This is a genomic window from Mycolicibacterium thermoresistibile (assembly GCF_900187065.1).
Taxonomy (GTDB): domain Bacteria; phylum Actinomycetota; class Actinomycetes; order Mycobacteriales; family Mycobacteriaceae; genus Mycobacterium; species Mycobacterium thermoresistibile.
The window spans coordinates 4,399,713-4,453,754 of record NZ_LT906483.1; the positions used below are offsets into that span (position 1 = coordinate 4,399,713).

70 protein-coding genes, 1 tRNA gene and 1 pseudogene (2 of these 72 running past the window's edge) are annotated in these 54,042 nt (G+C 68.0%); 11 read left to right on the top strand and 61 right to left on the bottom strand.

Annotation, left to right across the window (positions count from 1 at the left end; genetic code table 11):
• The 13 genes from CKW28_RS20815 to CKW28_RS20875 all read right to left on the bottom strand — a co-directional run.
• A protein-coding gene (locus CKW28_RS20815) for a tape measure protein (protein ID WP_003925128.1) crosses the window boundary here: on the bottom strand, positions 1–4,473 show its 5' portion. It extends 1,632 nt beyond the left edge of the window; 4,473 of the gene's 6,105 nt are visible here — the first part of the coding sequence; the start codon lies at positions 4,471–4,473; the stop codon falls past the left edge of the window.
• Between the two features lie 25 nt (positions 4,474–4,498).
• Positions 4,499–4,996 carry a hypothetical protein gene (locus CKW28_RS20820; RefSeq protein ID WP_003925129.1) on the bottom strand — a complete coding sequence of 166 codons (498 nt, stop codon included), beginning with the start codon at positions 4,994–4,996 and terminating at the stop codon, positions 4,499–4,501.
• Positions 4,997–5,031: 35 nt separating this feature from the next.
• Positions 5,032–5,436, bottom strand: coding sequence for a hypothetical protein (locus tag CKW28_RS20825; RefSeq protein WP_003925130.1), 405 nt, complete (start codon positions 5,434–5,436; stop codon positions 5,032–5,034).
• Positions 5,423–5,740: a hypothetical protein gene (locus CKW28_RS20830; RefSeq protein WP_131588029.1), complete on the bottom strand. Its 318-nt coding sequence runs from the start codon at positions 5,738–5,740 to the stop codon at positions 5,423–5,425. The genes CKW28_RS20825 and CKW28_RS20830 overlap by 14 nt, the downstream gene beginning before the upstream one ends.
• An 85-nt stretch (positions 5,741–5,825) precedes the next feature.
• A complete protein-coding gene (locus CKW28_RS20835) occupies positions 5,826–6,359 on the bottom strand; it encodes a hypothetical protein (RefSeq protein ID WP_003925132.1) in 534 nt (177 codons plus the stop codon).
• Positions 6,356–7,114 carry a hypothetical protein gene (locus CKW28_RS20840; RefSeq protein WP_040546620.1) on the bottom strand — a complete coding sequence of 253 codons (759 nt, stop codon included), beginning with the start codon at positions 7,112–7,114 and terminating at the stop codon, positions 6,356–6,358. The genes CKW28_RS20835 and CKW28_RS20840 overlap by 4 nt, the downstream gene beginning before the upstream one ends.
• A gap of 27 nt (positions 7,115–7,141) precedes the next feature.
• Positions 7,142–7,753 carry a hypothetical protein gene (locus CKW28_RS20845; protein ID WP_003925134.1) on the bottom strand — a complete coding sequence of 204 codons (612 nt, stop codon included), beginning with the start codon at positions 7,751–7,753 and terminating at the stop codon, positions 7,142–7,144.
• Positions 7,754–7,770: 17 nt separating this feature from the next.
• A complete protein-coding gene (locus tag CKW28_RS20850) occupies positions 7,771–8,601 on the bottom strand; it encodes a hypothetical protein (protein WP_003925135.1) in 831 nt (276 codons plus the stop codon).
• Positions 8,602–8,698: 97 nt separating this feature from the next.
• A complete protein-coding gene (locus tag CKW28_RS20855) occupies positions 8,699–9,187 on the bottom strand; it encodes a hypothetical protein (protein ID WP_003925136.1) in 489 nt (162 codons plus the stop codon).
• Positions 9,180–9,590, bottom strand: coding sequence for a triphosphoribosyl-dephospho-CoA synthase (locus CKW28_RS20860; protein ID WP_003925137.1), 411 nt, complete (start codon positions 9,588–9,590; stop codon positions 9,180–9,182). The genes CKW28_RS20855 and CKW28_RS20860 overlap by 8 nt, the downstream gene beginning before the upstream one ends.
• 9 nt (positions 9,591–9,599) lie before the next feature.
• Positions 9,600–9,959, bottom strand: coding sequence for a hypothetical protein (locus tag CKW28_RS20865; protein ID WP_003925138.1), 360 nt, complete (start codon positions 9,957–9,959; stop codon positions 9,600–9,602).
• Between the two features lies 1 nt (position 9,960).
• On the bottom strand, positions 9,961–10,755 hold the full coding sequence (locus CKW28_RS20870; protein WP_040546624.1) for a hypothetical protein: 795 nt from the start codon (positions 10,753–10,755) through the stop codon (positions 9,961–9,963).
• A gap of 90 nt (positions 10,756–10,845) precedes the next feature.
• Positions 10,846–12,717 (bottom strand): major capsid protein, encoded by a 1,872-nt coding sequence (locus CKW28_RS20875; protein WP_235653884.1) that lies wholly within the window; start codon positions 12,715–12,717, stop codon positions 10,846–10,848.
• Between the two features lie 109 nt (positions 12,718–12,826).
• On the opposite strand from CKW28_RS20875, the gene CKW28_RS23710 reads away from it, so the two are divergent.
• A complete protein-coding gene (locus CKW28_RS23710) occupies positions 12,827–13,006 on the top strand; it encodes a hypothetical protein (protein WP_157997578.1) in 180 nt (59 codons plus the stop codon).
• An 87-nt stretch (positions 13,007–13,093) separates the two neighbouring features.
• Here the strand turns inward: CKW28_RS23710 and CKW28_RS24450 are convergent, their stop codons facing one another.
• The 11 genes from CKW28_RS24450 to CKW28_RS20925 all read right to left on the bottom strand — a co-directional run bounded on the left by CKW28_RS24450 (position 13,094) and on the right by CKW28_RS20925 (position 22,212).
• The gene (locus CKW28_RS24450; protein ID WP_081475469.1) at positions 13,094–13,810 is read right to left on the bottom strand and encodes a DUF4189 domain-containing protein; all 717 of its coding nucleotides are present in this window, start codon (positions 13,808–13,810) and stop codon (positions 13,094–13,096) included.
• A 167-nt stretch (positions 13,811–13,977) separates the two neighbouring features.
• On the bottom strand, positions 13,978–14,205 hold the full coding sequence (locus tag CKW28_RS24535) for a DUF7196 family protein (protein WP_435405824.1): 228 nt from the start codon (positions 14,203–14,205) through the stop codon (positions 13,978–13,980).
• Positions 14,168–16,603: a putative phage head morphogenesis protein gene (locus tag CKW28_RS20895; protein ID WP_003925143.1), complete on the bottom strand. Its 2,436-nt coding sequence runs from the start codon at positions 16,601–16,603 to the stop codon at positions 14,168–14,170. Before CKW28_RS20895 ends, CKW28_RS24535 begins: the two co-directional genes overlap by 38 nt.
• On the bottom strand, positions 16,603–18,474 hold the full coding sequence (locus CKW28_RS20900; protein ID WP_040546628.1) for a cupin domain-containing protein: 1,872 nt from the start codon (positions 18,472–18,474) through the stop codon (positions 16,603–16,605). Before CKW28_RS20900 ends, CKW28_RS20895 begins: the two co-directional genes overlap by 1 nt.
• A gap of 27 nt (positions 18,475–18,501) precedes the next feature.
• Positions 18,502–18,900, bottom strand: a complete 399-nt coding sequence (locus tag CKW28_RS20905) for a DUF1360 domain-containing protein (protein WP_040546630.1) — start codon at positions 18,898–18,900, stop codon at positions 18,502–18,504.
• Between the two features lie 52 nt (positions 18,901–18,952).
• Positions 18,953–19,474, bottom strand: a complete 522-nt coding sequence (locus CKW28_RS20910; protein ID WP_003925146.1) for a hypothetical protein — start codon at positions 19,472–19,474, stop codon at positions 18,953–18,955.
• A gap of 130 nt (positions 19,475–19,604) precedes the next feature.
• Positions 19,605–19,850 carry a DUF7423 domain-containing protein gene (locus tag CKW28_RS20915; RefSeq protein WP_040546634.1) on the bottom strand — a complete coding sequence of 82 codons (246 nt, stop codon included), beginning with the start codon at positions 19,848–19,850 and terminating at the stop codon, positions 19,605–19,607.
• Positions 19,837–19,986: a hypothetical protein gene (locus tag CKW28_RS23720; protein WP_003925148.1), complete on the bottom strand. Its 150-nt coding sequence runs from the start codon at positions 19,984–19,986 to the stop codon at positions 19,837–19,839. Before CKW28_RS23720 ends, CKW28_RS20915 begins: the two co-directional genes overlap by 14 nt.
• The gene (locus CKW28_RS23725; protein ID WP_131588030.1) at positions 19,986–20,216 is read right to left on the bottom strand and encodes a hypothetical protein; all 231 of its coding nucleotides are present in this window, start codon (positions 20,214–20,216) and stop codon (positions 19,986–19,988) included. The genes CKW28_RS23720 and CKW28_RS23725 overlap by 1 nt, the downstream gene beginning before the upstream one ends.
• A gap of 32 nt (positions 20,217–20,248) precedes the next feature.
• Entirely contained in the window at positions 20,249–21,622 is a 1,374-nt protein-coding gene (locus CKW28_RS20920; RefSeq protein WP_003925149.1) for a terminase large subunit domain-containing protein, read from the bottom strand.
• 296 nt (positions 21,623–21,918) lie between these two features.
• Positions 21,919–22,212: a CDGP domain-containing protein gene (locus tag CKW28_RS20925; RefSeq protein ID WP_003925150.1), complete on the bottom strand. Its 294-nt coding sequence runs from the start codon at positions 22,210–22,212 to the stop codon at positions 21,919–21,921.
• Between the two features lie 199 nt (positions 22,213–22,411).
• On the opposite strand from CKW28_RS20925, the gene CKW28_RS20935 reads away from it, so the two are divergent.
• Positions 22,412–22,654 carry a hypothetical protein gene (locus CKW28_RS20935; RefSeq protein ID WP_308210466.1) on the top strand — a complete coding sequence of 81 codons (243 nt, stop codon included), beginning with the start codon at positions 22,412–22,414 and terminating at the stop codon, positions 22,652–22,654.
• 470 nt (positions 22,655–23,124) lie between these two features.
• Positions 23,125–23,703 (top strand): hypothetical protein, encoded by a 579-nt coding sequence (locus CKW28_RS20945; protein WP_003925152.1) that lies wholly within the window; start codon positions 23,125–23,127, stop codon positions 23,701–23,703.
• Between the two features lie 56 nt (positions 23,704–23,759).
• Here CKW28_RS20945 and CKW28_RS20950 read toward each other — a convergent pair whose 3' ends face one another.
• The 26 genes from CKW28_RS20950 to CKW28_RS21055 all read right to left on the bottom strand — a co-directional run bounded on the left by CKW28_RS20950 (position 23,760) and on the right by CKW28_RS21055 (position 35,925).
• On the bottom strand, positions 23,760–24,332 hold the full coding sequence (locus CKW28_RS20950) for a recombinase family protein (protein WP_003925153.1): 573 nt from the start codon (positions 24,330–24,332) through the stop codon (positions 23,760–23,762).
• 133 nt (positions 24,333–24,465) lie between these two features.
• Positions 24,466–24,801, bottom strand: coding sequence for a hypothetical protein (locus CKW28_RS20955; protein WP_003925154.1), 336 nt, complete (start codon positions 24,799–24,801; stop codon positions 24,466–24,468).
• Positions 24,798–25,268, bottom strand: a complete 471-nt coding sequence (locus CKW28_RS20960) for a hypothetical protein (protein WP_081475472.1) — start codon at positions 25,266–25,268, stop codon at positions 24,798–24,800. Before CKW28_RS20960 ends, CKW28_RS20955 begins: the two co-directional genes overlap by 4 nt.
• Positions 25,269–25,570: 302 nt before the next feature.
• Positions 25,571–26,578: a hypothetical protein gene (locus tag CKW28_RS20965; protein ID WP_095176480.1), complete on the bottom strand. Its 1,008-nt coding sequence runs from the start codon at positions 26,576–26,578 to the stop codon at positions 25,571–25,573.
• 77 nt (positions 26,579–26,655) lie between these two features.
• Entirely contained in the window at positions 26,656–26,808 is a 153-nt protein-coding gene (locus CKW28_RS23730; RefSeq protein ID WP_003925157.1) for a hypothetical protein, read from the bottom strand.
• A gap of 558 nt (positions 26,809–27,366) precedes the next feature.
• Positions 27,367–27,552 carry a hypothetical protein gene (locus tag CKW28_RS20970; protein ID WP_081475473.1) on the bottom strand — a complete coding sequence of 62 codons (186 nt, stop codon included), beginning with the start codon at positions 27,550–27,552 and terminating at the stop codon, positions 27,367–27,369.
• A gap of 128 nt (positions 27,553–27,680) precedes the next feature.
• The gene (locus tag CKW28_RS23735; RefSeq protein WP_131588031.1) at positions 27,681–28,115 is read right to left on the bottom strand and encodes a hypothetical protein; all 435 of its coding nucleotides are present in this window, start codon (positions 28,113–28,115) and stop codon (positions 27,681–27,683) included.
• Positions 28,115–28,360 (bottom strand): hypothetical protein, encoded by a 246-nt coding sequence (locus tag CKW28_RS20975; RefSeq protein WP_003925161.1) that lies wholly within the window; start codon positions 28,358–28,360, stop codon positions 28,115–28,117. The genes CKW28_RS23735 and CKW28_RS20975 overlap by 1 nt, the downstream gene beginning before the upstream one ends.
• Complete coding sequence (locus CKW28_RS20980; RefSeq protein ID WP_131588032.1) at positions 28,357–28,617, bottom strand: hypothetical protein; 261 nt, start codon at positions 28,615–28,617, stop codon at positions 28,357–28,359. Before CKW28_RS20980 ends, CKW28_RS20975 begins: the two co-directional genes overlap by 4 nt.
• A complete protein-coding gene (locus CKW28_RS23740) occupies positions 28,614–28,766 on the bottom strand; it encodes a hypothetical protein (protein ID WP_003925163.1) in 153 nt (50 codons plus the stop codon). Before CKW28_RS23740 ends, CKW28_RS20980 begins: the two co-directional genes overlap by 4 nt.
• Positions 28,763–29,317: a hypothetical protein gene (locus CKW28_RS20985; protein ID WP_003925164.1), complete on the bottom strand. Its 555-nt coding sequence runs from the start codon at positions 29,315–29,317 to the stop codon at positions 28,763–28,765. Before CKW28_RS20985 ends, CKW28_RS23740 begins: the two co-directional genes overlap by 4 nt.
• Positions 29,318–29,557, bottom strand: coding sequence for a hypothetical protein (locus CKW28_RS20990; protein ID WP_061252229.1), 240 nt, complete (start codon positions 29,555–29,557; stop codon positions 29,318–29,320).
• Complete coding sequence (locus tag CKW28_RS20995) at positions 29,557–29,826, bottom strand: hypothetical protein (RefSeq protein ID WP_003925166.1); 270 nt, start codon at positions 29,824–29,826, stop codon at positions 29,557–29,559. The genes CKW28_RS20990 and CKW28_RS20995 overlap by 1 nt, the downstream gene beginning before the upstream one ends.
• Positions 29,823–30,623 (bottom strand): RusA family crossover junction endodeoxyribonuclease, encoded by an 801-nt coding sequence (locus tag CKW28_RS24455; protein ID WP_131588033.1) that lies wholly within the window; start codon positions 30,621–30,623, stop codon positions 29,823–29,825. Before CKW28_RS24455 ends, CKW28_RS20995 begins: the two co-directional genes overlap by 4 nt.
• Positions 30,624–30,658: 35 nt before the next feature.
• Positions 30,659–31,720: a hypothetical protein gene (locus CKW28_RS21005; RefSeq protein ID WP_003925167.1), complete on the bottom strand. Its 1,062-nt coding sequence runs from the start codon at positions 31,718–31,720 to the stop codon at positions 30,659–30,661.
• Positions 31,717–32,604 carry a YqaJ viral recombinase family protein gene (locus CKW28_RS21010; RefSeq protein ID WP_050811956.1) on the bottom strand — a complete coding sequence of 296 codons (888 nt, stop codon included), beginning with the start codon at positions 32,602–32,604 and terminating at the stop codon, positions 31,717–31,719. The genes CKW28_RS21005 and CKW28_RS21010 overlap by 4 nt, the downstream gene beginning before the upstream one ends.
• An 8-nt stretch (positions 32,605–32,612) precedes the next feature.
• The gene (locus CKW28_RS21015) at positions 32,613–32,762 is read right to left on the bottom strand and encodes a 50S ribosomal protein L32 (protein WP_003925169.1); all 150 of its coding nucleotides are present in this window, start codon (positions 32,760–32,762) and stop codon (positions 32,613–32,615) included.
• A complete protein-coding gene (locus CKW28_RS21020) occupies positions 32,759–32,971 on the bottom strand; it encodes a hypothetical protein (RefSeq protein WP_003925170.1) in 213 nt (70 codons plus the stop codon). Before CKW28_RS21020 ends, CKW28_RS21015 begins: the two co-directional genes overlap by 4 nt.
• Entirely contained in the window at positions 32,968–33,171 is a 204-nt protein-coding gene (locus CKW28_RS21025; protein WP_003925171.1) for a hypothetical protein, read from the bottom strand. The genes CKW28_RS21020 and CKW28_RS21025 overlap by 4 nt, the downstream gene beginning before the upstream one ends.
• Entirely contained in the window at positions 33,171–33,446 is a 276-nt protein-coding gene (locus tag CKW28_RS21030) for a hypothetical protein (protein WP_003925172.1), read from the bottom strand. The genes CKW28_RS21025 and CKW28_RS21030 overlap by 1 nt, the downstream gene beginning before the upstream one ends.
• Positions 33,443–33,742 (bottom strand): hypothetical protein, encoded by a 300-nt coding sequence (locus CKW28_RS23745; RefSeq protein ID WP_040546639.1) that lies wholly within the window; start codon positions 33,740–33,742, stop codon positions 33,443–33,445. The genes CKW28_RS21030 and CKW28_RS23745 overlap by 4 nt, the downstream gene beginning before the upstream one ends.
• Positions 33,739–33,942, bottom strand: coding sequence for a hypothetical protein (locus CKW28_RS21035; protein ID WP_003925173.1), 204 nt, complete (start codon positions 33,940–33,942; stop codon positions 33,739–33,741). The genes CKW28_RS23745 and CKW28_RS21035 overlap by 4 nt, the downstream gene beginning before the upstream one ends.
• On the bottom strand, positions 33,939–34,136 hold the full coding sequence (locus tag CKW28_RS23970; protein WP_131588034.1) for a hypothetical protein: 198 nt from the start codon (positions 34,134–34,136) through the stop codon (positions 33,939–33,941). Before CKW28_RS23970 ends, CKW28_RS21035 begins: the two co-directional genes overlap by 4 nt.
• A gap of 177 nt (positions 34,137–34,313) precedes the next feature.
• Entirely contained in the window at positions 34,314–34,874 is a 561-nt protein-coding gene (locus CKW28_RS21045; protein WP_003925175.1) for a hypothetical protein, read from the bottom strand.
• A complete protein-coding gene (locus tag CKW28_RS21050) occupies positions 34,871–35,692 on the bottom strand; it encodes a phage antirepressor (protein WP_003925176.1) in 822 nt (273 codons plus the stop codon). The genes CKW28_RS21045 and CKW28_RS21050 overlap by 4 nt, the downstream gene beginning before the upstream one ends.
• Positions 35,689–35,925 carry a helix-turn-helix domain-containing protein gene (locus CKW28_RS21055; protein ID WP_081475475.1) on the bottom strand — a complete coding sequence of 79 codons (237 nt, stop codon included), beginning with the start codon at positions 35,923–35,925 and terminating at the stop codon, positions 35,689–35,691. The genes CKW28_RS21050 and CKW28_RS21055 overlap by 4 nt, the downstream gene beginning before the upstream one ends.
• Before the next feature lie 138 nt (positions 35,926–36,063).
• Here CKW28_RS21055 and CKW28_RS24260 point away from each other — a divergent pair.
• Positions 36,064–36,258: pseudogene (locus CKW28_RS24260) on the top strand (helix-turn-helix domain-containing protein); the annotation flags it as partial.
• Between the two features lie 76 nt (positions 36,259–36,334).
• On the opposite strand, the gene CKW28_RS21065 reads toward CKW28_RS24260, so the two are convergent.
• Together CKW28_RS21065 and CKW28_RS21070 are read right to left on the bottom strand one after the other, a co-directional pair.
• Positions 36,335–36,410: transfer RNA gene (locus CKW28_RS21065), tRNA-Thr, on the bottom strand.
• Between the two features lie 91 nt (positions 36,411–36,501).
• Positions 36,502–37,710, bottom strand: coding sequence for a DNA polymerase III subunit delta' (locus CKW28_RS21070; protein WP_061252231.1), 1,209 nt, complete (start codon positions 37,708–37,710; stop codon positions 36,502–36,504).
• A gap of 169 nt (positions 37,711–37,879) precedes the next feature.
• Here CKW28_RS21070 and CKW28_RS21075 point away from each other — a divergent pair, with 169 nt between their 5' ends.
• On the top strand, positions 37,880–39,451 hold the full coding sequence (locus tag CKW28_RS21075) for an adenylate/guanylate cyclase domain-containing protein (protein WP_085975119.1): 1,572 nt from the start codon (positions 37,880–37,882) through the stop codon (positions 39,449–39,451).
• On the opposite strand, the gene topA is transcribed toward CKW28_RS21075, so the two are convergent.
• From topA to CKW28_RS21090, 3 genes are all read right to left on the bottom strand, one after another.
• Entirely contained in the window at positions 39,448–42,303 is a 2,856-nt protein-coding gene (gene topA / locus CKW28_RS21080) for a type I DNA topoisomerase (protein ID WP_003925181.1), read from the bottom strand. The genes CKW28_RS21075 and topA overlap by 4 nt on opposite strands.
• 126 nt (positions 42,304–42,429) lie before the next feature.
• On the bottom strand, positions 42,430–43,026 hold the full coding sequence (locus CKW28_RS21085) for a hypothetical protein (protein ID WP_003925182.1): 597 nt from the start codon (positions 43,024–43,026) through the stop codon (positions 42,430–42,432).
• 387 nt (positions 43,027–43,413) lie between these two features.
• A complete protein-coding gene (locus tag CKW28_RS21090; RefSeq protein WP_003925183.1) occupies positions 43,414–43,617 on the bottom strand; it encodes a cold-shock protein in 204 nt (67 codons plus the stop codon).
• Positions 43,618–43,892: 275 nt separating this feature from the next.
• Between CKW28_RS21090 and CKW28_RS21095 the strand changes: the two genes are divergently transcribed.
• Together CKW28_RS21095 and CKW28_RS21100 are read left to right on the top strand one after the other, a co-directional pair.
• Positions 43,893–46,229 carry a DNA 3'-5' helicase SftH gene (locus tag CKW28_RS21095; protein ID WP_040546641.1) on the top strand — a complete coding sequence of 779 codons (2,337 nt, stop codon included), beginning with the start codon at positions 43,893–43,895 and terminating at the stop codon, positions 46,227–46,229.
• A gap of 249 nt (positions 46,230–46,478) precedes the next feature.
• Complete coding sequence (locus CKW28_RS21100) at positions 46,479–47,462, top strand: PAS domain-containing protein (protein WP_003925185.1); 984 nt, start codon at positions 46,479–46,481, stop codon at positions 47,460–47,462.
• A 6-nt stretch (positions 47,463–47,468) separates the two neighbouring features.
• Here CKW28_RS21100 and CKW28_RS21105 read toward each other — a convergent pair whose 3' ends face one another.
• From CKW28_RS21105 to CKW28_RS21130, 6 genes are all read right to left on the bottom strand, one after another.
• Complete coding sequence (locus CKW28_RS21105) at positions 47,469–47,819, bottom strand: Rv3654c family TadE-like protein (RefSeq protein ID WP_003925186.1); 351 nt, start codon at positions 47,817–47,819, stop codon at positions 47,469–47,471.
• The gene (locus tag CKW28_RS21110; protein ID WP_003925187.1) at positions 47,812–48,138 is read right to left on the bottom strand and encodes a TadE family type IV pilus minor pilin; all 327 of its coding nucleotides are present in this window, start codon (positions 48,136–48,138) and stop codon (positions 47,812–47,814) included. Before CKW28_RS21110 ends, CKW28_RS21105 begins: the two co-directional genes overlap by 8 nt.
• Positions 48,135–48,335 (bottom strand): DUF4244 domain-containing protein, encoded by a 201-nt coding sequence (locus CKW28_RS21115; RefSeq protein ID WP_040546642.1) that lies wholly within the window; start codon positions 48,333–48,335, stop codon positions 48,135–48,137. Before CKW28_RS21115 ends, CKW28_RS21110 begins: the two co-directional genes overlap by 4 nt.
• Positions 48,336–48,410: 75 nt before the next feature.
• Complete coding sequence (locus CKW28_RS21120) at positions 48,411–48,992, bottom strand: type II secretion system F family protein (RefSeq protein ID WP_040546643.1); 582 nt, start codon at positions 48,990–48,992, stop codon at positions 48,411–48,413.
• On the bottom strand, positions 48,989–49,777 hold the full coding sequence (locus tag CKW28_RS21125; RefSeq protein WP_003925190.1) for a type II secretion system F family protein: 789 nt from the start codon (positions 49,775–49,777) through the stop codon (positions 48,989–48,991). The genes CKW28_RS21120 and CKW28_RS21125 overlap by 4 nt, the downstream gene beginning before the upstream one ends.
• The gene (locus tag CKW28_RS21130; RefSeq protein WP_003925191.1) at positions 49,774–49,947 is read right to left on the bottom strand and encodes a hypothetical protein; all 174 of its coding nucleotides are present in this window, start codon (positions 49,945–49,947) and stop codon (positions 49,774–49,776) included. The genes CKW28_RS21125 and CKW28_RS21130 overlap by 4 nt, the downstream gene beginning before the upstream one ends.
• 602 nt (positions 49,948–50,549) lie before the next feature.
• Between CKW28_RS21130 and CKW28_RS21135 the strand changes: the two genes are divergently transcribed.
• From CKW28_RS21135 to CKW28_RS21150, 4 genes are all read left to right on the top strand, one after another.
• Positions 50,550–51,158 carry a TetR family transcriptional regulator gene (locus tag CKW28_RS21135; protein WP_040546644.1) on the top strand — a complete coding sequence of 203 codons (609 nt, stop codon included), beginning with the start codon at positions 50,550–50,552 and terminating at the stop codon, positions 51,156–51,158.
• A 94-nt stretch (positions 51,159–51,252) separates the two neighbouring features.
• Complete coding sequence (locus CKW28_RS21140; RefSeq protein ID WP_040546811.1) at positions 51,253–51,681, top strand: DUF6188 family protein; 429 nt, start codon at positions 51,253–51,255, stop codon at positions 51,679–51,681.
• 45 nt (positions 51,682–51,726) lie between these two features.
• Positions 51,727–52,389: a TetR/AcrR family transcriptional regulator gene (locus tag CKW28_RS21145; RefSeq protein ID WP_003925194.1), complete on the top strand. Its 663-nt coding sequence runs from the start codon at positions 51,727–51,729 to the stop codon at positions 52,387–52,389.
• A gap of 161 nt (positions 52,390–52,550) precedes the next feature.
• On the top strand, positions 52,551–54,042 hold the start of the coding sequence (locus CKW28_RS21150) for an MMPL/RND family transporter (RefSeq protein ID WP_003925195.1). It continues 1,571 nt past the right edge of the window; the window shows 1,492 of its 3,063 coding nt (coding positions 1–1,492); it begins with the start codon at positions 52,551–52,553; the stop codon falls past the right edge of the window.

Sequence of the window (54,042 nt, forward strand, 5' to 3'; positions counted from 1 at the left end):
GCGTTTGGCCCAATCCTCCTGGCCGAGACTGGCGACCGCGCTCATGACGTCGCCGAGCACGTTCGACGCGGCTTCCCCGCTGCCTTGTGCCGCCGCGTCGAGGATCGGCTGCAGCCCGGGCGGCATCCCCATGCCGCCGGTGCCGGGCCAGTTCGTGACGAATACCGGTGTCGCCCCACCCGTGGCTGACAGCCCACCGAGGCTTGCCGCCGGCGTGCCAGCGGCAGCCGGGATAAGCCCCGCCTGAATCGCAGCGTTCTCCATCCCCTCCGCGATCCGGGCATGAATATGGTCGAAGTGGTCACCGCCCACATCGGTCTTCCACAGGCTGCCCTTGGGGTCCACGATCCCGGTGGACATCAGCCAGTTCCAGATCTGGTCCCCGAGCGCCTCGCCGGCGGGGTTGCGGCCACCGCGTGTGGTGCCGCCGGGGATCATGATGTCGATCGCCCGCCCGGACGGGTGGTCTGGGTGTGGGTCTTGCCGGTATCCACCGATCTCGCGGATCTGCGGGAACATTTGGAGCACCGCCTGGCCCAGCGCGGCGGTGGCAGGCATCAGACCCGACGTGCTGAACGTTGCGGCGCCAGTGTGGGCGGGCAGGCCCGCCACCAGCGCACCGCCGGTCATCGTGCCGGAGCCCTTGGCGACCTTGTCGCGGAACGACTGCAGGCTCTTGACCAAGGACGCGTTGCGTTCGTCGAGCACCCCCACATAGCCGGACGGGCCCAGCGTCTGCTCAATCAACGCGCCGATCTCCGTATCGGACAGGCGGCCCGTCTTCTTGTTGCGGGCGCTGGTGATGGCGGTGATCACCGAATCGGTGGCGGACAACCCGACACCCTGGACAGCCGACAGGTCACCGGTGCGTGCGAACTCCTGCAACGCCTCCACATACCGGCCCATGTCCGACACCACCGGGCCCATCGCAGAGGTGGCCTGCTGCACCGCCTGCACCGACTCGTTGATCCGCTCACGCCAGTACGAGACCGGCTCAGCACCTAGCCACTTCTCCGGATCCCCACCCAACGCGGAGATCGCGGCGGCGGCCATCTCGTAGCCGCGGTGCCGTGGTGCGATCGGCGTGCCGAACGGGCCAGTCCCGCCGGGTGTCATACCCGCCATCCGCCCGACCGCCCTGTCCGCGAGCGTGGACACCTCGCGGGCGGTGACGTTCAGCGGCGCGGTTGTGGGCCCGGCGCCGGCCAGCAGGTCGCGGATGTCCTCGAGCAGCTTGAGCGGTTCGTCATCGTCGCGGGTGTCGAACACTGGGCCCGGCAGGGCGCCGCTGCCGCGATGCACACCACCATCTGCGTAGCCTCGGCGCGAGATGCCGGGCCGGAACCGCGAGTTCAGCTGGTAGAGCCACGACCCGCCGAGCGCCCGCATCGCCTCGGGGATGATGATCCCTTCGCCGCCGGACAGCGGCACCAGCATGTTGTCCCGCCCCGGGCTGTAGCCGGGCAGCACACCACCATCGGCGCGGCCGCCAGGAATGAAGAATCCTGGGTCCAGGGCGTTTCCACCGGCTGTGGGGTTGGGTCTGGGCTGTCCGGCGGGAATTTCGCCCGTCAGCTGAGGGGTGATCCACAGTGTCGTGAATTTCTGCATTTCGGTGGTCATCTGCGAGATGAACCGCTGCAGCGCTGCTTCGTCAGTCTTGACAGTGATCTCGATCTGCTTGGTGTCGGGAACCTGCTTGATCGCCCAGCCGAGGCTGTCAACAACCGTGATCGCGTCCCGGACCCTCTCGTCGTTGACGTCGAGATGGACGGTGCCGTCGCCCAGCACCTCCACCGCCGCGCCCGCCTCGCGGAGCAACCCCACCAGCGCTTCGGCGCCGGGCATGTCCATGTTCAGCGGGATGTTCTGTGGGACAGCCTTCAACGCCACCGACAGATCATCGGCCGCCTGCAGTACGTCCACGCCCATCTTCTGCGCCATCTCGGACAAGGCTGGGGCGGCCGCCTCGGCTCGAGTCCGAGCATGATCGAACCGGGCAGCGACGCCGAGGAGTGCGTCGGCGGCGCGCTCACCGTCCGGGCCGCCCATCGCCCGCAAGGCGGCCAGTGTGGCGTCCAGGGCCGGGCCGCCCCGGGTCAGCTGCGAGGCAAGACTTTCTGACGACACCCCGAGCTTTTGGATCGACTCGACGACACCTTGGACCTGTTCGTCACTCAGCCGCCCTCTGAGCATCTCGGGAAGGTTGTCGATGGTCCGGGCGACCGCTGCAACCGCGGCTTCGTCAACGACACCGGCCGATTCCAGCAGCGCCGCATTGAGTTCCTTCTGCGCCCCGAGCGATGCCAGCTGTGCCTCTTTGGCACGTTGGACCTGCTGGGCGAGCTCGGCTTGCGCGGCCGCCGCCGCGCGTGCAGCGCGCGCGTTCTCGCCCAGCAGATACGACGCCAACGCGATCCCGCCGCCGATGCCCGCGCCGATGGCCGCCCCTGCCGGCCCGAAGATGCTGCCAGCCAGCGCACCTCCCGCGACGCTGGACAGGGCGCCGATGGTCTGGGCGATACCGCTGCTTGTCGCGGTGGCGGCTGTCCCGGCCATGAGCATCGTCGTGCCGATCTCACCGCGCAAAGCCTTCAGGCTGCGCAGGGTCTCGCGCATCCCCTTCTTCGTTCGTTCTCCCAGCCCACCCATCGAGCTCCCGAGCCCATCAGCGTCGGTCGCAACCGTCGTGAGCGTCGTGGACATGACCGTGCCAGCGGCAGTGGTCACACCGATCAGGCCCGTCATCCAGCCAGTAACCGTTTTGATGACCGCGAGCCCCTTGGCGGCCACGGCGGCGCCGATGAACCCGGTTTTCAGCAACGCATACGCGGCCACCAGGGCGGTGACCACGCCCTGGTGGCTGGTGATGAGGTCAGCGATTGTGGTCAGGATCGGCACCAACGCCTCGGCGGTGCGCAGGAAGATCGTCCACGCCGAGACACCCACTGCGGCGGATGCTTTGGCGAATGACGCGGCGATACCGGCGAGCGCCGGCCCGAGCTGCTTTGCGATATCCCACACCCGCGCCAGCGAGTCCCGAACGAAATCGACGGCTTTCGTCGCCCAGTCCGCCGCTCCATCGTCGCCGCGCCAAGCGGCCTGCAGCTCCTCGAACCCGTCACGGACCTGCCTCGCCACCGTCCGCACCCGCTCGAGGCCAGCCAATACCCGGCGAGACATGTCGCCGCGGCCGAACACATCCCGGAACGTGTCGGTCACCTCACCGGTGCGCAGGTATGTGACCATGCCCTTGACGGCATCGGTGGCCACGTCGATGCCTTCGGTGACTCGGCCGATCACCGCGGGTGCGGACTCGAACGGGCCCTTGAGGATCTCGGCGCCCAGCCGGCCGAGCGCGGCCCTCATGTTCGCCATCGCGCCTTCGAAGGTTTCGCCGGCCTTGAGCGCCGCGCCGCCCATGCCGCGTTCGATGGCGTTGCGGAACGTCTCGAAATCGATCTTGCCGTCCGAGGCCATCTTGGCGGTTTCCTCAGCGGTCTTGCCGATTTCCTCGCTCAGTAGCTGCAGGATCGGGATGCCTCGGTCGTGCAGCTGCGCCATGACCTCGCCCTGCACCTTGTTCGATGTGGCGACCTTGTTGAAGATCGCGCCCATCGACTGCATGTCGGTCTTGGCGATCGCGGCGGCGTCACCGACCAACTTGAGGGTGCGGGTCAGATCCTCGCCGGGCTGGACACCGGCGGCCACCGCGGAGGCGGCCACGGTAGCAGCCTCGCCCAGCCCGAACGCGGTGCCCTTCACCGCGGTGAGCGCGGAATCCATGATGCCCTCGACGCTTCGCGCGTCGTGACCGAGCCCTTGCAGCGTGGATCGCGCGTTCTCGATCGAGGTGAGCCGATTCATGCCGAGCTGCAGCACGCTGAAACTGCCTGCCACACCACCGATCGCGCCCGACACGGCGGCGCCGATGCCGGTCCACTTTGCGAACTTGCCGACCGCGCCCAGCACCGCGTCACCGGCGCGCACGAAACCAGACGCTGCTTGACCGACACCTGAACCGAGTTGCTTGCTGACGGCCGATGCACGCTCCGCGGCACGGCTGAACCGACCGAACTCGCCACTGGCCTGGCTGGCTGCGCGGCCGGCCTTGCTCGTCCTATCCGCCGCACCGTCGCTGGCGCGGCCCATGTCGTCCATGCCACTGCCGGCGGCGCGGGCAGCATCCCCGGCAGTCTTGGTGGCTTGGGCCGCGGCCTGGCTGGCCTGCTGCATGTCGCTCATGCCGCCGGTCGCTTCGCGTGCCGCCTTGCCGGCCTGGCCGACGCCGGTAGCTGCGGATGCGCTGGCGCGGCTGGTGGATTCCATCTGCGCCTGAACCTCGGCCAGCACCTCGTTGAGTTCGCCGAGCGCGGCCTTCACATGCTTTTGAACCGCCGCGGTGATCTCGTCACCCAGGTTCGACCCGTCAATCGACAGGTCAATGCGAATCGAACCGACGGGCGTGGTCACGCGGTCAAGCTAGCGAGACAGGGTGCTACTCCGAGGTCTCTGGATTTGCTGAGCCCGTCTGCTGCTTGTACTTCTCCACACCGGCGTTGAGCAGCGCCCCGACGAGCTCCCCGATCGTGTTCGGGTCGTAGTCGGCGTCGTCTGGGTCCATCAGCCGAGAGAACACCCGCGCATACGCCTGCGGGGACAGGTGGCGGGCGATGAACAACCCGCTGATGTCGTTCTGCTCCTGCGGTGGGATGAACTTTCCGAGCCCTTGGGAGAGCGCGGCCATGGCCTGTGGGGTCGGGACGCGAACGGCGAGCGTGTCGCCCTTGAACTCGAGCCAGTCGTGCGGCCAGTCATCCTCCGGGGCGGCGACGTCGGTGTTTGCGGTCTGCACAGCGGGCAGCGATTCGCCGGTGTCGGCGCCGCTGGCCGCGGGGACGGCGGCCGGGACAGGCTCGACGGTCGACGGGTCGGCGGCCGGCTGGGGCTCTGCAGGTTCAGGTTTGGGGGTTCCGTCCGAGGCAAACGTGGTCATGGCTCGTAGCCTGCCGACCCCGGGTGCAACAGCAGTCAGCGCTCTTGGGAGGCGATGCGCTGGGCCGCGTTACGCAGGAATGGCCGTGCCTTCGTCCCAGGATGCCGCACCATCCGGGCGAACACCGTGCGGCCACCGATCTGGAACCGCAACGCCTTGGCCTTGCGCGGCCGAATCACATGCGCCGCCGAGCCTTCATGGACGGGGGCCGCGTAGTCGGCGGTCGCCTCCACCCCACCAGTGACCACCCGTGGCCCCGACACCTTGATCGGAAGCTCCCGGATAGAGCGGCCCAGATGGCCGGTCAGCACCGGAACGTCGGCGCGGGCCTGGGTGGCGATGCGGCGCTGCAGCGACGCCAGCCGCCGCCGCCCGATCGACTCGACCTCGCTATCGAGCGCGGCCTCATCGAGCCGGAAGGTGACTCTAACCGTCGCCACCTGAGTGGTTCTCCCAGATCTCGATCAGGTCGTCGCGGATCGCATCATCATCGAACTCGATGCCGCGGCTGGTCAGAAACTCCGCCCAGGCGCGCCGGCTGGCGTTGAGTGCCGGCGGCTCGATCATGAGCGGTTCGAGCGGCGTCAGATCGGCAGAGTCAGCGAGGTTCGGGCCCGGCGGCAACAATCCTCCACCGTCTGGCGTGCTGTCGGCCTGCTCCACCGGTTCGGTAGCCGGATTGTCGTCAACGACCACGACGGCGCCGATCGCGATCAACCGTCGCACGCGGTCGGTCAGTTCCACGGTGCGCCGCTCGCCGCGGCCCAACGCGTCCGACGGGGTGATCCTGCTTCCCTCGATCGTCACGTGCTGCGCCATCGTTTGCTCCTCACAGTTGGACGTATGCCATGCCTGTCCATGCGATCAGGCCGCCTTCGGGCCCGAACGGTGCGACCGTATCGATGGCCACTGCACGCTGCGGCGATTGGAGACGCTTCGCCGCGTGGCACAGGACTTGCTCGATCCGCCACGAGTCGTCCAAGCTGATCTCGGCTTCCTGCGACAGAGTGTCCCAATCCGGGTCGGCGTCCATCGTGGTGCACCGGCCGACCCCGACCTCCACCGCCAACGCCCGGCGTATGTCAGCGTTACCGCAGGAGGCGTCACCCACATAGGCGGTTGGAAACGACCCGATTTTCGATCGATAGCGGTGCGCGACCCGCACCCACAGCATCGGCTCGTCGCAGCCGGTTCCGTGCGGGTTCCACGATGGCAGAGCACCATCTCCGGCGAAGAACCGCACTGTGGTCGACCCGCCACCCAGCGGTGGGCACTCCGAGTTGGGGTCGAACGCCTTGAGCATGGACGAGATGAACTGGTTCACCACCGCGCTGGCGTCATCGACGCAGTGGGGCGCGGTCACAGCACCACCGGTCCCGCCGCCAGCTTGTTGGGGTTGACCGCCGCCAGCCACAGATCAACCTCCGGTAATCCGGTCTTGCCGGCCGCATGGATCACCGACGCCAGCTCGTAGCGGTATGTCACGCCCTGGCGGGCGATCTGGGCGACGTTGCGCGGCAGGCGGCACTTCTCATCACCGTGGCAGGCGGCCAGGAACTCCTTGGCCAGCAGTCCGGTCAACCTGTCGACGCCGGGAGGTACCGGGGTGCCGCGCCAGTAGGTCACCGACCATGTGCCCGACTCACCGAGTGGGCGGGCGAGATTCTGGCCCGGCCAGGACTTGCCGCCGCCCCGGTACAAGACATCGCCCTCGACCACGTACTCGGCCGGGTCGAGGGTTTCCCCGGCGATGGTGACCTCGAGCGGGTGGTCGTCGGTCGGCGTCGCGACCGGGCCAGGCAGATGCACCATCGACGGACCCGACCGCACACAGTTGCCGACGCAGCCGCAACCCGCAGTCGCCCAGCCGGTTCCGTCCCAGAGTGCTATCGACGTCGACCGCGGATATCCCAACGGCGGGCATGGCCGCACCGTGGCCTCACACACCCCGAATTGCCGCCCCGATAGCGCCCACAGGACGTGCACGGCCAGGTCCTCAGCTGAGGACCGCTGCGCGACCGCCAGGTCGTAGGCGGCCTGCTCCTCAGGTGTCGGCTCGTCGCCGAGATTCGGAGGCTCGGGCAGGCATGCCCGGTCGATTGGCCAGTCGCACGACATGGCGCTCACGGTACGAACCGAGGGTGCTCAACGCCGCCAGCGTGCGGCCAATGCTGGATCGACCTGGCGGCAGGTCATGCACTTGTGGCACGGCTGACCAGCGCGGGGTCGGCGGCACCACCAGCACAGCCGCAGCAGATCCTCCGGCATCGCCGCCACCGCTTCGGCCTTCGTCAGATGCGCCATCGGCAGCGACAGCCTCGGCTCGCGTCCGCAGATGAGCTTGATGTGTCCGCGGTATGCGGCGTCGGACTTCCGGGCGCCGGGCGAGTTGGGTCCGCCGCGGAACGCGTCGGAATGCCGGGGCAGGATCACAGTGGTGATCGACTGGCCGCGCGGTGAGGCCATGATCGCGCCGGCCCAATAAGCCCAGGCGTGAAAGTTCTTCGGGATCCACATGTCCCGAAAATCCATGGCCGAGCTGGTGTGCTCGATCAGACCCTCGCCACCGTTGCGGCGCATCCAGTCCAGGATCTGCTGCACGGCGCGGTCCTCCACGTCGCGCCGGCCTTCGTGATCGGCCAACGACACGTGGTGCGTACGGGTGTACTGGCCGGCGCGGACACGCTGCCACAGGCAGTATGCGGAGTCGATGCCCCCGCTGAGCATGAGCAGCGTGTCCGGCCGCCGTTCAGTCACCTGCGGGCGGGCCAGGGCTATCCTTCGCCCTCACCCTCACCGGAACCGTTGTCGGGCTGGTCCGGCGCCACGTCCGCGGCCGGCTCACCGCCCGGGCCGCCGAAGTAGTAGTTCGGGGGCGTGAAGGTGCTGGTGATGTCCAGCGGCACAGCGCCGTCGGTGACCTCCGGCGGCGCGACCGGTGTGCGGAAGTGCACGATGTGGTTGTCATCGTCCGGGTCGTAGGCCGGCACCAGCAGCCGACCCGCCGTGCCGGAGCTGTCGATTGCCGCGACGTTGTACGGTCCGCGACCCCAGTTCTTCGGGGCGATCGTGCGACCCGTGAGGGTGAACGTCGACGCCGCAGCTTCCACCGTCAGCGGGCCGGATACGAACTCCGTGCCGGCGAACGCCACGTAGCCGTACTGGCGTCCGGAAGCCGCCGCGGAGAAGATCGAGTCGTCCTCCGGCGGCGGGCAGTCGTCGTCGCCGTCGCCGCCAGTCCACAGCTCGAACATCACACCGGTATCGGTGTCGACCTTGGCGCGGTCCCGAAAGCCGATGGGCTTGCCGTCGTAGTCGAGCACCCGAGCCCAGGACGCGACCAGCGCGTAGAGGTCCGGATCAACCCGGCACAGCTGGATTTCGGTGTTCCACCACTTCCGCTCCGGCGGGGTGCGGTCAGCGACGCAAATCTCGCCGGCGGCGTTGGCCTGCTCGATCTCCTCCGCGTCCCGCATGTTTGGGTCGAGGTTCACTCGGATGAAACCGTCGGTGACGAGCCGGTTCGCTGGCCCCTCGATCGGAAGCCCGCACGAATCCACCTTGGTTGCGCGGAGCTTGTAGCCCTTGACGACTGCATGAGCCATGTGCTGGCTGTCCTCCTGCTATGGGGCGCTGCGCGCCGGGTGTTCAGGTGCTCCGAGGCTGATCCGCACAGTAAGAGGGGTGGGTGCATCCGACCGGTCAGTGCTGTGGGGATGGCCGGCCGGGCCGCCAGCCCTGGCGCCACCGCTCCTTGAACTGGTCGAACGTGTACCTGGGCGCCGGTGTGCATTCGGGGTTTCGGACAGCGGCCATCTCGTCGGCGAAGTGCCAGTGCTCGTCGTAGATGATGTAGGCCCGCTGAATTTGATCGGATTCTTCGAGCACCTTGATCCGGCGGTCCATGTTTGCCAGCCGGCGTTCCATCTCGGCGTAGTCCGGCGGGGTGACCTCGGCGACAATCGCTTTCGCCAACTGGCGGGCTTCACGCTGCACTTCGGCGCGGTGCTGTTCAGCGCGGGTCAATCCTCGTTCGCGCCAGTACCGGCCGATCGGTCCGAGCAGTTTGGCCGCCGCCTCTGATGCTTCCGCGATTCGCGGCAGCGTGTAGGCCAGGAACACCACGATCGCGAGAATCAGCAGCAGGGATGGCGGGAGGTCCGACAACAACACGCGTTCCGGGTCAGACACGCTCTCTCCTCCGCACGAATATCGCGTGCATGGCTGCGATGAGCAGCCATTCGACAGGGGTGCGGAATCCGTAGATCGGTTGTCGGCTGAGGATTTCGATCAGCGCACCGACGCCGACGGCGGTGTAGACGCTGGCCAGCGCGGCGTGCGCTACGTAGGACGCCAGCCACCGATGCGGGCTGGCGCCGAAGCCGATCCACCATTCCCCGGCTATGCCGACGATGCCGAGGGTGATGAACATCAGCGCCCACACCGGCAGCGGCGCGGCGCGCTCGATGAAGTACAAGACCGCCGACGACCCGGGTGGGGTGATGAGATAGTCGACGCCGCGAACCACGGCCACGGCCAGCAGGTAGAGCTGAACGAACTGCAGCGCGTCATCGCGGACCAGTCGCCACGTCACGGTGACACCTCACCCGGCGTGTCTGATCGCGTTGAGGACCGCTTCCTTACTTCGTAGCTTCTCCGGTGATTCGATGCCGATGCTGACCGCGTACGCGTTCAACTCCGCGCGGCTCCAGCTGTCGTCGGGCGCACGGCGATCCGGCGCGGTCGGAGCGGGCTGCGCTGGTACGTCGAGCAGCCCCGCTGCTCGAGCGTTGCCCTCCGGCACCCGGTACAGCCGTCGCGGGCCCTCCCGGGTCAGCGTCTGCACCAGATCCGGGCCGCCCACCTCGAGCAGCGCCGCCAGCCCTGGTCCCCGTTTGGACCGGTCCACGAAATCGATGGTGGCGAACCCGTCAACGACGGTGACCTCAACACCGGCAGGCATGTCACTCCCCGTCGCTTCCCTGATCCTGCGTGATCTCCGCCGCGCCGATCACGGATTCGTAACCGAGCACCAGAGACCGCTCCGCGATCGCTCCGAACCGGTTGCGCTTCAGCACCATCGCATCGCGCACCTCGACCGGGCCGCGCCACCCCAACACCGGGGACGTCGCCACCAACACATCGTCGAGTGCATCGACGTAGCCGCCGCCGAACACCCACGTATGACCCAGCGGTGTCTTGAGCCCGGCGCCGGAACGGACGATCAGCCCGGCTTGCGCCGCCGGCGCCGCCCACTGCGCACCGGCGTGAATCACGCCTACGGTGTTGGTGCGCGCCAACCCAGCCTCCAATGCGGCCAGCGCGGCGGTGATGTCGGCGGCCGGGTCGGCGGCACCCGTATCAGCCAACAGACGGGTGGCGAACTCGGTTTCGGCGGCGTTGGGTTCCTGCAGCCGGTGGACCTGCTCGGCTCGGGTGAGGACCTCCTCACGGCTGCGCTTAGTCAGGTCGCACTCGTCGTATGCCCAGGTGGTCATCGCCGTGAACGTGTCCGGCATCGTGGGACGCTCACCGGTTTTCACATCCGTGGGCTCGAGATCCTTTGAGGTGGTGCACCAGTCGGCTCGCCACACCCCGAACGATTCGGCGCCGCCGTAGTTGAACACGGTGATGTCGACGCCCTCGAGGAACCGCAGCGGCCCCTCCCACGGCTGCCAAATCACCGCGGCGAACAATCCGTTGGGCGCTGGGTTGACCAGCGGCGCGTCGAACTGCACCGGCATCAGCGCGGTAGTCATACGTCCCGTCCTCTCAGATTGGGGAAGGCGGGCAGACGTGAACCGCCTCGGAGAGATTCACGCTGCCCGCCTCGCTCATCCGCGGCCGGCTTAGCCTTCGCCTTCGCCCTCACCCGAACCGTTGTCAGCTCCTGTGCAGACGATCTGCTCCCGCGCGCCGACAGCGCCGTTGACGCACAGCGGCACAGTCACCAGCAGCGACGGGTCGCACCGCTTCCCGACGAGGAACGCATCCTCGACGAACCCGTGGGTATAGCGGTTTTGCTGCACCTGCTCCATCGGGTACTGGACGCCGAGCGTGATGACGTTGTCCAGGCTGCGGAAGAACGCGCCGGCCGGGTACAGCAGCACCTGCACGCTGTCCGGCCACCACGTGGTGTCCAGGTGCCCGGGCTTGCCCTCATCGAGGGACTGCCAGGTGTGCTCGTACTGCAGGTAGATACCGCGTACCGCGAGCCAGTTGTCGATCTGCGCGTCGGTCACGGCCAGCACGTCCAGGCCCTCGCGCAGGGCGAGGTCGGCCCGCAGCACGTCGCGGAACCACACCGGCGCGACGCCTTCGATGGTGGCCTTGCGAGTCTTGAGCTGCAGGTTTCGCGCCTGCACGTGAAGACCGTTGAGCACACCCGAGGTGGCGCCCAGCACCGCATCGGTCGGAACAGTCTTCGCCACCGACGCCGCAACCATCTTTGACACCGTCAGCGCCGACACCCGGTACTGGTGCGCGACCAGGAATTCGTCAATGAACTTCTGGATCAGCTCCGGCCAACCCTGCCGCTGCAGGATCCCGGCCTTGACGCACCAGCCGATCGCCTCGAGCCGGTACTCGACCATCTCGTCGGGGCAGGGCACCTCGACGCAATCCTTGATCGCCGTCGGATTGCCTTCTTGGTCGGTGGCTTCCAGCTCCGTCTCAGTGAAGTGGAACCCGGTCAGCAGCTCGGAGAAATCCGGCTCGGCGGGGAACCGGATGCCGCCACGGCGGATCGTGATCTCCGGCAGCGAGATCAGGTTCGCCGCGGCCGGAGTATCGCAGAAGTCGTACAGCTGCTCGCTGGGTGCGCACCAGCCGCCGGATGCGACCAGCGTCTGCGCGGACACCGCACCGTGGCCGGGGATCTCGTCGGCGAGACGGTCCAGCGCCACGTGCAGCTGCTGCGGGTCTTCGATGATCGTGCCGTGCGGGCGTTCCATCTTCGCGATCGCCTGGGTGGCGAACGCCACGCCGGCCAGATCACGGCGGCCGGTCGGCTGCATCCCGGTGCGCTGCCCGGGCTTCACGGAATCGATCGCCAGCGCGATCTCCCGGGAGGTGACCTTCTCGGTGCCGAAGCTGGCGTACCGCGGCGCCGATGGCAGCAGCTCCCACCGCTTGGCAGGCTCACCGGTGTCCTCCGCGGCGTCAGGCAGCTGATCCGCTGGTGCGGCTCCGGCGAACGTCACGGGACGCTGCGCGGACGCGGCAACCGCCTGCTGCTCCTCGGCGGCTTCCTCGGTGATCTGCTCGGCTTCGGCGATAACCTCGCCGGACTCGCTGGCGTCGTCGCTGTCCGCGTCGGTGGTGTCCTCAGCAGACTCCTCGGCGGCCGGGGCGTTGGCTCGGTCCAGCAGGCTGGCCAGCCGGCTGGTGTGGTCCTGCTCGGCGCTGGCGGCCTCGTCGCGGGCCGCGATGATCTTGTCCCGCGAATCCAGCAGGTACTCCAACCGTTCGGCGTCCTCGACCGACAGCTCGTCGCCAGCTTCGTGGCGGGTCTGGTACACGCGGATCTCTTTGGTCGCCTGGTCGGCGAGTTCGTCCAGCTCGGCGACAGTGACGGGCAACTGATCGGGCAGGGTGAACTTCACTGCGGTAACTCCTGTCTCAAAGGTGTGAAACCTTGCCTGTCGGATCGCCCCTCGGCCCGCAGCCAGCAGGAACTCTCTGCCGCAACAAGCTATGAGCACAGGGTGCAGCGGGAACACCAAAACCCTTGCGCACCCTGTTTTAGGGTCGTGGGAGGCCGGCCGCGACCCCATCCCCGCACGCATCCGCGACGAAGTTGAGCAGATCGAGGCGATCACGGCGCAGGCGGTGACCGAGCTGGTCGACGCGCTACGCCGCGACCCCGTGGTCGCGGTGTACCGCCGGGACGAGGACATGCACGCGTCCCGCCCCGACACCGGGCATCTGCCTGCGCGGTGGTGGCGGCACGTCGTCGCCCGCGCCGCCCACGAAGTGCCAGGCGTCGAAATCGTCACCTGGCGCGGATAGCATCATGGGTGTCAGCGTCTGGCAAACGCGACAAAAGCGGCAAGCGGCCCCCACCATCCAAGGTGGGGGCCGTTCAGCGGGTCGGCATCAGCTGCATATCCATCCGAGGGGCCGGCACCCGATTCCCGCCGTACTGCAGGAAGCTATGGCAGCACTCTGCGCGCCAAATGGGGTTGCGTCCCAACCCCACCCCCAGGTGAGGTCGATCCCCTGCGCGATCGCTCCACATGCGTTGGAGAAGTGGACCACCGCAACGCAATCGAACGCGGCGCACTGGCTTACGGCGGCCGTCTCGGCGGCGAACCGAGTAGGGAAATACTGTGTGTAGCCAACGTTTCCGGTATAGCGCGAGAATGCGATCGCGCCCCAGTTTCCGACCGTCGGAGCCGGCTGCGGCGGAACCACCACGGCCGACGGAGGCGCAGGAGTTTGCACGATCACCGTGGTGACAGTGGAAGGTGGTGATTCAGCTGGTTTCGTGACCTCGGGTTCCGCCGCAGGAGGTGGAGGCGCGATCGGCGGCGGAGGCGTCGCGAGCGTGGTTACTGTCGTAGTTTCCGAAGAGCGTGATTCTGGTTTCGGAGCACTGGGGGTGTGCAGTTGTATAGCTGCCACTACGCCAGCGGCCCCGATTGCAGTAAGGCTGGCTGCGAGCGCGCCGGCCGTGATTCGGTGCGGTGTCCACTTCGGTTCCGGCTCCTCGTCCGCAAGCGACCACGCCAGGTTGGTTTCAGTCGCGTCTGCTGACGGTGCAAGCTCGGTTGGCGCCTGATGAAAATTAGGCACCTCATCGTGTGTAGGCATTCCCCCCAGCCCTCAACGGATTCTTTCAGGCGTGCTCGCGGTCACCCCGTAAGGGGTATCGTAGCTAACTCTTGACGAGCAGACAGTGAAACGGCAGTCGATCTTCCAGCAAACCATCTCTTGAATCTCGGGCCCGAACGAGGGCACGCTGCGCGCGAAGGTCGAAGTCAGTCGCTGGTGACTTGGTAGATGGTGCCGCCGCCACGTTTGCGCTGCTCGAGCAGCGCTTCCATCGAGGTCATGAACCGGATCGGATCACCACCACCTGGCGGCACATAGTCGAACCCCACGACCTTCGCGCCAGACGATGCTCGCGTCCCGGCGCGCTTCTTGCCCCGGCATCCGCAACCCATCGGGTCAGATCCTTTCCAGCAGCGCGGCAACTCGATCCGCATGCGTCGGTGGCTTGGGCGGTGCGCCGACCGCCTGCTCGGCGCGGGCCAGGACCTCGGCCCTCCGCTGCGCCAGCTCGTGGTTGCGGCGTTCCTCAGCGATCGCCTCCGCCATCGCCGCCTTAATGTCCGCCAGCGTCAGATGGCCGGCCGAAGCGTCGGCGCCCGGGCGTGGTGACAACGACGCGACCAGTGCTGTCGGGTTGCCGCGACTGTCCGTCGAACCCCGGCACAAAAACCCGGGGGTATTCACCGACAAGACCGCGACCAGCTCCAGGTCGCGGCCGAACGGCCGCCAATCACCGGACAGCGGAGACGCTAACCCCATCTCCACCTGCTCGGGAGTCGCCCACGGCGCCACCACACCTGACACCCAGATCCCGTGCGTATCCTCACCCGCACGCACCAGCGCCCAGCAGGCGCCCGTGTTGTCGTAGTGAGCAGCCGCCGCGGCCGGCCCGAGCCGCGTATCCGCGTGACCGGTGCCCACAGTGAGCCGGCCGACCGGCAGCAGTGTGCCGTCCGACAGGTGCACCGGCGGGCTGGAGTGGAAATGCTCGTAGCCCGACTTCGACCGCGGCGGGTGCATGTGCCCCAGCCCGACCGACCGGTGCCGTTCTGCCCAGCACGCCACATGCCCGAATACACGGCCGGTCTCGGGGTCCATCTGGATCGGTGTCGGACCCGACAACTGCGGATCGGCGAACATCTGTGGGTCGTACACGCGCGGCCGGAATCCCTCGGCGGACGCGACCAGCGTCTTGTCGCGGTGCTCCCGTTCCTCGTTAAGCGCGATCCTGGTCTCCCCGAACGCCGGGATGGCCACGATAGTGGTGGCCAACACCTCGGCTTTCGTGACCGTCATGTAGACGGTCATTCCGTCTTCGTAGTTCTCCTCGGTGACGACGTTGCCGTCCTCGTCGGTGGCCACCCACTCGACGCTGCCCAGATCCACCGACGGGTTGCACACACCGTGGGCGATGAGGTCGATCGCCTTGACCGCGTGCTCGTTGTTGAGCAGGTACCCGGACGCCCGCACCTCACCGTCCTTGAGCGCGATCGACTCAATAACACCGACGGTGACGGATCCGTGATGCCCGCCCTCCATTTCCTCGCACCACTGCAGCGGCATCGGGGTGTCACGGAACGACAGGTCGATGTCAGCGGACAACATGCGCCCATCCGACGTCGGCACACCGGTGACCGCGAACAGCGCGTCGGTGAACGTCAGGAATGTCTCGTCGTTGCTGGTGTCGTCAGCGGCGGCGGCCAGCTCGTTGACCATGTCGTACTCCTGTTCACTCAGTGCGGTCCACCCAGCGGACGCCACACGTCCGATCCCGTCCTCGTCGTCACGCGCCCGCACATTGCCGGCCTTGGCGCGGCGCTCAATCTCCTCTGCCTGGGTGCGGCCTTGCCGGTGGATCACCACGCTGTCGCGGCCATCGAGCCGCTCAGTGTGCCGGTCGACCTCATCGGGCAGCGGCTCATCCGGCGCCAGAATCCCAACCCGACACCGGCAGTTCTTCCACTCCCGCGGATGAGCCGACTCATCACCCGGATACGCCAGCTGCTCGGTGCCAATCGTGAACTTCCCGTCCAGCGGCACCCGCTGCCCATCGGCCGCCCAATGTGTCGGCCGGGTCTTGCCGTCGATCGTGCAGATCCAGGTCTTCTCCAGCTCCTCATCTGAGCCGCGGGCAGCCTCCACGACCGCGTGGTTCATGACGCCGGCGGCCTGGTAGCCCTCGTTGCGGGCGATATCGCGCATGGGCTGCGAATCCGGGTCGAGCACGTCGGCAGCCACCGCACGCACCGCAGCAGCCTGGCCGGCCATCGTCTCCGGGACTGCGGCCACCGCGACGGACACCGTTTTCCGCACCACACCGAGCGTCGCGGAGACGACCGGCCGACGCGTCGCGGTGAAATCGTCCACCGCTTGACGGGGTGCAGCAACTGCCCGGACCGCCGCAGCGGCCTCACGCACTTCGGTCGGCGTCGCGTCCGCGGCGCGGGCCACGATCGACAGCGCCGACGCGTCCACCGGGACGCTGTCGGTATCGAGCACCTCGTCCACGTCGCCCGATTCGGGCCCGTCCAGGCCGAGCGCACGCCGCGCTCGCACGAACGTCACCGCCCACAACAGACCCAGCCCGCCAAGAATCACCGCCTCAGCGATCTCATCCCAGATGCTTTGCGTCCGCTCCAACGCATCCGGGTCGGGCGGCAGCGTCGACGCCACAATCCCCGACTCCCCCGTGACCACCGTGGCGTCGAGGCTGGGCAGCACCGCCGCCCGCCCGTGCGGCGCCCACCGTCGCAGCGCCTCCGCATACAGATCCGCGACCGCGGCCTCTGCATCGATCGTGTGCGACAGCGCCTCACCCGGTGTCGGCCACATCAGACATCCACCACCTGAGACGTCAACTGGCGCCGCGCCTCACGCTGCACCACCACACGCAACTGATCGGCATCGAGCCCGTAGCGGGCGGCGATCTCATCCAGACCGAGGTCCCAGCCCTTGATCAGGCCCGGCACGTCTGAGTCGGCGACCGGATCCATGTACCGGTGGTATTCGTACTCAGGCACGTCACGGAGCCGCTCCATATCGGATCGCCGCCGCCGGCGCTTGCCCGCCAGCTCCAGCGCCCGCGTGACCATCAACTCGACCGCCATCGACACGCCGTCCGCCGCTGACGCTGAATCCCGCCCCGACGGCTCGTTGTCCTCCGTGTCAGGCTCCTGCCCACGCTCGGATCCCGACCGGTCATCCCTGGGCGGCTCAGATCGGGCGGGAAGCGCCGGCGGCGGCTCCGGGAACTCAATCTCCTGCATCGACGGGTCCAGCAGCGGCAGTAGTTCACGGATCCACCGCGGGTCCTGGCTGACCCTGTCCTGCGCCCACTTCCGGCGCCCCTCGGGGGTTGTGAAGTCGTAGGCGGCGTCGTCTGGCAGCCCGTAGATCCGCAGCAGCGCCTCGGACGAGATTGCGCCCTTTTCGAACGCGTCCCGCGCCTCGTCGGTCAGATCCGGGTCGGCCGTCAGCCGCGACGTGTCGTACCACAGCGTGTACCGGTCCGGGTCGATCCCCTCGGCGTCGAGCATGCCGCGCAGCACGTTGTCGTAGATTGCCGAGCAGATCGTCTCCATCACCGGCGAGACATGCAGCTGCACATCTTCGTCGGCCAGCATGAACGCGGTCCAGTGGTTCGAATTGCGACCCAACCCGAGCAGCTGCTCCGGCGCCATGTCCAAACCCATCGCCAGCCGTGCGATCCCATCGTTGCGGGTCTTGATCGCCACGTCAGTCACATCATCGGACAGCTTGACGTGCTTGATCTTGTCGACATGCTCGGCCGGCACCGAGGCGACGATCGGGATCAGCGACGCCAACGAGTTCTCGCCCTCTTCCGCGGCGACAGTGGCGACACTCACGATCATGTCCTGCAACGCCCGGGCCGCATGGCCGCCCTGCGAAAGCTCCGGCGCGCCGGCCGGCTTGTCAGCCGCCGTCGGGGCTTGCGCCGACGGCAGCGACGCCTCCTGCGGGATCGCCAGAATCCCATTATTCAACAGCCGCGAGTTGTCGGCGTTGGTGATCTTCTTCGTCGTGCGCACGATCTCACGCAGCGAATCCAGATTCGCCCGCACTGGGCTGTCCGGCTCAGATGCCCTCTTGGCGTGCGGATTCCACACCCGGAACATGCCGTCCCCGGCGCCCGTGTCGAACCGGTGCTTGGTGCCGTCGGGCAGGACGATCAGGACCGCCTTCGAGTTCTGGGGGTCGCGCTCGATCTCTTCCCGCGTGACCGCGTACCACTTCTCGCCTTCCGGCCGGACGAGTATCGCGACCCAAAACTCGCCAGGCACCGTCAAGCACTGAACCGACCGTTTGATCAGCTGCGCCTGGCCGAGCTGTCCACCGGCGATGCTGCGCACGATCTGGGCGAACCGCTGCCCCGCCGGATCATCATCGGCGACACTACCTGTCGGTTCACCGGTCAGCGGGTCGATCTCGGAGGCGACCAGCCGCACCCGGGAGCAGGAGTTGGCGCGCCACCGCACATACCAGCCGAGCTCACCGACCCGGTCCAGCATCTCCCACGCTTCGGTCTGCCACTCCGCACCCCGGCGGCCCACCACGCCGGCCTTGAAGATCTGTGCGGGATCGTCAACCGGCGCGCTGGCTGCCGTCAACGCCCGCAGTGCACCGGAGGCGACCAGAGCCGCGCCTTTACGGCGCCGAACGACACGCATTTCCGGAGCTGCCACGACCGCGACGGTAACCAAGCTGGGTGTTTACGCCTCGACGATCTCGATCTCTTCATCAGCCGAGAGCGGCGCCATCAACCCCACCACGTGGCTGGCTGCCAGTGCGACACCGAACACCGCCCACCACGGCCACCCCATGATCCCGACCGGGATGGGCGCGGTCGCCAGCGCCAGCCAGAACCCCACGCACCAGGGGCATGCGACGAAGTACGCCAGCGTGTTCCAGCGGCCGGCGCGACGGCGGTACAGTTCGGCGCTGGCCTCCCGGCCAGCATCCCCTGCCTCGGCCGCCGCACGATCGGCCAGGGCGGCCCGGCGGGCAATGAGCACCCGCACCGGATCCAGCACCGTGTCGAAGTTCACCAGCCGCACCAGCCGGGCGACTGCCAGGACGTAGATGACGAGAACGAGGATCGTGAAACCCATGGCCGCAGACGGTAAACCGTTGCCGTGCAACGCAACCATAGTTACCCGGTAACTATCCCGCTGCGCGTCGGGCTGCTCGGTGCTGCGCCTGCCAGTTCCGCCGGCACTCCCGGCAATACTTCTTGCCGCGATGCGCGTAGACGTTATATCGCACCTTCGGATGCCCACACCGCGGAAACGTCTCGATCCGGCCGTCCGTCGTCAACGCGTCGAGCAGCTGATCCACCTGCATCCGTAGCCGATCGGCTTCGTCCCGGGCCCGCGCCAACTCAAGCCGGGTGGCCGCGTGGTCGATCTGCTCGCCGCGCAACGAATCTGAGAGCGCACCGACCTGTTGGTGGGCGTACACGCACACCTGGGTCATCGGTTCGGCACGGATCGCCCGAATCAGCCGCAGTGAGCAGCCGGTGCGGTCCGCGATGTCCTGCGCGGTCATCCCCGCCAACGTCAGGCCCGCGACCAGCCAGCAACGGTCCGGGTCAGCGAGTTCAGTCATCCGCCGCGACGCCTTCGGGCTGGACATCACCGCCGCGACGAGCTGCTCGTCAGGCTCCCACCGATCCGGCGCCGTCACAGCCAACCACCAGCGACCAGGAGAACCCAGCGTCCCACAACCCCCACGGTAGACACGCGATCTGACCGGGACAGAAGGGACGAAACCCGCTGCTACCGAACCGTTACCGCAGCTGTGCCGCCGCCCACCCTCAGTGGCGGCCGGTCTGCGCCCACCGCTGCCCCCTATCCACCGAGTCGAGCAACCGGATCGACTGCGCCAGCTCCGGATCCAACGCCGCCATCACCGCGTCGAATACACCGCGGCGCCGCAGCTCATCAATGAGCACCGACACCCGCCCAGCGTGCCGAGCGTCCGGCTGCGCCACCGACATCCCCAACGCCAAACCGATCGCCGCATCCGGCAACGCGGCCAACCGTGATTCAGGGGCGGTCATCGCCGAATACCAGTCCGCAATCCGCGCACTCGGCCGGATCGTCACGCAGCACCTCGCCGGCAAGATTCACCTGGCGGACACCCTCGTAGACATGCTCGTGCAGACACTCAGCCACCGCCCACCGCGGACCACACATCAGAACACCCCGACCCCGCGGCCATCGCCGGCATCGACCACCTGCACCGGGTCGCCGTCACGCCCCTCCACTGGCGCATCCCAGCCAACCCGCTCGGCCAGCTCGGTTAACGCGTCCACCAGCTCACGAATCGACACAGGCGGGCGCGGCGCGGGCGGCGGCTGCTTTGCTGGCGGATCACCCGACCACGACCGACGACGGATAGCACGTAAATCAGGTTCCGAGGCCATACCAGCAGACTACGACCTGGCAGTGACCGGGTTCACCCAACTTTGCGGCGCATCCAATCATCCACCGACGTCACCGACCCGCCAGCCACCCCGACCGGCGCCGCCAACTCCCACGACCGGCCCCGCGAGTTCAACAACACGTCATCAGCGACCACCAGCGCCGCCAGCGAGTCCGGCTGATGCCGACCCGCCAACCACCCGACAGCGGCCTCCTCGAAATCCGGGAAATAGCCAGCCAGCCGCGCCATCCCCGTCTCCAACCCCTGCAACAGCGCACTCGAACGCGCCACCGCATCACCCACCCGCGCCCGGCCCTTCGGCGGCCACCCCGACACCCTGATCGGCCAATCCACCCGAGCCCGCCGCAACGCCTCCCGAACCACCCGCGTATAGGTCTCCCGCGCCGCGAACGCCTCCACCGCAATCTCCGACGCCCCCACCTCGACCGCCAGGTCCACCGCGGCCCGCGCCCACTCATCCGACGTCATCGGCGCCGACTTATCCGCAATCAACACCCGCACACCATCCGGCATCAACGACGCCGCCACCAGCCCGCACGCATCACCCGAACCCGAATCCGACGGATCCACCCCCACTACCGTCAACACCGGATTCTGCGGCGCAACCTTCAACCGCCACGCGTTCAACCACTCCCGCTTCACCAGCCCGCCCTCCGGCGAAGACGGCACCCCCTGATACTGCGCCCACCACATCCGCTCCCCCACCGAGCGGCGCCGATCCTCAAAATCCCTCGGCGTAAACCCCAACGCCGACACCATCGTCACCCCCGGCGGCCGGCCCAACGCGTCCGGCACACCCGGCTCCGACACCGCCGGCACATTCGTCGCACGCCACCGGTCCGGCTCCAACTCCAACAACGACCCCGCCAAATCCTGCTGATGCCAACGCGTCATCACCAAAAACACGCTGCCGCCCGGGTGCACACGCGTCGACAACGACCCCTGATACTCATTCAGCACCCGCCGCCGATGCGCCGCCGAATCCGCCTGCGCCGCATCCTTCACCGGGTCATCAATGATCATCAGATCCGCGCCAAACCCCACCACACCCGAGTTGATACCCGCCGCCAGCATGCCGCCACGACGCCCCTCCACCCGCCACCGTCCAACCGCCGTCTTATCCTGCGCGATCCGGTATCCCAGAAAACCCGAATGCTCCCGGATGATCTCCCGCACCTCACGCGAATGCTCCTGCGCCAGATCGTCACCATTCGAAATGATCACGATCTGCATATCCGGGTCCTCACCCAACGCCCACACCGGCAGCCACACCGCCAACAGCTTGCTCTTCCCCGTCCGCGGTGGCGTGTTCACAATGTCACGCTGATTCCGCTGCCTGACCGCCCGCACCGCCAAATCACTCAGCAGCCGGATCGTCGGCGTCACGTTGAACCGCGGATCCAGACGGCGCGCCAACTCAGCCGGCGACCCAGGCCACCTACCAGCCCGCCGAGCCCGGACATACCGGGCCGCCACCAGCAGCGCGACACTCACCGCACACCGCCACCAGACCGACCAGCAGCCGGCTGCGTGAACGTGTCCGTCCCGCCACACCGCGGGCAGACCGCCCGCCCCGACGGCTCATCCACCCGCAACGCCGACACAGCACCAACCCATACGCCCACGCAGGCCGCGCAACGAACTTGAGCATCCACGACACCGAGCGTCGCAGCACAGGGTGATCAGTCGATGTGATACGGCGGCTGCCCCAGCGGCAACGGCGGAATCCGATCCGGGCCGGGCACGATGAAACAGTTCTGAACCGGTGGCGTGTACACGCCACCCCCATACTGGCCATGCGCGAACAGGCACCGCTTCCACGACCCGTCCTCACGGATCGGCCCATCACACCAGTTCGCGAACACCTGCGTCTCACAACCCGGCATCGGATCACCCGGCACCGCCAGAGCCGGCCCAGCCGCCGTCAGACCGAACGCCAACGCCGCGGCGCTGGCAAACATCAAACCCACACGCATGGGCGAACCATAACCAGGCCCTCTCCGGCCAGGTGGGCAATTCTCGGATTGCGCCGAACTTAACCCTCCAAAAGGCAGCCACCGCCGCCACCGGAGCGATCCTCACAGCACTCCACGCCACCATCGGCCTCCCCTGGTGGATGTGGGCCGCCTACGCCACCCTCGTCGCCGCCCAACTCGGCAACCGCATCATCCGCGGATGGGCACGATGAGCACCCGCAAACCACGCCACTACCTGAACCAGGCGCAGTTCGCCGAACGTATCGGCGTGACACCCAGCGCCATGGGCCGATACAAGCTGCCCGAACCCGACGTCATCGTCGGCCCCATCAACGAAGACGGCACCATCCCACGCGGCACCGTCCGCGGCTGGACCCGCGAAACCATCGACCAATGGAACGCCACCCGCCCCGGCCGCGGCGCCCGCACCGACCTCCACTGACGCAAAGGGGGCCCGACCAACCCGGCCGGGCCCCCTCAAGTCGCCGCTACGATGACGACGGCCTATAGCCAGGCAACCGCCCACGATTCGCGCCCAACGTCATGGCTAATGCAGTCGCCAACTGCTCGAGCTGCGTGCAATTAGCAGCCGACGCCTTATTGGCGATCGCCTTCAGCAGTGCCTCCCGGGCCTGCGTCTCGAGGTTCTCCGAATCGGCCACGTTGTCCTCCTTTCCGCCGCGACGCCCTGCCGCAGCAAACGCCAACATAACCCCGCAGTGCGACAATCCGAGAGGTACCGGGGAACCCAACACCCGGGCGCTGAGTCAAACCCGGCATGCGCGACCACGAAACCATCGACGCCGAACTCCGCCTCATCGCCGCCATCCGTCACGCGTGCCGAAACGCCGGCGGACCACCGCCAAATCCAGCCATGATCGATCAACTACTCGACGAACGCAGAGGAGACCCATGGCACAACTCAGCGGATGCCTCCAACTTGCAGGCGCCGGCCTGACCCTGCTCGGCGCGATCATCACCGCCGCGGGGATCGCCAGCGGACTGAAACGCACCGATGACCGCTTCCAAAGATTCCTCCAGGGCGTGCGTGAACTACCACAGGCTTTGCTCGCCCGCATCCAGCAGGTGGTCGATCGAATGGCCGACGCCTACGACATCAGCCCCCAGGAGCCACACAAGGCGTCGTTCACCGTCGGCGTCGACGTCGACGTCACCATGGACGCAAGAGCTGGTATGTACACCCCACGGATCCGCGGCGGCACCGCCGAGAAACAACTGGAAACCATCTGGAACGACATCACCCAGCTCTACGACAACCTGCGACAAACTCAGCAGGCCATCGCTGCCATCAGGGTCGACACCGGACCGATCTATGCAACCATCGGCGCCGTCAAAGAAGAAGTCAAAGAAGAAATCGCCGAGGCGCAGAATCTCGTCGCAGCCCGCGACTTCTGCGTGGCGATCATCGGCGCCGCCCTCGTCGTCGCAGGCACCGGACTCAGCTTTGCGGGCATCCTACTCGGGCTGTGACGTTGCCGCCGCCGGCCAGTCAGTCCACCGCTGGGTCTCGATCGGCTCGTCAGTCATCACGCCGCGCCCCTCGCACGGTTTCTCACGTTGTAGACCGTCGCTCGGCTGACGCCGTACTCGCGGGCCAGCTCCGTCGCCGACTCGCCAGCCGACAGCCGCTGAGCGACCTCGGCGGCCTGGGCATCGGACAGTGCCGGCTTGCGGCCCTTGTACACGCCCTTGGCCTTCGCGATCGCGATGCCCTCACGTTGGCGTTGCAGCATCAGCGACCGCTCGAACTCGGCGACCGCGCCCATCACCGACAGCATCAGCACTGAGCACGGATCGGACTCATCGCGGGTGAACGTCAGCCCCTCTTTGACGAACCGAACTGCGACGCCGCGAGCGGTCAACTCATCGACCAGGCGGCGCAGGTCCGGCAGCGACCGGGCGAGCCGGTCCATGCTGTGGACGATGAGGGTGTCGCCTTCGCGGACGTAGCGGAGGCACTCGTCGAGCGCCGGCCGGTTGGTGTCCTTGCCGCTGGCTTTGTCGGTGAACACTTTGTCGAGGTCGATGCCGTCGAGTTGGCGTTCGGTGTTCTGGTCGAGCGTTGAGACGCGGATGTAGCCGACGAGCTGGCCGGTCATCTTTCACCCCGTTCTGTCTAAGTAGGTTCTTAAACCAGAGTAGATGACTGTCTAACAATGCGCAGCAGATTTCAGATATACGCGATACACAGCGTCATCGACCGTCCACCACGGGCACGCCCCAGATAGACGCTCAGCCGTCCTCGTCGCCGTCGCCCAGCTGCGCGAGCGCCCGCTCAATCCACGACCCACCGACCTCCGCCTCCGGCTCCGCTTCGGCTTCGGCGGCTCGCGTCACCGCCAACCACTCCGCCAGCTCGTTGGCCGGCACACCGCCGAGCGCGAGCACCTGACGCGCAACATCGACGTGCAGCTCCCACAGCGCGTCCCCGGCGCCGACCACCGTGCCGAACAGCGCCCGGCACTCGTCGGCGGCCAGGGCGTCGAGCTGGTCAGGCTGGAGTCGCCCCTCGGCGACGTCGCGCGCCACGGCCATGGCGGACTTGATCGCGGCTTGCTGGGCGCTCACTCAACGACCTCGGCGTCGACGATCTCGGACTGTGGCTGCTGGGCGATGGCGAGCAGCTCTTGCTCGGCGCGTTCGAGGACCGCGGCAGCGGATCGGACGTTGAGCTCGATCTGCTGGGGGATCGCGATGTGCAGTCCGGCCAGTTTGGCCTGTTTCTCGATGGTGTCGGCGGCGGCGCGGCCGAGGGTGGCGACGGCCTGGTGGTCGCCGGCCTCTTCGGCTGCGTCGAGGGCGTCGAGGAGTTTTTGGCGGATCATGGTCAGTCCGTCGCCCATTGCGCGGCGGAGGGTCTCGGCGTCGGTGGGTGGTGTGCGAGCGAGGAAGTCTTCGACGGCTTTCTGCGCGGAGCGGGGTGAGCGGTAGCCGAGTTCTTCGGCGATTTCGCGCCAGAGTCTGCCGCGGACGCGGAGTCGCCAGGCGTTTTCGGCGCGGGCTCTGCTGGATTTTCGGTCCATGACGGGTGGCATGTTTTGGGATTTTGGTTGTGGTGGGTGCTGGGTGTGTGGGTTGTGGGGTTGTGTTGGTTGGTGTTTGCGGGGTGGTGGGTGTGTGTTTGGGGGTGGCTTGTTGGCGCTGTGTTGCGTTTTGGCGGGTTTTGGGCGCCTTCTGAGGGTGTGTTGGTAGCGGGGTGGTGTTTCGTCACGGGTTTCGTCACGGTGCCGGCCCATGGTTTTGGCGGATGGGGTTCATGCCGCGTTTGGCGGTGGCGGCGTAGTCGGTTTCGGGTTCGGGGGGTGTGTCGCGGCCGGGGCGTGGGTCGCCGTATTGGTCAGGCATGGATGGCATTCCAGTCGTGGAGGGGGCAGCGGGTGAGGGCGTCGCCGGTGGGGTTGTCGATGAATCCGTCTTGGTCGCATTCGGGGCAGTCGCGGACTTGGTTCCAGAATTCGGTGAGTGTGTCGCGGCGGCGGGTGGTGTGTTCGCGGTCCCAGCGTTCGCGGCGTTTGCGGTGTGCGGCGCAGGCTCCGCATGGGGGTGGGTCGGGGTGGTCGGTGTGTTTTGGGCAGGTTTCGGGTGGGGGTTCGTTGTGGGCGGGGGTGGGCTGGGGGTGGCCGTTGTGGTCGGTGTTGGCGGCGACCCTCTCCACGTAACCACCTACGGAAGGTGAGGAACCGGAACCAGAACCGGAACCAGAAACAGAATTGGGACCCTCTGGAGAGGGTCTCGAGAGGGTCTCGAGAGGGTCTTGCCGACCTGGGGAAACGGGACCCTCTGGAGAGGGTCTCGAGAGGGTCTCGAGAGGGTCTAGCTGGGAGGGTTGTTCGTAGTGTTGGGCGAGTGCCTGGAGGTGGGCGCGTGCGGTGTCCCAGGCGGACTTGAGGTTGGCGCGTAGCCGGTTGGCTTTGTCGGTGGTGCTGGTGATGGTGGGCAGGCTGATGCGGTCGAGTTCGGTGAGCATGACGGCCGCGAATTTCGGGGAGTCGAAGGCGGCCATGATGCGTAGCGCGGACAGCAGCACGGTGGGTTGTTTGTCGAGTTCGTCGCGGCGGACGCGGGAGCGGATGAGTCCTTCGCCGGTGTTTTCGTCGATGTAGATGAAGCGGCGCTGCTCCATGCGGTGCAGGGCCTCGGTGAGCTGGGCGTCTGTGGGTTCTTGGTCGCCGTCGCGCATGGCTTTGCGCCAGCGGGTGTAGTTGATGGGGAACACGCCAGCGGTGTTGACGGTGCGCTGGCCGCAGATGACTTGGAACAGCAGCTTGTCGAAGATCGGCTGGTTGCAGAAGTCTTCGTCGGACCACTGTGCGAAGAGGTTTTTCGCGTATTCGCGTGTGCTCACGGCTGGTGCTCCTGGCGCTGTAGGTGGGGGTGGTGCGGGGTGGTGCGGGGTGGTTCCGGTGGTCGGCTAGTGGTCGGCTAGTCGTCGGCGGTGGTCCAGGTGTGTCCGCAGTCGCATTCGTGCGGCCCGACATGGCCGGGTGTGTGCGTGCAGTCGTGGACCCAGGCGTGGTCGTCGTGGTGGTTGCAGTGGCCGACGGTTTCGTCGGGACAGCGGTTTTCGTCGCTCATGGGGTTCTGGCCTTTCGTGCGATGCGGGCAGCGATTGCGCGCTGCTCGGCGGGGGTTTGGTGGGTGAGGTGCCAGTGGTCGCAGCCGGGGCAGCGGTATGGGTGGAGGCGGTGTTTCCCGGTGCGGATATAGGAGCGGCGCCAGAATCGGCGTGCCGCGGCGGCCGATCGGAATGCGCGTTTGTCGGGGGTTGGGCAGTCGGTCACCGTTTCCCCTTCCGTCGGCGCGGGCAGTTCGGGTGGTGTTGCTGGGTTTTCGGGTGCCAGCCACATGTGGTGCAGCGGCCGAGGCGCCGGCATTCGGCTGGCGTGAACAGCGGGCGGGGCGGGCGGTTATTCATCGGCCTGTGGGTTGGTGCAGTCGGCGCGGTGGTGGCCGTTGGCGGTGCGGTAGTAGCCGCAGCCGGGGCAGAACGTTTTCGGGCGGTCGTGGGCGGACGTGTGGAGCTGGTGCCAGCGGTCCCGCGGCTTGCTTTCCTTAGACACCGGGCACCGGCCGATCCCAGTCGCCAGAGATTGCTGTGGGCGGATGTCACCAATTCGATCGCCTCATCCGCGGCTATCCGTTAGTGTCGCGCCCTTCGAACGCGATGTCAGCGACACGCACGATGACGTAGCCTGCGGCACGAAGCGCGGCCTTGATCTGGTGCGCATTGCCGAGGTTGGCCAGCCCGTCCTGACCGCCGTCGCCCTCAGGCATGAACCCGGCGATGGCATCTGCGATTACCGCTGTTGGCTGTTCCATGTCGTCTTCCTCTGGTTGTTCATTGAGTAGTCGTCGCCCCAGATCGCGAGGTTGATCGTGGCGTAGTCCTTAGCCATCAAGCAGCTCCAGCTCATCAAGCTCGTCCAGGATTGAGGCTTCGCGCTGAGTCATGGCACCGGGACCGCCTCACGCGCCTCGTGCGGCTGCGCCAGCATCCGCACCGCCCGCTCGGGCCGCTCAAACAATCCGTCCATCCCTGGCGGGTCGGGGCGTGGTCGCGGCTCACCGCTGCCGCCGTCAGGACCGCGAAACTCGATACAGTGGAACCGATCCGCGATCGGATACGGGCCTGTGCCGCCCCACTGGTCAATCCACTCAACAGGCGTCTTACCGAGCAGCGCGGCTTGTATAAGCGGGCAGCCGCCGGGATAGTCCTTGGGTGGAGTCTTGCGCTCACCGTTCTCGTAACGCCGCCAAGCCACCTCTACCGGATTCATGCAAGGCCGGTAGCACCAGTTCTCCATCCAGCCGTAACCTTCGGTTCCATTCGAGAACGGCGCCTCGTCCCGCGCCGAAGCTATGACCTCGTCGTAGCTACGCATCAGATTTCCTCCCATTCGCTGATGGTGATTTGGCGTTGCATCAGGCGGGCGTTCGCCTGGGGTGGTAGGTGTTCGGTGGCGTACCAGTCCAGCCATTCCCGGGTGTGATGCCGGGTTTGCGGCTGATACACCCGCTCGCCCTTGTTCGGCCCACCTTGCGCCGTGAACACAACCGCCACCTGAACATGCGTGCCACTGTCGACTGGTAGGGAGTCGTCACCGAACAAAGCCAACTGCGCGGTCATGGCGTCACCTCGAACAGTCCGGGCTCATGGATAGCGGTGATGCGTTCCAGCGCTTTGCCGTAGTCACGTAGGAACTGCTGCCGTATCAGCGGCAGATGGTGTTCACGTGGCGGGCGCACACACTGCCCGAGTACACGCCGCAGGTTGTCGTCTGTTGGCTGAAGCGGCCGGGGCGGCTCCACATAGAGGGTGTCGGCGGCGAACTTCGCCGAATACGCCACCACTAGGAAAGCTGCCTTCCGATCAGCACCGCTCACCGGTCCTCCTCGGTTCGGATGGCGTAGGGGCATGGCTGATCCGGCGGCACCTGGCGGCGCAGTTCAGCGCGGTAGTGGCCGGCTTCCTCGTAGGTGTCGAACACGGCGACCGTGCGGCCGGTGCGCTGATGGATGATCCGGGCCGTCATAGGGCCGCCTCGAATAGGTCGAGCTGCCCGGACGGTTCGAGGTCGTGGGCGGTGAGGCGCAACGCTTTCGCGAGATACACCTTCTCGTAAGCGCGAATCCGCAAGTAGTCGGCTCGGGCGTCGCTTTCCTGCCGCTCGGTCGGCGGGCAGATCCGATCCCCCATGTAGGCGTATCCGCACGGCTTCGAACCGCAGCCGCAGAACCGGCCACGCAGCACAGCGTTCGCGGTCGACTGCGCGCGGATGTCCCGCAACTGGTCCTTGATCTCATCCGGGATGGTCGTGGCGTACCGGTCGATCTGCGCCGCCGTCACGGCCACCCGAGGCTCAACACCACGCCCATAGGGGGACACGATCCGGCCATTCCCGGTGAACCAGCTGGTCATCCACGCCGGCGCACCCGGTATGGGCTTCTGCCGGAAGCCACCCCACCGGGACTGCATCAGATGGCTCACGCCGCCGGGGCCGATGAGCGCGTCGACGATCTGCCAGCCACCCATCGTCATCAGCAGCCACCGCTGATCCAACGTGAGCATCACGACAGACCCCACTTACCCTCCGCTCACTTCGGCGGGGGCGGGCCGGGCGTCAACGCGCTGCGCGTAGGTCTGCGCCAGCTCGAGCGAGCCGAGGATCTGCCCGCCAGGCGGCAGCCCGGGCATCCACAGCCCGTCATGACCAACACCGGACAGGTGCCACGCCGGGCCCACCTTCTGGATCGTGTACACGCCTCGCACCCCTACCGAGGTGATCGCGCCGGCGATGTCGTCGTGAGCGGTCCATGTCAACATCAGCACCGCACCCGCTCGGTGTGTTGGATGAGCTTGCCGCGGCTGGTGCCAGCCTTCACGCTGGCCGGGGTCGGACCCGACCAGTAGGTGAACGACACCGGGGCGGGTGCGATCGACGTGATGAACGCGCGCGCCGCCCGGACGGCGCGCCATCGCTGTCGGTACATCTTCGACGTCAGCACGGTCTCGCCGTTCGCGCCGCGCACCGCGTACCAGAAGTCGCCCTTGCGGTTCTCGCGCTGGTCAACATAGATCGGACGTCGGTTCATGCCAGTTCGCCTTCCACTCGGATGTTCACGCCGGCGGACCGCTTACGTGCCCGCACATCGGCCTTCCAACAGTCGCGGCACCGTCCCCCACGCCTGTGCGTCAACTCCTTGCCGCAATCAGCGCATCGCGAGAACGGCGCGGATGCCGCTTTTCGCGCGTTACGCCGCGAATCAACGCGGCATCCCTCGCCACAGAACTTCTGCGTACGTACTCGGCGCCGGTAGCGCCGACCGCAGTGCCCGCATGGCACCAGTTCCGCTAAATCGGGGTAACCGAGGGACTTTTGGCGACATGCACGCGAACACGTTTTTGGCGGCTGATCACGCGCTCGTGAACCTCTACCGACAAGCTTCCCGCAGGATCTGCATGGCACCGAATCGTCGCTGCCACGCTTAAGCGTGCTGATGTGCTCCCCAACGACGACGACAGTCCGTGGCCGTTCGGCGTCCAGCTCGACAACACCCATGAGCGCGGTGCACTGGGAATCATCCAGCCACAGGATCCCGTTGGCGGCGTCGCACACATGCTTGAGCAGATTGTCTACGTCGATGCGCTGCCGGTTCGGCCGGAAGAACAGACACGCCAACCCGACATTGCCGGTGAACGGCTCCCGCACGGCGCGGCGCAGATATGCCGCTGTGCGCTTCTCCGCGTCCAGGTCCTCCGACCTCGAGTAGACATGACCGTTGCGAGCGAACCGAGGCCGGGCTTTCGACCACGGCGCACCTGGAATCGTGATCATGTACTGGGTGTTGGCGGTCTCTCCGAGCCCGAGCGCTGAGAACATGTCGAGCATCCGGTCCACGTCCGACCGAGTCGCCGCTTGGCCGGTCACCGCGCCGCCTCGTCGGCCTCGGCCATGCGCAGCACTTCGGCCTGGATCAGGTCGGTGACAACCTCGCCCAACCGACCTTCCTTGCTGGCCGCGTTGAGCGCGGTGACGACCGTGCGCAACTCGTCGTCGGTGATGGCGTCGCGGTGCTCCGGCCGGTCCTGCGGCATGCGGCCAGCCAGCGCGGTGATGACGGTCAGCTGGTCCTCTTTGTCAGGGCAGTCCCCCTCGGCCAGGAGCGCAAACATGCGGTTCAGCCACTTCTTCCGGGTGGTTTCCGACATGCCGCTCGCTGCTGGCTCCTCCTGCGCCTGCTGCTCCGCTGGCTCGGTGGGCTGCTCGGGCGGCCGGCCGGCCTCAAGCTCCGGCGCGGCGTCGGCGCCGCCCTGACCCTGCTGAGCCTGTTGCCGCAGGGCGGCCAATCCGCGGCCGCCGCGCTCCGATCGCACCCGCATGGGCTGCTGCTGCGCCAGCTCCAGCTCCAACTCCTCGCGCGCATACGGGATACCGAGCAGCACGTCCGGTGCGATCCGGCGGCACACCTCCATCGCCGCCTTCGCGTACAGCATCGCCTGCGGATCGGTCTCGTACTTCTTGTTAGACGTGTACCCGGCTCGCTTGGCGCGCGGGATATCCCAGGTCGATTCCTCCACCTGCCCGGTCCGCGGATCCGTGGCCCGCACTGTCACCGCCTCGTCGGTGGACGACACGGTCTCGACGACGACCCCGGCGCGTTTGACCAGCGCGACCGCGGTGCGGGCGTAGATCGCGGGCTGCCCGTGCACCACGAAGACCTGCTGCAGAGACTGGATCGGGTTCAGGCCCAACTCGGCGCCGTAGAGGATCGCCGCCGCGGCGTTGGCAGGCTTGCCCTTGTAGTCCTTGGGCACCATGTCGGTCTGGGACAGCGCGTCACCGAGCTGTTTGGCGGCGCTCATGGCCTGGGCGTGCTGCATCAGCTGCCCGATCGACTCGGAGGCCATCGGCCGGGCCGGGGGCAGCACCTCGATCTCGGAATCGGTCGGCGCGGCGCCGGTGCTGGTGGCGGCGATTTCGTTCATGCAGACATCTCCTGTGCTCGTTCGGTGATCTGGTCGATGTTCTTGTGGGCGAGCGAGAGCGCGACCCCGCCGCGGCTGTGCGGGCGGCGGTCCGCGATCCGAACGCCGGCCGCCTCGGCGTATTGGGCGTTGCCCATGACGTCCAGCAGCCGGGTCTTGGCGCCCCGCAACTGCCGTTCGAGGTCCTTATGCTCGGCGGCCAAGTGCAGCAACTCCGCTGCGGCGTCGAGGTCGTATTGCACGGTGCTGCCGTCGATGTCGGGGTGCAGCTCCCGCACGCACTCGTAGGTGGCGACCGAATCGTCCAGCAGCGGCGGCTCGTCGCCCTGCAGCGATTCCCAGAACTCGCGGCAGCGCTGCACGATCCAGTCCGCGACCTGCTGGTCGAACTCGATGACGTAGGTGTGGGCCTTGAAATAGGGGCCCAACACCATCAGGTGCGCCGGATGCTGGGTGTAGCCGGTGAACAGCATCTCGGCGGTCACCTGCGCCACGTAGTCGGCCGGGGCTTCGTCAGTGAATTCGTCGCCCCATTCCTCCAGCGAGCGGGCGGTTTTGAACTCCACGACCCGGCGGGCCCGGCCCCGCGCGGCGCGACGGTCGATCGTCGCCGTGCACGGAAACCCGAACTTGTGGGTGTCGCCGTGGATCTGGACCTCACCACGGGACAGCCGCCAGCCGGGGTTCTCGCGGCGCCAGATGTTCGCCATGGCGTCCTCGAAGTCGTGGCCAAGGTCGAAGATGTCCTTCGGCGGCTCCGGGTCGACCAGGCCCTTGATGCGGTGCCACAGCCGGTATGGCGATTCCCAACGCGAGACACCGAGGATCGCCGCGACCTTGCTCGGAGTGATGGTCTGCGTCCATTCCTGCGAGCCGGGCTGCATGGTGACGGTCACAGGTCCTCCCGATCAGGTCGGTGGCCGCAGTCGGTGCACACGCCGTGTTGGCGTGAGGTGTGCCCGCAGGCGGCAGCCAGTTCGGCTTCGGTGCTGTGCGCGACGGCCCGGCGCCATTCGTCGCGTTCGTAGCCGTAGGCGCTCACCGGGCGTCCTCCAGTTCGCCCTCGCCCCACCACTCGTCGGCGCTCCAGTCGTCGGGGTCGCGGTCCGGCTCGGTGCAGTAGCCCCACGCGAGCGTGGCGACCGCGCTGGTGATCCCGGCGGCGAGGAACAGGTCGCGCCACAACAGAATCAGTGCGGCCCAGGCAACCCCACCGGCGATCCAGGAGACGTACAGCAGGACGCGGCTCATGACGCACGCTCCTGGGATCGGCCCTCGACCAGCCGCCAAACCCACCGCTCGTTCGGTGCGCCGATGAGCCAGGCGACAATCGCGGCCGTGACGCCTTTGTCGAGGAGTCGGCGGGCGGCGACCGCCTGCTCTGGCGGCGCGAGCTTCATCGGAAACCCCTGCACTGCGGCATCGATAGCGAGCTCGTCCAGCCGAGCCATTAGGCCACCCCCACGATCCGGCCTGCGTGCGCCGCGGCGATTGATTCCACGCGCTCCCACAGGCATCGGACGGGTTCGTTGGGGTTGAACCACGCGGCCAGGCACATCGCGATCTGCGCAAGCTTCGCCGGGTGCCGGTAGGCGAGGTAGGCCAGCTCCCCGTAGAGGCGGCACGGGTCGTCCTCGCGGATCTTCTCGGCGATGCCGAGCGCGATTTCAGCGACGCGGTCCAGATCCGGGTCGGGTGCCCAATCGATCACGTCGCGCGCGGTCATCGGGCACCTCCCCACAGCTCGCTGCTGGTGGGGCAGGGTCCGCCGCACCATTCACGGTGGGTGCCGTGGTCCACCCAGCCAGCGGCGGCTGCTGCCGGTACAGCTTCGTGTGCTGCGGCGGCCGCCAGCAGTTCCGCGGTATCGGCCGGCGACCAGATCGGCGTGAGCTTCACGGCACGCTCGCGGCGGGCCTGCGCAGCGAGCAGGGAGTGAAAGGCGATGAGAGCCTGTTCATCACGGCGCCGTTTCTTCCGGCCGAACAGCCCACACGCCGGGCAGAAATGCAGCCTGTTCACTGGTCACCGCCTTCGCCGGGCAGCATCCCGCCAGGTGCGTTGTAGCGGGCCGAAACCTCGGCGTACACCGCGGGAAACGCGCGCTGCAGCTTGGCCATGTTGAAGGTGTCGGCCTTGCGCATCGCGGCCATGATCAGTGCGTAGAACGGCGGGTCGCCTTCGCTGATCTGCTGGGAGACCTGGTAGTCGTACAGGCTCATCGGTCACCGCCTATCTGCGGCGGCAGCAGCAGGTCCACCCACGACGTTGCGGTGCTGACACCAGAATCCGCGGCCCCAGTGATCACACTGATGTAGCTGTCCCAGTCAAACTCGGTGCCGGTGTCGGCGTGGGCGTCTACAACCCATCCGATACCGGTGCCGGCCAGGATGATTCCGGCGGCCGCCGCGAGCACGCGGCGGACAGTGTGCCGCGACGGCGGGAACGTCGCGCCGAGATCGGCCGGGCTCGGGCGGCCGGGCGACCACCGGTGCCGGGGCCGGTGCGGGTTACTCTTGGTTGACACTGGATTTCCTTTCCTGGTGGTGATTTCCGGTGTTGGCCCGCCGCTCGCACCGGCGGGCCACTCTTTTCAGTCGTCTTGGTTGGCGAACTGCTCGGCGCGGGCACGAAGCTCCGGGATCAACTCACGCAGCTCGTCGGCACGGCATGGGCCGCCGAACGACAGCCATGGGCCGCCGAACGACAGCCAGACCTCAAGCTGGGCGGCTGCATCTCCCAGCAAGCGAGAGGTTGGTCGCCCCGGGGCGGGTGCGGGGGGCTCACCCACCCCGGGGCGGTCATCACCCACCACGCCGGGGGCAGCGGCAGTGGGCGACGGGATCGCAAGCTCGTCCGGCCGGTGACCAAGCCATGCCTGTTCGGAGACCGGTTCGTGGGCCTTGCCCTGGACGCGGGCGAGCCTGGCGTTCTCCTGAACGAGGATGTCCAGGGCGGCCTGCGCATCACACAGTTCGGCGACCTGTTGCTCGACCGCGCCGGCCAGGGCGGCGTTGTGGGCGGTCGCGTGCCGCAGCAAGCTCGCGAGATTCACCAGCTGGTCGCGGTGATCGTCCGTGTCGGCCCGATCCAGGTAGCGGCGCACCAGCTCCGCCATGTCGCGACGGGTGGCGTCGGACACCACGGCGCTCACGACACCGCCCCCACCAGCGGCAGCTGACCCGAACCGCCCAACCGCTTATGCAGCTCAGCCAGGCCCTTCGCAGTGATCCGGATCGTCGGATCAGGCAACCGCATCTCACCCGACGGCTCATGCAGATACGGGGAGCCCAGCTTCTCCACCAGGCGGCCGCAATCGACCTGGGTCTGATACGCCTTCCAGCAGCCACGGCCACGGTCCCGGAAAATCCAGCCCTCCGCGGCCATGAACCGGAACAGCCGGTCGCGGCCGATCCGGATCGCGGGATCGCGGGAGAGCACCTTGGCGGCGTCAGCCACTGAGTAGTCGCCGGCGCTGTCGGCCATGTGGGTCCACGCCGACGCCGGCGCGGCAAGCTCACGGGCGCGCTGCTCGGCTTCGAGCCGGGCGGCCGCCTCACGCTCGGCGCGCTCCTCGGCGTCGACAACCCACTGCGCGAGGGTCTTGCGGTCGGGTAGCGCGGCCGGGGCGCCGTATCCGCCGGTCTTGCGGATCTGAGGCAGCACCTCGCCGGTGATCCAGCGCTTGAAAGCGCGCGCTTCTGGCTTGCGGCTGAGGAAGATCACCTCGTACATGCCGGGCTCTGAGACGATGCGCGCGCGCTGGGTGCGGCCGAGCGAGTCGGTGACCTCAGTAGTGCTTAGGGCATCATCTTCGATTCGATCGGCAACCATCGACGGGTTCGTCAGATCAAGGACCTTGCAGAGGTCGGCGAGGACGAACCACGGCCCGCCGTCGATCATCACGACCCGGACAGCCGTTTCGCCGTAGTTGAACGGCACCAACTCGTCAGTCGCGGCCTGCACGCTCATGCGCTCTGCTCCACAGGCTCAGTTGCGAACAGGGCGGCAACTGGTACATCGAGGCAGCGGGCGATTTCTGCGATTTCGTCGACGGTGAATGGTGTTCGGCCAGACAGTCGGCGCGATAACGCTTGTTGCTTCATTCCGATGCTGTGAGCCAGTGCTGACTGCGTACGCTTGGTGCGGGCCATCTCCGCGCGAACATTCGCAGCTACACGCTGAGATTGTGAGTCACAGGGCATGCATGCGGTTCTACACGTTCACATTGTGACTTGCAAGAGGATTACCGGCGTGTCGACAACTCAAAATCGACGTGATCCACACAAAGATGAGTTGCATTCACACGTTTAGCGCGTAAAATACGCGCCATGACTACTTTGATGGTGGTAGACGGCGACCGCGGCGAAAGCCGCTCATTGGCCGTAGCGCGCCGGCTCCGCGAGGAACTGGCCGGGCGACGCATCTCTGTCTCTGAGGTTGCGCGCCGCATCGGAACGACTCAGCAAAAGCTATCCCGCCGCATGACTGGACTTACGCCGTGGGATGTCAACGAGCTCGATGAGGTCTGCCGAGCCGCGGGAATCTCGTTCGTGTACGTCACGACCGGCATCCGTGAAGTTCCGGCGCCGGGTGGGCCCGACGGGGGTGGCGTGGAGCCGCCTGCCGGAATCGAACCGGCGACCTATTCATTACGAGTGAATCGCTCTACCGACTGAGCTAAGGCGGCGTGCCCGGCGACGAGCGCCTGCGCGAGGGGCAAGCCTCTAGAACCGGGCGGCACGAGTCTACGGCAGCGCCTGCCGCATCCCCAAGCCAGGTTAGCCTCGCAGCGCCTGCCCCACCGTGGCGACCATCGCGTCGACGGCGAACTTCGGCTTGACGTTCACCGCGAGCGCTTCCCGGCACTCCAGCACCGCCTCGATGCACCGCAACAGCTTCTCCGGCGGGGCATGCGCGGCCAGCGCGGCGACCTTGTCGGCCATGTCCGGATGCTCCCGGCGGATGCCGTCGGCCCCGGTGGCGACCAGCAGCGCGTCCCGGAAGTACATCGCCAGATCGATCAGCGCCCGGTCCAGCGCATCGCGGGAGGCGCGGGTCTGCCGCGATTTCTGCCGGCGCTCCAGCTCCTTGATCGCGCCGGCCGATCCGCGCGTCGCCGACGCCGCACCCTTCCCGGTGCCGCCGGCTCCCAGCGCGGTGCGCAGCTCCTCGGTTTCAGCTTCATTGCGGTCCTCGGTCAACGCCCGGGCCTCGGCCTCGGCCGCCGCCACCAGCTCCTCCGCCGCGGCGTACGCCCGTGACGGGGTGGCGGCGTCGCGCGCCAGCCCCAACGCCCGCAACCGGCGCTGCCGGGCCTCCTCGTCGGTGGCCAGCCGCCGGGCCCGCCCGACATGGCCACCGCTCACCGACGCCGCCCACTGGGCCTGCTCGGCCGGGATGCCGTCGTTGTCGACCAGCACTCGGGCGATCGCGTCCACCGGCGGGGTGACCAACGCCACATGCCGGCAGCGGGACCGCAGTGTGATCGCGATGTCCTCCGGATCCACCGACGGCGCGCACAGCAGGAACACCGTCGACGGTGGCGGTTCCTCCACCACCTTCAGCAGGGCGTTCGCCGCGCCCTCGGTCAACCGGTCGGCATCCTCGATCAGCACGATCTGCCAGCGTCCGGTGCTCGGCCGCCGGGACGCGATCTGCACGATGGCGCGCATCTCGTCGACACCGATCGACAGTCCCTCCGGAATGATGCGCCGCACGTCGGCGTGCGTCCCGGCCATCGTCGTCGTGCAGGCCCGGCACTCGCCGCACCCCGGCACCCCGTCGGAGGTGCACTGCAACGCCGCAGCGAAACACAGCGCCGCGATCGACCGGCCCGAACCGGGCGGGCCGGTGATCAGCCAGGCATGGGTCATCGCCCTGCGCGACCCCGGGCTGTGATCAGAATCCCCGCGGGCGGCCTGCGCAGCGGCCACCAACTCGGCTTCCACAGCGTCCTGACCGACCAAACGTGAGAACACCCCACTCATCACCGCCACACTAACGCCCGGCTGTGACGTCGGACTGATCACAGGCCCGCTATCGGTCGTCGCGGCCGGATACGGTAAACGAGTGACCACGAACGCGACTTCTACCGGACGGATCACCGCATTCGTCCGTTGGGTGGCGCGTACCCCGTGGCCGGTGTTCGCGCTGGGCATGGTGCAGGCCGACATCATCGGCGCCCTGTTCGTGCTCGGCTTCCTGCGGTTCGGCCTGCCCCCGGGGGACCGGCTGGAACTGCAGGACCTGCCGGCCTTCAACCTGGCGCTCTTCCTGGGCTACCTGGTGGTGTCCTTCACCGTCGGCGCCTACGTCACGCTGCGGCTGCTGCTGCCGGTGATCCGCTGGCAGCGCCGCGACACGCTGCTGGCCGACCCTGACCCGGCCGCGACCGAACTGGCGCGCGCCCGCGCGCTACGGATGCCCTTCTACCGCACCCTGATCAGCGGCACCAACTGGTTCCTCGGCACCATCGTGTTCATCGTGGCCAGCTGGCCGGTTGCCGGCCATTCAGCGCCGGTGATCGCGGTCGCCACCGGACTGGGCGCGACCGCGACCGCCATCATCGGCTATCTGCAGGCCGAGCGGGTGCTGCGGCCGGTGGCCGTCGCCGCGCTGCGCGGCGGTGTGCCGGAGAACTTCCGCGCCCCCGGTGTGGTGCTGCGGCAGGTGCTGACCTGGGTGCTGTCCACCGGGGTGCCGGTGCTGGCCATCGTGCTCGCGTTGGTGGCCAGCAAGGTCGGCATCCTCACCGCACCGGCCGAACAGCTCACCACACCGCTGCTGGTGCTGGCCATCGCCACGCTGGTGATCGGGTTGTCCGGCACCGTCCTGGTCGCGATGTCGATCGCCGATCCGCTGCGCCAGCTGCGCTGGGCGTTGGGCGAGGTGCAGCGCGGCAACTTCAACGCGCACATGCAGATCTACGACGCCAGCGAGCTGGGCCTGCTGCAGGCCGGGTTCAATGACATGGTGCGCGATCTGGCCGAACGGCAGCGGCTGCGGGACCTGTTCGGCCGCTATGTGGGTGAGGACGTGGCACGTCGCGCGCTGGAGCGCGGCACCGAGCTGGGCGGGCAGGAACGCGACGTCGCCGTGCTGTTCGTCGACCTGGTCGGGTCGACGCGGCTGGCCGCCACCACCCCGCCCGCCGACGTGGTCAACCTGCTCAACGAGTTCTTCCGGGTGGTCGTCGACACCGTCAACCGGCACGGCGGGTTCGTCAACAAGTTCCAGGGTGACGCCGCCCTGGCCATCTTCGGCGCGCCGATCGAACATCCCGACGCCTGCGGTGCGGCGCTGGCCGCCGCCCGCGAGCTGCACGACGAGCTGATCGCGGTGCTCGGCGAGACCGAGTTCGGCATCGGCGTGTCGGCCGGCCGGGCGATCGCCGGGCACATCGGCGCGCAGGCCCGCTTCGAATACACCGTGATCGGCGACCCGGTGAACGAGGCGGCGCGGCTGACCGAGCTGGCCAAACTCGAGGAGGGCCACGTGCTGGCGTCGGCGATGGCGGTCAGCGGGGCGCTCGACGCCGAGGCGCTGTGCTGGGATGTCGGCGAGACCGTCGAACTTCGGGGCCGTACGGTGCCGACCCAGCTGGCCCGCCCGGTCAAGCTGGCGTTCTCGAACGGGCCCGGCCCCAGCAACAACAGCGACGCCCCGGGCACCCGGACAACGGGCAGCGTGAGCCGCGCCGACGCCGAGACGACCGCGCCGGAGAGTTAACTCTTCTTCGCCGCTTTCTTGGCGGCGGTCTTCTTGGCCGCGGTCTTCTTGGCCGCGGTCTTCTTGGCCGCGGTCTTCTTGGCGGCGGTCTTCTTCGCGGCGGTCTTCTTGGCCCGCTTCACTGGGCCGCGGGCCCGCCGGTCGGCCAACAGCTCGGAGGCCCGCTCCACGGTCAGCGTCTCCACGTCGTCACCCTTGCGCAGGCTGGCGTTGGTCTCCCCGTCGGTGACGTACGGGCCGAAGCGGCCGTCCTTGACCACGATCGGTTTGCCGGTGGCCGGATCCTCACCCAGTTCGCGTAGCGGCGGCGCCGCGGCGGCCTGCCGGCCCCGGCGCTTGGGTTCGGCGTAGATCTTCAACGCCTCGTCCAGCGTGATGGTGAAGAGCTGCTCCTCGCTGGCCAGCGACCGGGAATCGCTGCCGCGCTTGAGGTATGGACCGTACCGGCCGTTCTGCGCGGTGATCTCCTCGCCGGTGTTCGGGTCGACGCCGACCACCCGGGGCAGCGACAGCAGCTTCAGCGCGTCGTCGAGCGTCACCGTCTCGATGTCCATCGACCGCAGCAGCGAGGCGGTGCGCGGTTTCGGGCCGGTCGGCTTCCTGCCCTTCTTGGCCGGGCTGCCCGCCGAGCCGTCATCCCCGCCGTCGTCGGGTTCGGGCAGGATCTCGGTGACGTACGGTCCGTAGCGGCCGTCCTTGACGACGATCTCGTGGCCGGTCTCCGGGTCGATGCCCAGCGACCGCCCCTCCTGCGGGGTGGCGAACAGCTTCTCGGCCAGATCCAGGGTGAGCTCGTCGGGGGTCAGCGCCTCTTTGAGGTTGGCCCGCTGCGGGGTGGGCTCACCATCCTCTCCGATGACCATCCGCTCCAGGTACGGCCCGTTCTTGCCCACCCGGACGTAGATCGGGCGGCCCTGATCGTCGTCGAAGAGCTTGATCGAGTTGACCTCGCGGGCGTCGATCTCCTCGAGGTTGACGCCCACCAGCTTCTTCAGCCCGCCGGCGCGGGCGATCGAGCCCTCCACACCGTGCTCGCCGCCGAAGTAGAAGTTGTGCAGCCAGTTGGTCCGCTGCTCGTTGCCGGCAGCGATCTCGTCGAGTTCGTCCTCCATCGCCGCGGTGAAGTCGTAGTCGACCAACCGGCTGAAGTGCTGTTCGAGCAGTCCGGTGACCGCGAACGCCACCCACGACGGCACCAGCGCGCTGCCCCGTTTGTGCACGTAGCCGCGGTCCTGGATGGTCTTGATGATCGACGCGTACGTCGACGGCCGGCCGATGCCGAGCTCCTCGAGCGCCTTGACCAGCGACGCCTCGGTGTACCGCGGCGGCGGATTGGTCTGATGCCCGTCGGCGGTCAGATCCACCGCGTCGACCCGCTGCCCCTCGGTGAGGTTCGGCAGCCGCCGCTCGGCGTCGTCGGACTCCCCGCCGGCCAGCTCGTCGATGCTCTCCACATAGGCCTTCAGGAAGCCCGGGAAGGTGATGGTGCGGCCGCTGGCGGTGAACACCACCTGCCGGCCGTCGGCGGTGGTGCCCGAGATGCGCAGGCTCAGCGTGGTCCCGCGCGCATCGGCCATCTGCGAGGCCACGGTCCGCTGCCAAATCAACTCGTAGAGCCGGAACTCGTCGGGAGCGAGCTCATTCGCCAGCTGGCCCGGCGTGGCGAACACGTCGCCGGCCGGCCGGATCGCCTCGTGCGCCTCCTGGGCGTTCTTGACCTTGCGGGAGTACTGCCGCGGCGTGGGGTGGACGTACTCCTCGCCGTAGAGCTGGCGGGCCTGGTTGCGGGCGGCGTTGATGGCCGACTGCGACAGCGTGATCGAGTCGGTCCGCATGTAGGTGATGTAGCCGTTCTCGTAGAGCCGCTGCGCGATGCTCATCGTGCGTTCGGCGGAGAACCGTAGCTTGCGGCCGGCTTCCTGCTGCAGCGTCGAGGTCATGAACGGCGCATAGGGCCGCCGGGTGTAGGGCTTCTGCTCGACGGAGGTCACCGTCAGCTGCACATTGCGCAGCCCGGCGACCAGCGCGTTGGCGTCGGACTCGTCCAGGACGAGCACCTCGTCGGGCTTCTTGACCACGCCGCGCGAGTCGAAGTCGCGGCCGGTGGCCACCCGCCGGCCGTCGACGGTGCTCAGCTTGGCCGCGAACACCGGCGGGCTGGCCTGCGGGTCGGAGACCGAGGCGTCCAGCTGCGCGGTGACGTCCCAGTAGGAGGCGCTGCGGAACGCCATCCGCTCGCGTTCGCGCTGCACGATGATGCGGGTCGCCACCGACTGGACCCGGCCCGCCGACAACTTCGGCGCGACCTTCTTCCACAGCACCGGGCTGACCTCGTAGCCGTACAGCCGGTCCAGGATGCGGCGGGTCTCCTGGGCGTCGACCAGCGCGGTGTCGAGGTCCCGCGGGTTCTCGGCGGCGTTGCGGATGGCCGATTCGGTGATCTCGTGGAAGACCATCCGCTTGACCGGCACCTTGGGTTTGAGGGTTTCCAGCAGATGCCAGGCGATGGCCTCACCCTCGCGGTCACCGTCGGTGGCCAGATAGAGCTCGTCGGCCTCTTTGAGCTTGTTCTTCAGCTCGGTGACGGTGCTCTTCTTGTCCGGACTGATGATGTAGAGCGGCTGAAAGTCGTTGTCGACGTCGACCCCGAGGCGGGCCCACGGCTCGGACTTGTACTTGGCGGGCACGTCGGCGGCATTGCGCGGCAGGTCGCGAATGTGTCCACGCGACGATTCCACGATGTAGTCGGAGCCCAGGTAACCAGCAATCTTGCGGGCCTTGGTCGGTGACTCGACGATGACGAGACGCCGGACGCTTCCGTTCCTACCGCTACCGCGGTCCTGTTCAGCCAACTGTGCCTACGCTCCACTTCCATAGTTGCCCACGGCCTGCGCGGATGTCCCGATCCGGCCCGTCGGCAACTGACAATTTCGCACCCCCGCCCAGCCGACGCAAACCGGCCCCCGCGTCCCGCGAGCTTAGATCCGCGGCCACGAGGAAAACGCCTCGATGTGGTCGGGTGGTTCCCCCACACTCTCTACCAGCCGCGATAGGCGGCGTCGACCACTGATGCGCAGCGCCGGCCGGGGCCCGCGGGTGCCGATGAGGGTCGGGGCGATTCCGATGCGCATGAGCGCCGACGCCAGCGGGGCGTGCGTGTCGGGGGCGTGCGGGTCCAATCCGAGCAGATAGCGGTCGTCCGCTTCGGGGCTGCCGGCGGCCAGTACCCAGGCGCGCAGCGCACGCGGCCCGGGCAGCCATTGGGCCGGGACGGTCTTGACGGCGCCGCGGGTCCACTGGGCGGCCATGTCGACCAGCCGGGCGTCGAACGCGGTGCGCACCAGCGGGGTGTTCTCCTCGGTGCGGGTGATCTCCGGCTCCAACCCAGCCTCGGTGATCATCACGGCGATGCCCTCGGCCCGCCACCGGGCGTCGACCACCACCGAGAGCCGGGCGCCGGGCGCATCGCCGCCGCCGGCCATCAACACCTGGCCGGGGGCGGCCAGCAGGCCCGCCAGGTCGGCGACGTCCGGCGGCACCGACTCTGCCGAGAAGAACGACAGCTGCTGGCTCACACACCAGACAGTAGGGCAGCGTGGGGCCGCACCGCGGTCATCCGCGCCGCGGGCGGCGGTGTCGGGTGGCCGAACGTGCCGTCAGGGCGCCGAGCGTGCCGTCAGGGCGGTCAGTGCGCCGTCAGGGCGGTCAGTGCGCCGTCAGGGCGGTCAGTGCGCCGTCAGGGCGGTCAGTGTGCACACGCTGCGCCGGTTGTGCGTGTGCAGCGCTGAAACGGCCGAAACTCGACACCACGCACACGGTCAGCGCGCCGAACGCACCCTCGGCGCGGTGGACACACGGTCAGCCCGGCCGCCCACCCCATCCGGCGAAGAGGAAACCCCCGCGGTTCCTACTGGAGCCCGCGGGGGTCTGTCAGGTTCGATTGTTCAGATTGTTCAGATTGTTCAGATGGACCGAACACCCGTGGCCTGCGGCCCCTTGGGGCTTTGGCCGACCTCGAACTCCACCCGCTGATTCTCTTCGAGAGTGCGGAAGCCGGAGCCCTGAATTTCCGTGTAGTGGACAAAAACGTCCGCGGAACCGTCTTCAGGCGCGATAAAGCCGAAGCCCTTCTCCGCGTTGAACCACTTCACAGTTCCCTGTGGCATTTCCTTGATCTTTCCTTTTCTTTCTCCGGGTGCGGTCCACCGAGGCTTTCGGTACACCGGGCCCGTTCCGACCGCCATACCTTGTGAGCCGTCGGAACTCGACCCGACCAGAACCTCGCAGGAACCGCGATCGCAACGTCGATCCTGCGGGTGTAGAACACGAACACAGAAGCTGCGACCACCCTTAGTCAACCACGTTCTGGGCCGGTGCGACAGTCGAAACCCGATCATGGGCAAAACTCGAGACCGGCGCCGGGCGGGACAGGAGGTTGTCAGTGGAGGAGACGGGGCCGAATTTCGGCCGCGAACTGCTCGCATGCGCGGTGGCGGGCACGGCGCCCGACGAACGCCCGGTTCGGCATATCGCAGACGTACCACCCCGGCGGGGACGGACCCGGCCGTGGCCGTCGTGGGCCGATCCGGACGTGGTGAGGGTGTTCGGCGACCGCGGCATCACCGAGCCGTGGGAACACCAGGCCGTCGCCGCCGACCTGGCCCACAGCGGCCGGCACGTGGTGCTGAGCACCGGCACCGCCTCCGGCAAGTCGCTGGCCTACCAGTTGCCGATCCTGTCGGCGCTGGCGGCCGATCCGCGGGCCCGGGTGTTGTACCTGTCGCCGACCAAGGCGCTCGGGCACGATCAGCTGCGCGCCGCGCAGGAGCTGACCGGCGCGGTGGAGCGGCTGGCCACCGTCGCGCCCACCGCCTACGACGGTGACAGCCCCACCGAGGTGCGCCGGTTCGCCCGGGAACGCTCCCGCTGGATCTTCTCCAACCCGGACATGGTGCATCTGGCGATGCTGCGCAACCACGGCCGGTGGGCGGTGTTCCTGCGTCATCTGCGCTACGTCGTCGTCGACGAATGCCACTACTACCGGGGCATTTTCGGCTCCAACGTGGCGATGGTGCTGCGCCGGCTGCTGCGGTTGTGTCAGCGCTACTCGGCCGGCGGGTCGCCGACGGTGTTCTTCGCCAGCGCCACCACCGCCGCGCCGGCGGACACCGCCTCGGAGCTGATCGGCCAATCGGTGACGGAGGTGACCGACGACGCCTCCCCGCACGGAGCACGCACGATCGCGCTGTGGGAGCCGCCGCTGCTGCCGGACCTGGTGGGCGAGAACGGCGCCCCGGTGCGGCGGCCCGCGGGCGCCGAGGCGGCCCGGGTGATGGCGGATCTGGTCGCCGAGGGCGCCCGCACCCTGACGTTCGTGCGGTCCCGGCGCGGCGCGGAGTTGACCGCGCTGGGCGCCAGGAGCCGGCTCGAGGAGATCGCGCCGGAGTTGGCCCAGCGGGTGGCGTCGTACCGGGCGGGCTATCTGGCCGAGGACCGCCGCGCGCTGGAGCAGGCGCTGGCCAACGGCGAGCTCCGGGCGCTGGCGACCACCAACGCGCTCGAGTTGGGGATCGACATCGCCGGGCTGGACGCGGTGGTGCTGGCCGGCTTCCCGGGCACCGTGACGTCGTTCTGGCAGCAGGCCGGCCGGTCCGGGCGGCGCGGGCAGAGCGCGCTGATCGTGTTGATCGCCCGCGACGACCCGCTCGACACCTACCTGGTGCACCACCCCTCGGCGCTGCTGGACCGGCCGATCGAGCGGGTGGTCATCGACCCCACCAACCCGCACGTGCTGGGTCCGCAATTGCTGTGTGCGGCCGCCGAACTGCCGTTGACGATCGAGGAGGTCCGGCGGTGGGACGCCGAGGAGGTGGCCGAGTCCCTGGTCGATGACGGGCTGCTGCGCCGCCGGGCCAGCGGCTACTTCCCCAGCCCCGGGGTGGATCCGCATCCGGCGGTGGACATCCGCGCCGCGGCGGGCGGGCAGATCGCGATCGTGGAGACCGGCACCGGCCGGTTGCTGGGCAGCGCCGGGGTGGGCCAGGCGCCGGCATCGGTGCATCCCGGCGCGGTGTATCTGCATCAGGGTGAGAGCTATCTGGTCGACTCGCTGAACTTCGAGGAGGGCGTGGCGTTCGTGCACGCCGAGGATCCCGGATACACCACCTCGGCGCGGGAGATCACCGACATCTCCGTCACCGGTGTGGGCGAACGGAAGACGTTCGGGCCGGTGACGATCGGGCTGGTGCCGGTGTCGGTGACCAACACCGTGACCGGATACTTGCGTCGGGAAATGTCTGGTGAGGTGATCGATTTCGTCGAACTCGACATGCCGTCACGCACCCTGGACACCATGGCGGTGATGTGCACGATCACCCCGGAAGCGCTGGCCGACAACGATATCGACCCGGTCCGGATACCGGGGTCGCTACACGCTGCCGAACACGCCGCGATCGGTCTACTGCCGTTGGTGGCGAGCTGCGACCGCGGCGACATCGGCGGGGTGTCGACGGCGGTGGGCCCGGATTCGGGGCTGCCCACGATCTTCGTCTACGACGGCTATCCGGGCGGAGCCGGTTTCGCCGACCGCGGGTTCGACCAGTTCGAGACCTGGTGGGGAGCCACCGCCGACGCGATCGAGTCGTGCGAATGCCCCGCCGGCTGCCCGTCGTGCGTGCAATCACCGAAGTGCGGCAACGGTAATGACCCGCTGGACAAGGCCGGAGCGGTGCGGGTGCTGAGATTGGTACTGGACGAATTGGAAAAGGGAAATACATGATCCGGCCGAAGTCGACCGACCCCTCGACGGTCGTCCCCTGCGGACCATGTGGCCCCACCGCGACAGTGAGCGCACTGACTGGAATGCGGTGGCACCGACGATCGGCCGCCCGGCCGGATCGGTGCCGTCGTTCCAGTTCAGTCCCCTTTTCAGGGTGCGATGAAATTACCCACTCGTCGCCGTCCGCGCAACTGGAATCGCGAGGTTTGTCACAGCGGATTCCGGCCGGCCCGCCGGTAGCATCGCGGCATGGGCCACGACTGGCTGCTCGTGGAGACGCTCGGGGCCGAACCCGCCGTGGCGGCGACCGGTCGAGAACCGGTGAATCTGGTGCCGATCAGCGGTTTTCTGCGCCGGAACCCGCATGTGATGGCGGTGCTGGCGGCGATCGGCGAGAGCGTGCGGTCGGGTCAGGGGCTGAGCACGATCACGCCGATGACCGACCGGGTGATCCGCACCGAGGTCGTCACCATGACCGACGGCCGGGTGCACGGCGTGCACGTGTGGATCGGCCCGCCCGACGACGAGCCGCCGGAGCGGCCGATTCCCGGTGCGCTGACCTGGAATCTGACCACCGGGATCGCCACCCACACCCCGGAATCGTTGGCCAACGCCGGGCACGACCCGCACACCGATCCCCCCGTCGGCCGGATCTTCCTCGAACAGTTGCCGCCGCGCGGTCTGACCACCGGGGAAGCCCGGTTGCTGGCGATGGTGGTCAACCCGCAACCGGGCAAGACGGTGGTGACCACCTGGGCGGGCACCGATCAGACGGGTCAGCCCATCGCCGAGGGGTTCGTCGCCCGGTCGGTGCTGCACACCGCCGAGGACGGCCGGGACGAGGTGATCTGCCGTGCGATGAACTGGCGGGCCGATCCCGGGGTGCCGGCAGTCGACGATGAGGTGGCCGCCCCGCAGGTGGCCGACAACATGGCCGGGCCGGGGTGCCACCGGCTGCTGATCGACATCGACAACTGGCGGGTGCTCAAGTGGCTCGACGCGCCACCGGCGTTTCTGGACCTCAACGCCCGCGGCCGCGGGGATCAAACCGTGCACCCCGACGATGCCCGTGAGATGGCGCGCATGACAATGGAATTCGTCGACGGCTACACCTCGGGCGTGTTACGGCTGCGCAGCGTCGACGGCGGCTGGTCTCCGGTGCGGTTGACGGTGCACCGGGTCGAACTCGACGAGGACACCTACGCCGGGATCGTGTCCCTGCGCCCGGCGTGACGGGCGTCAGCCGGCCCGGCCCGGTCCCGCACGTGCCACCGCCCGTGCCGCTTGACCACCCGCCAACCGCACCGCGGTATCCACCTCCACGGTGACGATCACGTCGAGGCCCTCCACCGAGCAGGCACCGACGCGCGCGCCCATCTCCCCCGCCAGGGTCGCGGCGCGCCGGCAGGCCACGCCCGCACCGGCTCCGACCTGCGCGGCCGCGGCCAGCGCGGCCAGGTCCGCAGCGGCCTGCGCCCGGTGCCGGGCCACCACCGCCGACCCGAATCCCAGCGCACCGACGGTCACCGCGACGAGCACACCCACCGCCGCGACGGCCGGCAGACTGGCCGAGCCGCGCTCCTCACCCACCGGGCTCGGCCGCCGAGACCGCCTCGGCCGCGATCGTGACACGGGGCAGCAACGCCGACCGGGTGCTGATCCGCGCCCGCACCCACTGCCCGTCGCGGCGCAGCTCCACCCCCGCCCCGTCGGGTGCGACGGTCCGCGCCGCCCGCATCGCGGCGGCGTCGTCACCGCGAGCCGCCAACCGCGCCGCCTCACGGGCCGCGTCGATGCACCGCACCTGCATCGACACCGCGGACAGCCCGGCGACGCACAGCACCAGCACGGCCACCACCGCCGCCAGCGCGAACGCGGCTTCCACGGTGACCGCGCCACGATCACTCACACGCTGGTGTTCAACGCCCGACTGATGATGTTGGTCAGCGCGCTGACGATCGAATCCCCGGTCACCACGGCGTACAGAATGGCACCGAACGCCGCCGCGGCGATCGTCCCGACCGCGTACTCGACGGTCGACATCCCGGCCTCGTCGACCATCAACATCGTCGTCCTCGCTTGAAGGATGCGGATCAGTTTCGGCATCGGTCTCCCCCTTCTCTTTCGGTTTCCGCAGGCGATGTCGCGGACGGTCCGCGACGGATGTCGGTGCCCCGGAGTTCACAGCAGCCCGGACTGCAGCACATCTCCGGTCAGGCCGGCGACAACCGGGACGATGCCCAGGCAGAAGAACGCCGGGAGGTAGCACAGCCCGAGCGGTCCGGCGATCAGCACCCCGGCCCGCTCCGCCGCCGCCGCGGCGCTGTGCTCTGCCTGCTGACGGATCGTGGCCGCCAGTTCGGCGACACCGTCGGCCAACGCGGCGCCGGAGGTCGCCGACCGGCGCGCCAACCGCATCAGCGCATCGGTACTGCTGTCGGCCGCCGGCCCGGTTCCGGACCACGCGGTGGCGGGATCGGCGCCGAGCGCGAGCAGACCGGCGGCGCGGTTCAGCAGCCGAGCCAGCGTCGGCGGCGCCGCGGGCGCGGTCGCCACCGCCGCGGTGGCGACCGCCATCCCCGATCGCAGACAGGCCACAAAGACATCGAAAGCCGTTGCAGCGGCGAGCGGGTCGGCATCCCCACGGCTGCGCTCCCGGGGTCCACGGCGCGACCCGTCCGGCCGTCCGCCACGCTCGAGGATGCGGCGACGGTCGGTTCCGATCAGCACCGCGGCAGCCAGTAGTACTGCAGCCCAGCTCATTTCACGACTCCCTCGATGATGCGATCCGACCACAGCTGTCCGCAGCACAGCAGCGCGGCACCGGTCACCAACAGCCACGCTCCGATACCGTCGGTGCACAGGAAGCGCACCGGCTCGGCCCCGATCGCCTGTCCGAGACCGATTCCGAGAACCGGGAGTGCGGCGAGCAGGGTCGCGGTGGTCCGGGCACCGGCCAGATCGGCGTGCACCTTGGCCGAGAAGCGCTCCCGCTCGCGGATGTCGTGCTGCGCCGTCCGCATCAGCGTGGCCATCGCCAGGCCGTACCGCTCAGCCAGCCGCCAGCACACCGCGAGCCGCTCCCAGTTACCGGGTGATGCTGAACGCGCCGCCACACTGCGCAATCCGGAGGACACCTCACCGCCCAACCGGGCCCGGGCGGCGACCTCCCGCAGTGCCAGACCGGTCGTCCCGGACACCTCTCGGGCGGCCACCTCGACGGCGGACACCGGGTGGGCGCCCACGCGCAGCTCGCCGATCAGCGCGTCCAGCGCCTCCTGCAGCGCCGCCGCCTCCATCGCGCGGCGGCGCATCGCCGTCCGGCGTCGCCGCCGCAGCGCCCAGCATCCCGCCACCAGACCCGCGGCGAGCGTGGCGGGCATCGGCAGCAGTGCCAGTCCCGCGACGATGCCCGCCGCCCCGACCAGCGCGCCGGGCAGCCACCACCGCACCGGCGGACCGCTCCCGGTGACCGGCCGTAGCCGGCGTACCGGTGCGCCGGGGGCGACGAGCACCGCCAGCGCCAGGCTCAGCGCGGCGGCGGTCATCTCGGGCCCCGCCCGGCCAGCATCTCGGTGAGCGCTGGGGCGCCCGCACCCGCACCGCTGTCGGCGTTCCATGCCGTGACGGTGCGCACCGAACCGTTGTCGTCGCGTTGCAGCACCGCAATCTCCCCGAGCCGACGGTGGCCGCCGCGGTCGCGGTGCACATGCAGCACGACCTGAAATGGTTATCTGTAAGGAGAGCGGCAGTTTGCTGAATATGGGCTGGTCAAGATGAGTTATACATGTGGTGATCGAACTGCTTGATGGCCCGCCAGGTGCACATGTGTAGGTCGCGGCTGGGCGCGGAGGGTTCTGGATTCCGTGGCGGCGCCGATCATGTCGGCGACGGCTGGGCATGCTAGCGGCGCTTCCGAGTGTCGTGATCACTGCGCGACCGCGAGTGGAGATGCAGATCTCGTAGATGCCGCAGTCGGTACCGGAATCGCCTAATCGACCATTTCTAACTGCTTCGCCAAAGCGGACATTCTGGCGTTTCTGCTTGCAGTGCCCCCAAGATGTCGCCTGCCAACGAGATGTCCTCCGATCGCGTCCGCGCGCGGTTCCCCGAAAACTAGTACTACTGGTAGCGCACCGCTACTAGTAGTAGCGTGATTGGTGTAGATAGCTGGCACTCAAGGGGGAGCACGGGCCATGTCGGCAGAAGATCCGCCGGTCGACGCCATCGCCGGGGCGCCATTGACTGGTGCCGGTGAGATGTTTGGCGATACCCGCATCACTGGTGGGCTGGATGGCTCAACTTCTATGTGGCGCCGTCATGAACCCGACAGCCTTCGCTGACTTGCGGTCTGCCGCCACGCCGATGCGGGGGCGTCGCGCCCTGATCCTGGATGCAGTTGTGGCGATTGGGTCGCGGGGCGGCTATGACGCGGTTCAGATGAGGGAGGTCGCCGAGCGGGCTGACATCGCCATCGGAACGCTCTACCGCTACTTCCCATCCAAGGTGCATCTGTTGGTATCGGCGCTGGGACGTGAGTTCGAACGCTTCGACACCAGCTACGACTGGGCGGCGAGCGGCGCTACGGCGCAGCAGCGGCTGCGCCGGTTGATCGACCGCGTCAACGAGGAATGGCAGCGCAATCCCGGGTTGACGGAAGCGATGACGCGAGCGTTCGTGTTCGCTGACGCCAGTGCGGCCGCGGAGGTTGATCATGCCGCCAACGTCTTCGAAGGCATGCTGGCACGCGCCATGAGCGGCGGTGAGCCCACCGAGGAGCAGCATGCTATCGCGACAGTTATCTGCGATGTTTGGCTGTCAAATCTGACCGCCTGGCTGAGCCGGCGGGTGTCGACGGCCGAGGTCGGTCGGCGACTGGACCACGCGATGCGCCTGCTGATCGGTGACGATGAGCACTCGAAAATCTGAATCGAAAGGCCGGGATAATGAAACTTGCAGTAGCGTAGCGCTACCAGGAGTAGTCTTTGGAGTGAGGACCTGACGTCGCGTCGAAGGGACGATGATGTTGAGCCAGTGGATCGAGGGGTGCGCCGTGCAGCGCGTCGCGGTCAAGGATGGCCTCGCCCTTGACCTCGACGAGTACAACGAGCTGGTCATTTGGGGGCCGCTGCGCTTGACTGTGCCTCCGGTGGGTGACTGCCCGCTCGAGGAGGTCGTCATCGATCCGAACGATGTGCCGGTGGCGATGCGTCCGCTGTTGGATTTTTCGGGATCGACGTGCACTCGGGCGCTCTACGACGAGGATGGTCACCTGCATCTGGAGTTTTCCAGTGGTCACCGGATCGACGTCGCGGGTGACGAGCATCGGACGGCGTGGGAGTTGTATGGCAAGTACCACGGTTATATGGCCTGCCTGCCCCGGGGCAGGGTGCGCGTCGTGCGCCACGATATACCCGACGAGTACGACAGCACCGCGGCGGTGGCGAGATAGCGCCACGCTGCAGAGCAGGACTGTTAGGTAGGAGCGTGTCCGCCGATGGCCGCAGTTGACCCCGCCGAACCGTCGGCACGCGGGTCAGATGACGCGGTCGACGATGACGACGTCGACGTCGACCCGCGCAAACTTCGTTCACGCGCCCGGCTGCTGGATGCCGCCACGTCGCTGTTGACCAGCGGCGGGGTGGAGGCGGTCACTGTGGACGCGGTGACGCGGTTGTCGAAAGTGGCGCGTACCACGCTGTATCGGCACTTCGAGAGCACCACGCATCTGCTGGCGGAGGCGTTTGAGCGGCTGCTTCCCCAGGTGACCTCGCCGCCGGCCACGGGGGATCTACGTGACCAGCTGATCGAGCTGGTGCATCGGCAGGCTGCCCTGATCGATGAGGCGCCGCTGCATCTGACCGCGTTGGCCTGGTTGGCGCTGGGGCCCGATCCCAACAGCGACGCGCGCCAGCCCCTGGCCGGTCTGAGCGCTCGCGTCATCGAGCAGTACCGGCAACCCTTCGACGAGCTGTTGGCCGGCGCGGCGGCTCGTGATGAACTCGACGACTTCGACACCACGCTGGCCATCATCCAACTACTCGGACCCATCGTGTTCGCCAAACTCACCGGGATGAAAACACTGACACCAGCGGACCGTGTCCGCATCGTCGACGATTTCCTGGTGGCCCACCGACCACCGACGCCAGAAACCGCCTGACGATGACGGCGCTGCCACCACTACAGGGGCATCGCGTCGGCAACCTCGGGTGCATGCCGTTCCCCACAAAGGGGTACTCATAGTAGCGTTGCGATACCGATAGTCTCTTTTCCATAGTCTCTCTTCCAGGGAGAGGCGCTTCCCTTTCGGGAGTAGATGCGATGACAGACGGCCGACCAGGTTCGACGGCCACGGCGAACGCGCGCCACACGGCACGAACCGGGCAGACCCGGCCGCCGGCCGCCGGGAGGGAATACAGCGGGCGGCTGGCCGCCCTGGGCGGATTCACCGTGCGGCATAAAGTGCTGGTGATCGGGACATGGCTCGCGGTCGCGGTCGTGTTGGCCCTGCTGTTTCCGCAGTTGGAGACGGTGGTGCGGCAGCAATCGGTGGATCTGATCCCCCGCGACGTGCCGTCGTTTCAAACGCTGGACCGGATGAGCGCCGCGTTCGGCGAGCAGGGATCCAAGACCACAGTCTTCGTCGCGATGGAAGACCCCGCCGGGTTGACTCCGGCAGCGCGTGACCGCTACGAGGCGATGGTGTCGCGGCTGCGCGCCGACACCGACCATGTGCTGCTGGTCCAAGACCTGCTAGCCGACCCGGTCACCGCCACCCAAGCGGTCAGCCAGGACGGCAAGGCCTGGTATCTGCCGGTCGGCGTGGCCGGCACCTTAGGTGACCCCACCGCGGCCGAATCCGTGCAAGCGGTGCGCGCCCTCGCCGCCGAGGCCTTCGCCGATTCGAGCACCACGGTGCGGGTGACCGGTCCACCGGCCACTTTCAGCGACCAAATCGGTTCGGCCGAACACGATCTGGTGCTCATCTCGATCGCCACCGCCGGGCTGATCGCGCTGATTCTGCTGATCGTGTACCGGTCGGTGTTCACCGCCCTGCTCCCACTGCTGGTCATCGGTGTGAGCCTGGCCGTCGGGCGCGGTGTGCTCTCCGCGCTCGGGGAGATGGGCATGCCGGTGTCTCAGTTCACCGTGGCGTTCATGACCGCGATCCTGCTCGGCGCGGGCACCGACTACACCGTGTTTCTGATCAGCCGCTACCACGAGCAGCGCCGCGCCCAGGTAGCGCCCGAGCAGGCCGCGATCTACGCGACCGCCAGCATCGGACGGGTCATCTTAGCCTCGGCGGCCACCGTGGCGTTCGCGTTCCTGGCGATGGTGTTCGCGCGGCTCAGCGTGTTCGCCGCTTTAGGCCCCGCGTGCGCGATCGCTGTCCTGTTCGGATTCCTGGCCACCGTCACGCTGCTGCCGCCGGTGCTGGCACTGGCCGCCAAACGCGGCATCGGCGACCCCAAACCCGACCGCACCCGCCGCTACTGGAACAGCGTGGCCGTCGCCGTGGTCCGCCGGCCAGTCACACTGTTGACCATCAGCCTGGCCGTCCTGCTGGCCCTGTCGGCGGTCGCGGTGACCATCAACATCAGCTACGACGACCGCAAAGGCCAACCCGCCGACACCGCCAGCAACCAGGGCTACCAGCTGCTGGACCGCCACTTCCGCAAAGACGTCGTCTTCACCGAATTCCTGGTGGTCGAAAACCCCACCGACATGCGCACCGGCAAAGGGCTGGCCGATCTCGACGAGATGGCCTCACGCGTGGCCCAGATCCCCGGCGTCACCAAGGTCTCAGGGGTCA

Bases quoted from the DNA above. Each gene is read 5' to 3' on its own strand.
- CKW28_RS20970 (WP_081475473.1), bottom strand. From the start codon at position 27,552: ATGGAACAGCCAACAGCGGTAATCGCAGATGCCATCGCCGGGTTCATG.
- CKW28_RS21010 (WP_050811956.1), bottom strand. From the start codon at position 32,604: ATGCAGCCCGGCTCGCAGGAATGGACGCAGACCATCACTCCGAGCAAG.
- CKW28_RS21050 (WP_003925176.1), bottom strand. From the start codon at position 35,692: ATGAGCGTGCAGGCCGCGACTGACGAGTTGGTGCCGTTCAACTACGGC.
- CKW28_RS21030 (WP_003925172.1), bottom strand. From the start codon at position 33,446: ATGACCGCGCGCGACGTGATCGATTGGGCACCCGACCCGGATCTGGAC.
- CKW28_RS20915 (WP_040546634.1), bottom strand. From the start codon at position 19,850: ATGACCGCCCCTGAATCACGGTTGGCCGCGTTGCCGGATGCGGCGATC.
- CKW28_RS21090 (WP_003925183.1), bottom strand. From the start codon at position 43,617: ATGCCACAGGGAACTGTGAAGTGGTTCAACGCGGAGAAGGGCTTCGGC.
- CKW28_RS23740 (WP_003925163.1), bottom strand. From the start codon at position 28,766: ATGACGGCCCGGATCATCCATCAGCGCACCGGCCGCACGGTCGCCGTG.
- CKW28_RS20975 (WP_003925161.1), bottom strand. From the start codon at position 28,360: ATGACCGCGCAGTTGGCTTTGTTCGGTGACGACTCCCTACCAGTCGAC.
- CKW28_RS20905 (WP_040546630.1), bottom strand. From the start codon at position 18,900: ATGGGTTTCACGATCCTCGTTCTCGTCATCTACGTCCTGGCAGTCGCC.
- CKW28_RS21100 (WP_003925185.1), top strand. From the start codon at position 46,479: ATGGGCCACGACTGGCTGCTCGTGGAGACGCTCGGGGCCGAACCCGCC.
- CKW28_RS21140 (WP_040546811.1), top strand. From the start codon at position 51,253: ATGTTGAGCCAGTGGATCGAGGGGTGCGCCGTGCAGCGCGTCGCGGTC.
- CKW28_RS23720 (WP_003925148.1), bottom strand. From the start codon at position 19,986: ATGTGTGGTCCGCGGTGGGCGGTGGCTGAGTGTCTGCACGAGCATGTC.
- CKW28_RS20820 (WP_003925129.1), bottom strand. From the start codon at position 4,996: ATGACCACGTTTGCCTCGGACGGAACCCCCAAACCTGAACCTGCAGAG.
- CKW28_RS21120 (WP_040546643.1), bottom strand. From the start codon at position 48,992: ATGAGCTGGGCTGCAGTACTACTGGCTGCCGCGGTGCTGATCGGAACC.
- CKW28_RS24535 (WP_435405824.1), bottom strand. From the start codon at position 14,205: ATGCGGATCGAGTTGCCGCGCTGCTGGAAAGGATCTGACCCGATGGGT.
- CKW28_RS23730 (WP_003925157.1), bottom strand. From the start codon at position 26,808: ATGAGCGACGAAAACCGCTGTCCCGACGAAACCGTCGGCCACTGCAAC.
- CKW28_RS21035 (WP_003925173.1), bottom strand. From the start codon at position 33,942: ATGAGCCTGTACGACTACCAGGTCTCCCAGCAGATCAGCGAAGGCGAC.
- CKW28_RS21125 (WP_003925190.1), bottom strand. From the start codon at position 49,777: ATGACCGCCGCCGCGCTGAGCCTGGCGCTGGCGGTGCTCGTCGCCCCC.
- CKW28_RS20850 (WP_003925135.1), bottom strand. From the start codon at position 8,601: ATGGCTCATGCAGTCGTCAAGGGCTACAAGCTCCGCGCAACCAAGGTG.
- CKW28_RS21070 (WP_061252231.1), bottom strand. From the start codon at position 37,710: ATGAGTGGGGTGTTCTCACGTTTGGTCGGTCAGGACGCTGTGGAAGCC.
- CKW28_RS21020 (WP_003925170.1), bottom strand. From the start codon at position 32,971: ATGAGCCGCGTCCTGCTGTACGTCTCCTGGATCGCCGGTGGGGTTGCC.
- CKW28_RS21115 (WP_040546642.1), bottom strand. From the start codon at position 48,335: ATGCCGAAACTGATCCGCATCCTTCAAGCGAGGACGACGATGTTGATG.
- CKW28_RS20995 (WP_003925166.1), bottom strand. From the start codon at position 29,826: ATGAACCGACGTCCGATCTATGTTGACCAGCGCGAGAACCGCAAGGGC.
- CKW28_RS20950 (WP_003925153.1), bottom strand. From the start codon at position 24,332: ATGACCGGCCAGCTCGTCGGCTACATCCGCGTCTCAACGCTCGACCAG.
- CKW28_RS20870 (WP_040546624.1), bottom strand. From the start codon at position 10,755: ATGACTACCGCGCTGATGCCGGTGCAGTTCGACGCGCCGCTGGTCAAC.
- CKW28_RS21135 (WP_040546644.1), top strand. From the start codon at position 50,550: ATGAACCCGACAGCCTTCGCTGACTTGCGGTCTGCCGCCACGCCGATG.
- CKW28_RS20895 (WP_003925143.1), bottom strand. From the start codon at position 16,603: ATGTGGCCGACACCGGGTGAGGCGCTGTCGCACACGATCGATGCAGAG.
- CKW28_RS23725 (WP_131588030.1), bottom strand. From the start codon at position 20,216: ATGGCCTCGGAACCTGATTTACGTGCTATCCGTCGTCGGTCGTGGTCG.
- CKW28_RS21055 (WP_081475475.1), bottom strand. From the start codon at position 35,925: ATGCCCTGTGACTCACAATCTCAGCGTGTAGCTGCGAATGTTCGCGCG.
- CKW28_RS20840 (WP_040546620.1), bottom strand. From the start codon at position 7,114: ATGTCGTGCGACTGGCCAATCGACCGGGCATGCCTGCCCGAGCCTCCG.
- CKW28_RS20990 (WP_061252229.1), bottom strand. From the start codon at position 29,557: ATGTTGACATGGACCGCTCACGACGACATCGCCGGCGCGATCACCTCG.
- CKW28_RS21025 (WP_003925171.1), bottom strand. From the start codon at position 33,171: ATGGCTCGGCTGGACGAGCTCGCTATCGATGCCGCAGTGCAGGGGTTT.
- CKW28_RS20960 (WP_081475472.1), bottom strand. From the start codon at position 25,268: ATGCCACCCGTCATGGACCGAAAATCCAGCAGAGCCCGCGCCGAAAAC.
- CKW28_RS23735 (WP_131588031.1), bottom strand. From the start codon at position 28,115: ATGCGTAGCTACGACGAGGTCATAGCTTCGGCGCGGGACGAGGCGCCG.
- CKW28_RS20945 (WP_003925152.1), top strand. From the start codon at position 23,125: ATGGCACAACTCAGCGGATGCCTCCAACTTGCAGGCGCCGGCCTGACC.
- CKW28_RS20925 (WP_003925150.1), bottom strand. From the start codon at position 22,212: ATGCGTGTGGGTTTGATGTTTGCCAGCGCCGCGGCGTTGGCGTTCGGT.
- CKW28_RS20935 (WP_308210466.1), top strand. From the start codon at position 22,412: ATGGGCACGATGAGCACCCGCAAACCACGCCACTACCTGAACCAGGCG.
- CKW28_RS21145 (WP_003925194.1), top strand. From the start codon at position 51,727: ATGGCCGCAGTTGACCCCGCCGAACCGTCGGCACGCGGGTCAGATGAC.
- CKW28_RS24450 (WP_081475469.1), bottom strand. From the start codon at position 13,810: ATGCCTACACACGATGAGGTGCCTAATTTTCATCAGGCGCCAACCGAG.
- CKW28_RS20865 (WP_003925138.1), bottom strand. From the start codon at position 9,959: ATGCCTGCCGGTGTTGAGGTCACCGTCGTTGACGGGTTCGCCACCATC.
- CKW28_RS21005 (WP_003925167.1), bottom strand. From the start codon at position 31,720: ATGAACGAAATCGCCGCCACCAGCACCGGCGCCGCGCCGACCGATTCC.
- CKW28_RS21075 (WP_085975119.1), top strand. From the start codon at position 37,880: ATGGTGCAGGCCGACATCATCGGCGCCCTGTTCGTGCTCGGCTTCCTG.
- CKW28_RS24455 (WP_131588033.1), bottom strand. From the start codon at position 30,623: ATGCTCGACATGTTCTCAGCGCTCGGGCTCGGAGAGACCGCCAACACC.